At 67.1% G+C, this 54124-nt stretch carries 59 protein-coding genes; 27 read left to right on the top strand and 32 right to left on the bottom strand.

The annotated features are described in order from the left end of the window. The first annotated feature begins 239 nt into the window (after positions 1-239). The 4 genes from BRO63_RS17230 (at position 240) to BRO63_RS17215 (ending at position 4329) form a co-directional block, all read left to right on the top strand. Positions 240-902: a response regulator transcription factor gene (locus BRO63_RS17230; RefSeq protein WP_088140943.1), complete on the top strand. Its 663-nt coding sequence runs from the start codon at positions 240-242 to the stop codon at positions 900-902. Further along, positions 899-2287 carry an ATP-binding protein gene (locus BRO63_RS17225; RefSeq protein ID WP_088140942.1) on the top strand — a complete coding sequence of 463 codons (1389 nt, stop codon included), beginning with the start codon at positions 899-901 and terminating at the stop codon, positions 2285-2287. The genes BRO63_RS17230 and BRO63_RS17225 overlap by 4 nt, the downstream gene beginning before the upstream one ends. 111 nt (positions 2288-2398) lie before the next feature. Further along, positions 2399-3628, top strand: a complete 1230-nt coding sequence (locus BRO63_RS17220) for a helix-turn-helix domain-containing protein (RefSeq protein WP_088140941.1) — start codon at positions 2399-2401, stop codon at positions 3626-3628. Positions 3629-3663: 35 nt separating this feature from the next. Further along, on the top strand, positions 3664-4329 hold the full coding sequence (locus BRO63_RS17215; RefSeq protein WP_088140940.1) for a glutaminyl-peptide cyclotransferase: 666 nt from the start codon (positions 3664-3666) through the stop codon (positions 4327-4329). Here BRO63_RS17215 and BRO63_RS17210 read toward each other — a convergent pair. Together BRO63_RS17210 and tet are read right to left on the bottom strand one after the other, a co-directional pair. Further along, positions 4316-5053, bottom strand: coding sequence for a hypothetical protein (locus BRO63_RS17210; RefSeq protein WP_088140939.1), 738 nt, complete (start codon positions 5051-5053; stop codon positions 4316-4318). The two genes, BRO63_RS17215 and BRO63_RS17210, sit on opposite strands and share 14 nt — an antisense overlap. 56 nt (positions 5054-5109) lie before the next feature. Continuing rightward, complete coding sequence (tet, locus tag BRO63_RS17205) at positions 5110-6291, bottom strand: Tet(A)/Tet(B)/Tet(C) family tetracycline efflux MFS transporter (protein ID WP_088140938.1); 1182 nt, start codon at positions 6289-6291, stop codon at positions 5110-5112. Between the two features lie 120 nt (positions 6292-6411). Here tet and tetR point away from each other — a divergent pair, with 120 nt between their 5' ends. The 4 genes from tetR to BRO63_RS17185 all read left to right on the top strand — a co-directional run bounded on the left by tetR (position 6412) and on the right by BRO63_RS17185 (position 11053). Continuing rightward, positions 6412-7065: a tetracycline resistance transcriptional repressor TetR gene (tetR, locus tag BRO63_RS17200; RefSeq protein WP_088140937.1), complete on the top strand. Its 654-nt coding sequence runs from the start codon at positions 6412-6414 to the stop codon at positions 7063-7065. Positions 7066-7263: 198 nt separating this feature from the next. Then, positions 7264-8388 (top strand): TRAP transporter substrate-binding protein, encoded by a 1125-nt coding sequence (locus tag BRO63_RS17195; protein WP_088140936.1) that lies wholly within the window; start codon positions 7264-7266, stop codon positions 8386-8388. An 80-nt stretch (positions 8389-8468) separates the two neighbouring features. Next, positions 8469-9092 (top strand): TRAP transporter small permease subunit, encoded by a 624-nt coding sequence (locus BRO63_RS17190; protein WP_088140935.1) that lies wholly within the window; start codon positions 8469-8471, stop codon positions 9090-9092. Beyond that, positions 9089-11053: a TRAP transporter large permease gene (locus BRO63_RS17185; protein WP_088140934.1), complete on the top strand. Its 1965-nt coding sequence runs from the start codon at positions 9089-9091 to the stop codon at positions 11051-11053. Before BRO63_RS17190 ends, BRO63_RS17185 begins: the two co-directional genes overlap by 4 nt. Before the next feature lie 43 nt (positions 11054-11096). Here BRO63_RS17185 and BRO63_RS17180 read toward each other — a convergent pair whose 3' ends face one another. Next, positions 11097-11555 (bottom strand): bleomycin resistance protein, encoded by a 459-nt coding sequence (locus BRO63_RS17180; protein ID WP_179215132.1) that lies wholly within the window; start codon positions 11553-11555, stop codon positions 11097-11099. A 39-nt stretch (positions 11556-11594) separates the two neighbouring features. Beyond that, positions 11595-12110: a GNAT family N-acetyltransferase gene (locus tag BRO63_RS17175; protein WP_088140932.1), complete on the bottom strand. Its 516-nt coding sequence runs from the start codon at positions 12108-12110 to the stop codon at positions 11595-11597. Between the two features lie 143 nt (positions 12111-12253). Here BRO63_RS17175 and BRO63_RS17170 point away from each other — a divergent pair, with 143 nt between their 5' ends. Then, the gene (locus BRO63_RS17170) at positions 12254-12766 is read left to right on the top strand and encodes a MarR family winged helix-turn-helix transcriptional regulator (protein WP_088140960.1); all 513 of its coding nucleotides are present in this window, start codon (positions 12254-12256) and stop codon (positions 12764-12766) included. Next, complete coding sequence (locus BRO63_RS17165) at positions 12763-13542, top strand: DNA alkylation repair protein (protein WP_088140931.1); 780 nt, start codon at positions 12763-12765, stop codon at positions 13540-13542. Before BRO63_RS17170 ends, BRO63_RS17165 begins: the two co-directional genes overlap by 4 nt. A 46-nt stretch (positions 13543-13588) precedes the next feature. On the opposite strand, the gene BRO63_RS17160 is transcribed toward BRO63_RS17165, so the two are convergent. Beyond that, a complete protein-coding gene (locus tag BRO63_RS17160) occupies positions 13589-14338 on the bottom strand; it encodes an SDR family oxidoreductase (RefSeq protein ID WP_088140930.1) in 750 nt (249 codons plus the stop codon). 173 nt (positions 14339-14511) lie between these two features. Between BRO63_RS17160 and BRO63_RS17155 the strand changes: the two genes are divergently transcribed. Continuing rightward, positions 14512-15306 (top strand): DUF169 domain-containing protein, encoded by a 795-nt coding sequence (locus tag BRO63_RS17155; protein ID WP_088140929.1) that lies wholly within the window; start codon positions 14512-14514, stop codon positions 15304-15306. Here the strand turns inward: BRO63_RS17155 and BRO63_RS17150 are convergent. Next, on the bottom strand, positions 15270-16211 hold the full coding sequence (locus BRO63_RS17150) for a LysR family transcriptional regulator (RefSeq protein ID WP_088140928.1): 942 nt from the start codon (positions 16209-16211) through the stop codon (positions 15270-15272). The two genes, BRO63_RS17155 and BRO63_RS17150, sit on opposite strands and share 37 nt — an antisense overlap. Before the next feature lie 107 nt (positions 16212-16318). On the opposite strand from BRO63_RS17150, the gene BRO63_RS17145 reads away from it, so the two are divergent. Both BRO63_RS17145 and BRO63_RS17140 read left to right on the top strand, forming a co-directional pair. Further along, complete coding sequence (locus tag BRO63_RS17145) at positions 16319-17497, top strand: MFS transporter (protein WP_088140927.1); 1179 nt, start codon at positions 16319-16321, stop codon at positions 17495-17497. Positions 17498-17567: 70 nt separating this feature from the next. Further along, positions 17568-18242: an HAD family hydrolase gene (locus BRO63_RS17140; RefSeq protein ID WP_088140926.1), complete on the top strand. Its 675-nt coding sequence runs from the start codon at positions 17568-17570 to the stop codon at positions 18240-18242. A 46-nt stretch (positions 18243-18288) separates the two neighbouring features. Here the strand turns inward: BRO63_RS17140 and BRO63_RS17135 are convergent, their stop codons facing one another. The 8 genes from BRO63_RS17135 to BRO63_RS17095 form a co-directional block, all read right to left on the bottom strand. Continuing rightward, the gene (locus BRO63_RS17135; protein WP_088140925.1) at positions 18289-19248 is read right to left on the bottom strand and encodes a DMT family transporter; all 960 of its coding nucleotides are present in this window, start codon (positions 19246-19248) and stop codon (positions 18289-18291) included. Between the two features lie 82 nt (positions 19249-19330). Then, positions 19331-20200, bottom strand: a complete 870-nt coding sequence (locus tag BRO63_RS17130; RefSeq protein WP_373557783.1) for an AraC family transcriptional regulator — start codon at positions 20198-20200, stop codon at positions 19331-19333. A gap of 50 nt (positions 20201-20250) precedes the next feature. Next, positions 20251-21528: an RNA polymerase sigma factor gene (locus tag BRO63_RS17125; protein ID WP_088140924.1), complete on the bottom strand. Its 1278-nt coding sequence runs from the start codon at positions 21526-21528 to the stop codon at positions 20251-20253. Further along, the gene (locus BRO63_RS17120; RefSeq protein ID WP_088140923.1) at positions 21525-21932 is read right to left on the bottom strand and encodes a VOC family protein; all 408 of its coding nucleotides are present in this window, start codon (positions 21930-21932) and stop codon (positions 21525-21527) included. The genes BRO63_RS17125 and BRO63_RS17120 overlap by 4 nt, the downstream gene beginning before the upstream one ends. Positions 21933-21950: 18 nt before the next feature. Next, positions 21951-22490, bottom strand: coding sequence for an SRPBCC family protein (locus BRO63_RS17115; RefSeq protein ID WP_088140922.1), 540 nt, complete (start codon positions 22488-22490; stop codon positions 21951-21953). 34 nt (positions 22491-22524) lie between these two features. Then, positions 22525-22935: a YciI family protein gene (locus BRO63_RS17110; protein ID WP_088140921.1), complete on the bottom strand. Its 411-nt coding sequence runs from the start codon at positions 22933-22935 to the stop codon at positions 22525-22527. Positions 22936-23338: 403 nt separating this feature from the next. Then, a complete protein-coding gene (locus BRO63_RS17100) occupies positions 23339-23692 on the bottom strand; it encodes a YciI family protein (RefSeq protein ID WP_088140919.1) in 354 nt (117 codons plus the stop codon). A 118-nt stretch (positions 23693-23810) separates the two neighbouring features. Then, positions 23811-24239, bottom strand: a complete 429-nt coding sequence (locus tag BRO63_RS17095; protein ID WP_088140918.1) for a YybH family protein — start codon at positions 24237-24239, stop codon at positions 23811-23813. Positions 24240-24398: 159 nt separating this feature from the next. On the opposite strand from BRO63_RS17095, the gene BRO63_RS17090 reads away from it, so the two are divergent. Next, complete coding sequence (locus tag BRO63_RS17090; protein WP_088140917.1) at positions 24399-26135, top strand: SulP family inorganic anion transporter; 1737 nt, start codon at positions 24399-24401, stop codon at positions 26133-26135. 17 nt (positions 26136-26152) lie between these two features. On the opposite strand, the gene BRO63_RS17085 is transcribed toward BRO63_RS17090, so the two are convergent. Then, on the bottom strand, positions 26153-26761 hold the full coding sequence (locus tag BRO63_RS17085) for a LysE family translocator (protein WP_256943337.1): 609 nt from the start codon (positions 26759-26761) through the stop codon (positions 26153-26155). A gap of 124 nt (positions 26762-26885) precedes the next feature. On the opposite strand from BRO63_RS17085, the gene BRO63_RS17080 reads away from it, so the two are divergent. The 3 genes from BRO63_RS17080 to BRO63_RS17070 all read left to right on the top strand — a co-directional run bounded on the left by BRO63_RS17080 (position 26886) and on the right by BRO63_RS17070 (position 29773). Then, positions 26886-27338, top strand: coding sequence for an Lrp/AsnC family transcriptional regulator (locus BRO63_RS17080; protein WP_088140915.1), 453 nt, complete (start codon positions 26886-26888; stop codon positions 27336-27338). Positions 27339-27546: 208 nt separating this feature from the next. Next, positions 27547-28989: a DUF1254 domain-containing protein gene (locus BRO63_RS17075; RefSeq protein ID WP_088140914.1), complete on the top strand. Its 1443-nt coding sequence runs from the start codon at positions 27547-27549 to the stop codon at positions 28987-28989. A gap of 10 nt (positions 28990-28999) precedes the next feature. Beyond that, entirely contained in the window at positions 29000-29773 is a 774-nt protein-coding gene (locus tag BRO63_RS17070) for a hypothetical protein (protein ID WP_088140913.1), read from the top strand. Here BRO63_RS17070 and BRO63_RS17065 read toward each other — a convergent pair. Continuing rightward, positions 29770-30687, bottom strand: coding sequence for a helix-turn-helix transcriptional regulator (locus BRO63_RS17065; protein WP_088140912.1), 918 nt, complete (start codon positions 30685-30687; stop codon positions 29770-29772). The genes BRO63_RS17070 and BRO63_RS17065 overlap by 4 nt on opposite strands. Before the next feature lie 319 nt (positions 30688-31006). Here BRO63_RS17065 and BRO63_RS17060 point away from each other — a divergent pair, with 319 nt between their 5' ends. Further along, positions 31007-31558 carry an OmpA/MotB family protein gene (locus tag BRO63_RS17060; RefSeq protein ID WP_088140911.1) on the top strand — a complete coding sequence of 184 codons (552 nt, stop codon included), beginning with the start codon at positions 31007-31009 and terminating at the stop codon, positions 31556-31558. A 109-nt stretch (positions 31559-31667) separates the two neighbouring features. After that, positions 31668-32099, top strand: a complete 432-nt coding sequence (locus BRO63_RS17055; protein WP_088140910.1) for a hypothetical protein — start codon at positions 31668-31670, stop codon at positions 32097-32099. Positions 32100-32134: 35 nt separating this feature from the next. Here BRO63_RS17055 and BRO63_RS17050 read toward each other — a convergent pair whose 3' ends face one another. The 3 genes from BRO63_RS17050 to BRO63_RS17040 all read right to left on the bottom strand — a co-directional run bounded on the left by BRO63_RS17050 (position 32135) and on the right by BRO63_RS17040 (position 34770). Further along, a complete protein-coding gene (locus BRO63_RS17050) occupies positions 32135-33091 on the bottom strand; it encodes an OmpA/MotB family protein (RefSeq protein ID WP_088140909.1) in 957 nt (318 codons plus the stop codon). Further along, on the bottom strand, positions 33088-33978 hold the full coding sequence (locus BRO63_RS17045) for a motility protein A (protein WP_088140908.1): 891 nt from the start codon (positions 33976-33978) through the stop codon (positions 33088-33090). Before BRO63_RS17045 ends, BRO63_RS17050 begins: the two co-directional genes overlap by 4 nt. A gap of 222 nt (positions 33979-34200) precedes the next feature. Next, positions 34201-34770: a GNAT family N-acetyltransferase gene (locus BRO63_RS17040; RefSeq protein WP_088140907.1), complete on the bottom strand. Its 570-nt coding sequence runs from the start codon at positions 34768-34770 to the stop codon at positions 34201-34203. 102 nt (positions 34771-34872) lie between these two features. Here BRO63_RS17040 and BRO63_RS17035 point away from each other — a divergent pair, with 102 nt between their 5' ends. Continuing rightward, entirely contained in the window at positions 34873-36612 is a 1740-nt protein-coding gene (locus tag BRO63_RS17035; protein ID WP_088140906.1) for an NYN domain-containing protein, read from the top strand. A 26-nt stretch (positions 36613-36638) separates the two neighbouring features. On the opposite strand, the gene BRO63_RS17030 is transcribed toward BRO63_RS17035, so the two are convergent. Then, entirely contained in the window at positions 36639-37433 is a 795-nt protein-coding gene (locus BRO63_RS17030) for an AraC family transcriptional regulator (protein ID WP_088140905.1), read from the bottom strand. 97 nt (positions 37434-37530) lie between these two features. Here BRO63_RS17030 and BRO63_RS17025 point away from each other — a divergent pair, with 97 nt between their 5' ends. The 3 genes from BRO63_RS17025 to BRO63_RS17015 all read left to right on the top strand — a co-directional run bounded on the left by BRO63_RS17025 (position 37531) and on the right by BRO63_RS17015 (position 38726). Beyond that, positions 37531-37797, top strand: a complete 267-nt coding sequence (locus BRO63_RS17025; protein WP_088140904.1) for a hypothetical protein — start codon at positions 37531-37533, stop codon at positions 37795-37797. 103 nt (positions 37798-37900) lie between these two features. Beyond that, positions 37901-38407 carry a DUF523 domain-containing protein gene (locus BRO63_RS17020; RefSeq protein WP_088140903.1) on the top strand — a complete coding sequence of 169 codons (507 nt, stop codon included), beginning with the start codon at positions 37901-37903 and terminating at the stop codon, positions 38405-38407. Next, a complete protein-coding gene (locus BRO63_RS17015) occupies positions 38397-38726 on the top strand; it encodes a hypothetical protein (RefSeq protein ID WP_256942908.1) in 330 nt (109 codons plus the stop codon). The genes BRO63_RS17020 and BRO63_RS17015 overlap by 11 nt, the downstream gene beginning before the upstream one ends. Before the next feature lie 28 nt (positions 38727-38754). Here BRO63_RS17015 and BRO63_RS17010 read toward each other — a convergent pair whose 3' ends face one another. The 3 genes from BRO63_RS17010 to BRO63_RS17000 form a co-directional block, all read right to left on the bottom strand. Beyond that, entirely contained in the window at positions 38755-39732 is a 978-nt protein-coding gene (locus BRO63_RS17010; protein WP_088140957.1) for a Bug family tripartite tricarboxylate transporter substrate binding protein, read from the bottom strand. A gap of 129 nt (positions 39733-39861) precedes the next feature. Continuing rightward, on the bottom strand, positions 39862-40437 hold the full coding sequence (locus BRO63_RS17005; protein WP_088140902.1) for a hypothetical protein: 576 nt from the start codon (positions 40435-40437) through the stop codon (positions 39862-39864). Between the two features lie 119 nt (positions 40438-40556). Beyond that, a complete protein-coding gene (locus BRO63_RS17000) occupies positions 40557-40997 on the bottom strand; it encodes a carboxypeptidase regulatory-like domain-containing protein (RefSeq protein ID WP_256943334.1) in 441 nt (146 codons plus the stop codon). 170 nt (positions 40998-41167) lie between these two features. Between BRO63_RS17000 and BRO63_RS16995 the strand changes: the two genes are divergently transcribed. Further along, the gene (locus BRO63_RS16995; protein ID WP_256943336.1) at positions 41168-41713 is read left to right on the top strand and encodes a TetR/AcrR family transcriptional regulator; all 546 of its coding nucleotides are present in this window, start codon (positions 41168-41170) and stop codon (positions 41711-41713) included. Positions 41714-41756: 43 nt separating this feature from the next. Here the strand turns inward: BRO63_RS16995 and BRO63_RS16990 are convergent, their stop codons facing one another. Next, positions 41757-42152, bottom strand: coding sequence for a hypothetical protein (locus BRO63_RS16990; protein ID WP_088140899.1), 396 nt, complete (start codon positions 42150-42152; stop codon positions 41757-41759). 112 nt (positions 42153-42264) lie between these two features. On the opposite strand from BRO63_RS16990, the gene BRO63_RS16985 reads away from it, so the two are divergent. Then, complete coding sequence (locus BRO63_RS16985) at positions 42265-43161, top strand: LysR family transcriptional regulator (protein ID WP_088140898.1); 897 nt, start codon at positions 42265-42267, stop codon at positions 43159-43161. Between the two features lie 48 nt (positions 43162-43209). Here the strand turns inward: BRO63_RS16985 and BRO63_RS16980 are convergent, their stop codons facing one another. From BRO63_RS16980 to BRO63_RS16950, 7 genes are all read right to left on the bottom strand, one after another. After that, positions 43210-44604, bottom strand: a complete 1395-nt coding sequence (locus BRO63_RS16980; protein ID WP_088140897.1) for a M20 family metallopeptidase — start codon at positions 44602-44604, stop codon at positions 43210-43212. After that, positions 44601-45572: an ABC transporter ATP-binding protein gene (locus BRO63_RS16975; RefSeq protein WP_088140896.1), complete on the bottom strand. Its 972-nt coding sequence runs from the start codon at positions 45570-45572 to the stop codon at positions 44601-44603. Before BRO63_RS16975 ends, BRO63_RS16980 begins: the two co-directional genes overlap by 4 nt. Next, complete coding sequence (locus BRO63_RS16970) at positions 45569-46558, bottom strand: ABC transporter ATP-binding protein (protein WP_088140895.1); 990 nt, start codon at positions 46556-46558, stop codon at positions 45569-45571. Before BRO63_RS16970 ends, BRO63_RS16975 begins: the two co-directional genes overlap by 4 nt. Positions 46559-46560: 2 nt before the next feature. Then, on the bottom strand, positions 46561-47472 hold the full coding sequence (locus BRO63_RS16965) for an ABC transporter permease (RefSeq protein ID WP_088140894.1): 912 nt from the start codon (positions 47470-47472) through the stop codon (positions 46561-46563). 1 nt (position 47473) lies between these two features. After that, the gene (locus BRO63_RS16960; protein ID WP_088140893.1) at positions 47474-48391 is read right to left on the bottom strand and encodes an ABC transporter permease; all 918 of its coding nucleotides are present in this window, start codon (positions 48389-48391) and stop codon (positions 47474-47476) included. 65 nt (positions 48392-48456) lie between these two features. Continuing rightward, positions 48457-50028: an ABC transporter substrate-binding protein gene (locus BRO63_RS16955; protein WP_088140892.1), complete on the bottom strand. Its 1572-nt coding sequence runs from the start codon at positions 50026-50028 to the stop codon at positions 48457-48459. 88 nt (positions 50029-50116) lie between these two features. Beyond that, on the bottom strand, positions 50117-50788 hold the full coding sequence (locus BRO63_RS16950) for a GntR family transcriptional regulator (RefSeq protein WP_373557784.1): 672 nt from the start codon (positions 50786-50788) through the stop codon (positions 50117-50119). 285 nt (positions 50789-51073) lie between these two features. On the opposite strand from BRO63_RS16950, the gene BRO63_RS16945 reads away from it, so the two are divergent. Beyond that, the gene (locus tag BRO63_RS16945) at positions 51074-52270 is read left to right on the top strand and encodes a pyridoxal-phosphate-dependent aminotransferase family protein (RefSeq protein ID WP_088140891.1); all 1197 of its coding nucleotides are present in this window, start codon (positions 51074-51076) and stop codon (positions 52268-52270) included. 24 nt (positions 52271-52294) lie between these two features. Beyond that, positions 52295-53347, top strand: a complete 1053-nt coding sequence (locus tag BRO63_RS16940; RefSeq protein WP_179215131.1) for a serine hydrolase domain-containing protein — start codon at positions 52295-52297, stop codon at positions 53345-53347. A gap of 80 nt (positions 53348-53427) precedes the next feature. Here BRO63_RS16940 and BRO63_RS34510 read toward each other — a convergent pair. Next, on the bottom strand, positions 53428-54124 hold a 697-nt coding region (locus tag BRO63_RS34510; RefSeq protein WP_256943333.1), incomplete at its 5' end, for a DUF802 domain-containing protein.

The raw sequence follows: 54124 nt of genomic DNA, 5'->3' as shown, positions 1-54124 counted from the left end.
AAGTACAGTCAAGCGTGTGCCAATAGCTGATCGCCCGTATGGGGGGGACGTAGCCCGTGCCGCGCGCGGCTGCGCCGGGGCGCTTGCTAAAATTCACGGTTCCGGCCCATTGCCCGCCCTGCGTTTTCCGCAAGGGGCTGGCCGCGTTGCGACAGGCGCGCGCCGCGGGCATGGTGTCTTAATAAGTTCTTAAACCGCGGCCGGCATGCTGCGGCTTCGTTGACGGTCCTGGAGTTTTCTTGCGTGTCCTGCTAGTTGAAGACGACGCCATGTTGGGCGACGCCGTGCACACCAGCCTGGCGCAGTCCGGCGCCGACGTGCAATGGGTGCGCGACGTGGCGCAGGCGCGGCTGGCCTTGGTGGAGCACGGCTTCAATGCCGTGCTGCTGGACCTGGGGCTGCCGGACGGCAGCGGGCTGGCGGTGCTGAAGCACCTGCGTGCGCGCTATGACGCCACGCCGGTCCTGATCCTGACCGCCCGCGACCGGCTGAGCGAACGGATACAGGGCCTGGATGCGGGCGCCGACGACTACATCGTCAAGCCATTCCAACTGGACGAACTGCTGGCGCGGCTGCGCGCCGTGGTCCGGCGCAGCAGCAACGCCGTGGTCTCGGCCCTGCGCTGTCGCGACGTAGTGCTGGAGCCGGCCAGGCGGGCGGTGACGCGCGCGGGCGTCGAAGTCACCCTCAGCGCGCACGAATACCGCACGCTGCTGGCGCTGATGGAACGCATCGGCCACACCGTCAGCCGCGAACAGCTGGAGGCTGCCGTCTACGGCGACAGCGGCGCCATCGAAAGCAACACCGTGGCCGTCTACATCCATCAATTGCGCCGCAAGCTGGGCGACAAGCTCATCGCCACCGTGCACGGCCTGGGCTACCGCATCGAGGCTGGCGAATGAAGACGCTGCGCAAGCAGCTCACGCTGACGCTGCTGTTGACGATGGCCCTGTCCTGGATAGCGGTGTTCGCTTTCCAGCAGTACGAAGCCACGCGCTCGCAGACCGGCGCGCGCGATCAATGGCTGCACGACGCGGCCAGCCAGATGCTGGCGTCGCTGCCGGTCAGCCTGCTGGGCAACGAGGCTCCGTCCGAACGTTTCACCCCGCCCGCGTCCAGCCGCGTCGACGGCGACAAGGTGCGCTTCCACCTGTGGTCGCTGGCCGACCGCCGGCTGCTGCTGCGCTCGCCCGAGTCGCCCGAGCAGCCCTTGAGCGGCGGCTTCCAGGACGGCTATTCCGATGTGCGCGCCGACGGCGTGGACTGGCGCGTGTACACGATCTCCGACGCGCATGGGCGGGTGCAGGTGCAGGTGGCGCGGCCGCAGAGCGAATTGCGCGCCCAGTCGCTGTATAGCCTGAAGCGCGGACTGTTCATCGTGTCTGTCCTGTTCGTGCTGCTGGCCGTGGTGAGCTGGATGGTGGTCGGCCGCGCCTTTCGCAAGGTGGACCGCGCCGGCGTGGCCATTGCGCGGCGCGGTCCGTTCGACCTGGCGCCGCTGCCCATGGCCGGCATGCCCGGCGAACTGCGTCCCTTCATCCGTTCGATCAATCAGCTGCTGCTGCGCGTCAAGGGCGGCATGGACCGCGAGCGCCGTTTCCTGGAGGATGCGGCGCACGAGCTGCGCACCCCGCTGGCCGCGCTGAGCGCGCACGCGGAGCTGGTGGCCCGCAGCGCGGGCTCCGGCGACGCTCCGGCCGCCATCGAGAAACTGCGCCTGGTCGCCCAGCGCACCTCGCGCCTGTCCGAGCAATTGCTGGACCAGGCCCGCATGGACGCGCTCAGCGCCAGCGCGGATGAACCGGAACTGGTCGAGCTGGACGCGCTGGTCGCCATGCTGGTGCGCGATTGGGAAACCGATGCCACCCGCAAGCAGTTGCGCATCCAGCTGGACGTGCAGGCCTGCGCGGTCAGGGGGCGGCTGGATGCCTTGGGCGTGCTGGTCCGCAACCTGCTGGACAATGCCGTGCGCTATACGCAAAGCGGCGGCCAGATCGCCGTGTCCTGCGGACCGTCGGCGCACGGCGGGGCCTGCCTGCGCGTGGCGGACGATGGTCCGGGCATTGCGCCGGAGGAACGCGCGCGGGTGTTCGACCGCTTCTATCGCGCCCCGGGCAGCGCGGCGGGCGGCAGCGGCATCGGCCTGTCGCTGGTGGCGCAGATCGCGCAGCAGCATGGCGCCGAGATTACGCTGGGCGAGGGCCTGCGGGGCGCGGGCGTCGCGCTGACGGTGACCTTTCCGCCTGCAGGCGGGAGGACTCCCGCGGCGGGGGCGCCGCGCGCCTGAATCCGGCGGGCCGGGAAGCCGGCCGCCCTGACTACGCTGCGAAACCCCGCCAGATGGTAGATTAGTCCCCGGTAAGCGGACTGCGGGAGCGGCGGCAGTGGCGGGATTTCCATGGATGTTCTGATCACCTCGGCCGCACGCGCGCTGGCCGCCGGCAATCCGCTGGGCGCCCTGAACCTCGTGGCCTTGCGCGATGACGCGCCCGCGCTGGCCTTGCGCGGCATCGCCATGGCGCAACTGGGCGAATTCCGCCGCGCCCGGACCCTGCTGCGCAGCGCGGCCAGGAACTTCGATCCCCAAAATGCGCTGGCGCGCGCCCGATGCGTCGTGGCCGAGGCCGAGATCGCCCTGGTGTCGCGCGACCTGGCCTGGCCGGAGAAGGCGCTGGAGGCCGCGCGCGCCGCGCTGCAAGCCCATGGCGATCCGGCCAACGCCGCGCATGCGCGGCATCTGCAGGCCCGGCGCGAACTGCTGCTCGGCCAGCTCGACCGCGCCGAGGACACGTTGGCCTTGCTGGACCCGGCCTCGTTGGCTTCGGCGTCCCGCGCCATCCATGAACTGATCACGGCAGGCATCGCCCTGCGCCGCCTGCGCACGGGGCCGGCGCGCGCGGCGCTGACCCAGGCTGAGCTTGCCGCCCGCGTCGCCGGCATCCCCGCGCTGCTGGCCGAGGTCGAACACGCGACCCTGGTCCTGAACACGCCCGCCGCGCGGCTGATCGTGCAGGGCGTGCAGCGGTCCATCCTGCTGGATGAAGTGGAAGCGCTGCTGGCATCCGACACGCTGATCGTGGACGGTTGCCGCCATGCGGTGCGTAGCGCAGGCCGGGAAATCCCGCTGGCGAGCCGGCCGGTGCTGTTCGCGCTGGCCCGCGTCCTGGCCGAGGCCTGGCCGCAGCCCGCGCCCAGGGAAACGCTCATCGAGCAGGCGTTTCGTACCGCCTATTTCGATGAAACGCACCGCGCGCGCCTGCGCGTCGAGATCGGGCGCCTGCGCACGGTCCTGGACGGCGTGGCCGGGATCAGCGCCGCGCGCGGCGGCTTTGTCCTCAAGCCGCAGGCAGGACTGCCGGTCGCGCTATTGGCCCGGCCAAGCGGCGAGGGCGACAGGGATCAGGGAGCGGTGCTCGCCTGTCTGGCCGATGGCGAAGCCTGGTCCAGTTCGGCCCTGGCCCTGGCCTTGGGCGCCAGCCAGCGCACCGTGCAGCGCACGCTGGACGCGCTGGCCGCGACGGGCAAGGTACAGGCTTGCGGGCAGGGCCGGGCGCGCCGCTGGATGACGCCGCCGGTGCCGGGATTCACGACAACCTTGTTACTCCCGGCCGCGCTGGCCGCCGACTAGCATGAAGGCTCGAACTCCAGTCCAAGGACACCGACATGAAACGTACGCAAGCCCAGATCATTCGCGAGTACGGCCCATTTCCCGGCGTGCAGGCCGTGCACGGCGTAACCTATGACGGCCGGCAGGTGTGGTTCGCCGCCGGCGAAAAGCTGATCGCCATGGACCCCGGCAGCGGCAGCACGCAAGCCTCGATCGACATCGTGGCCGACGCCGGCACGGCCTTTGACGGCAAGCATCTCTATCAGATCTCCGACGGCACCATCGTCAAGCTGGAACCGCAAAGCGGGCGGGTGCTGAGCCGCATTCCCGCGCCGGGCGGCAGCGGCGCCTCGGGCATGGCCTGGGCCGAGGGCAGCCTCTGGGTGGCGGAGTACCGCCAGCGCAAGATCTACCAGGTGGACCCCGAAACCGGTCGGGTGCTGCGCACCATCGAATCCAACCGCTACGTCACCGGCGTGACCTGGGTGGACGGCCAGCTGTGGCACGGCACCTGGGAGGATGGAGCAAGCGACCTGCGGCAGCTGGACGAAAAGACCGGCGAAGTGCTGCAAAGCGTGGAAATGCCGGCCGGCATCGGCGTGTCGGGACTGGAATCGGATGGGGCCGGCTGCTTTTTCTGTGGCGGCGGCGACAGCGGCAAACTGAGGGCGGTGCGGCGCCCGCCAGCCGAGTCCGGCGACGCCGCGCTCACCAACGGATGATGTAGGGCCTGTCTCCCAGTTCCCACACGCCGTTTTTCCGTTCCAGCATGATGTACTCGGTTTGCCATTCGTCCGGCTGGTCCTCCGGCGCAAAGCCGGATAGGTATGGACGGAAGGCGGGATCCGCCGCCCAGTCCGCGGTGCTGCGGTCCAGCCGCCATTCGAACTTCACCGCCGAGACCAGGTTGGGGTTGTCGTCGAATGGATTCTTGAGCGGCTTGGTATGGGTGAGGATCTTGCCGATCTGCAGACCGGGGGCGCAGAACTTCGCGGTGTAGACCAGCTTGGAGCCGATGCGGGCCTCGCCGTCCGTGTAGTAGGGTCGGCCCTTGTCGGTCAGCTCCATGCGGCTGCTCGCGTCCTCGGGATCTTCGTCCGCTTGCGGCGGCCCGCCGTCGCCGTTGGCGCTGACGCGCTTGACCGTGACCACCTGATGCTTGATCAACCCCTGCACGATCCTGTCCTGGCTTTCCAGGAACGAGGTGTAGACATCGGTGGGCAAAGGCCGCACGCCCACGACGTTGACGCAGGCGCCGACCGGCGCATACGCCGGTTGCGCCGTGGCCTCGATCAGGATCTTGCGCATCTTGCCTTCGGTCAGGCCCGGCCCCAGGGGTGATTGCCACCATGCATAAAAACCCGCGGCGCCCGCGATGATCAGGCCCAAGGCCCAGGCTTTGCGTGGAATCCGGCGGCGGTTGACGGTGCGCTGCTTCTGGTTCATTCCTTTCCTTGCCGATTGTGGTTCCGCGATAGTAGCGCGGGACCGGTGCAGTCCTACTAGGCCTTGTCCTGCGAGGTCCCGCGGCGCAAAACCGGCAGGCAGGCAAAATACAGCCCGGCGCCCGCGATCCATGCCCATCCTTTCCACGCGTTCAGCGTCGCGGCATAGAGCGCCGTGATGGCCAGCGGCCCGACTATCGCGCTCAGGCTGGACAGCGCGGCCAGCGCGCCCTGCAACTGGCCCTGGCGTTCTTGCTCCACCTGCGTGGACAGCATGGCTTGCAATGCCGGCATGCCGATGCCGCCCGAGGCCAGCAGCAGCATGATGGGGAACGCCATCCACCCCCGCGACGCAAACGCCAACAGGACATAGCCCAGGGCATCGGCGCCCATGCCCAGCAGCAGCGTGCGCTTTTCGCCCAGCCGCGCCGTGACGGGCCCGGTGGCCAGCGCCTGTATCAGCGCGTGCAGCGCGCCGAATGCCGCGAGCGAGACGCCGACCGTGGCGGCATCCCACTGGTAGCGGTCCTCGCCGTAGATGACCCACAAGGTGGCAGGCACCTGTCCCACGAACTGCATGAGGAAGAAGACGGCCATCAGCGCGATGACCACCGTTCTGCCGCGCGTCCACAGGAACGAGGAGGCGGGCATGAGCGCCTTTAGCGACAGCGGCCGCCGTTCGCCGGCATGCGATTCGGGCAACAGGAAACAGCCCATCAGGAAATTGAGACCGTTCAGGATTGCGGCCGCCAGGAACGGCGCGTGCGGCGAGATGCCGCCCAGCAGGCCGCCGATGACGGGGCCCGCAATCATGCCGACGCCGAAGCAGGCGCTCATCAGGCCGAAGTAGCGCGCGCGTTCATGGCCCCGTGCAAGATCGGCGATGCAGGCGCCCGCCACGGCGCCCGTGGCGCCGGTGACGCCCGCCACGAGCCGCCCCAGATACAGGACCAGCAGGGCCGGGGTCGTCGCCATGATCAGGTAGTCGATGGCGGCGCCCGCCAGCGAGAGCAGCAGGATGGGCCTGCGGCCATAGCGGTCGGATAGCGCTCCCAGCGCCGGGGCGCACAAGAACTGCATCAGCGCATAGGCTGCCAGCAGGGCGCCGTAATGGCCGGCTATGTCCTCTGATTGGACCAGGCCGCGCAACAGGCCGGGCAGGACGGGCATGACCAGGCCTATGCCTGCGGCGTCCAGGGCGACGGTACTGAGGATGACCAGGGCGTGGCCGGCTCTCATGCGCGGCCTCGTTGCGGGTGGATGGACTGCATGTTGGTTGATCCGATTATTTATCGGTGATAAATTTTTCGATACGGTAATTTATCATCGATAAAATTTCAAGCCGAACGAGGAATCGCCATGACCAAATTGCAAGCGGATGCCGTGATCCGGGCCGGGCTGGACCTGCTGAACGAGGTCGGCGCCGATGGCCTGACGACGCGCAAGCTGGCCGAACGCCTGGGGGTCCAGCAGCCCGCGCTGTACTGGCATTTCAAGAACAAGCGCGCATTGCTGGACCGCCTGGGCGAGGCGATGCTGTCGGAGAGCCACAGCTATTCGCTGCCCAGGCGCGGCGACAACTGGCGTTCATTCCTCAACGGCAACGCGCGCAGTTTCCGGCGCGCGTTGCTGGCCTATCGCGATGGCGCGCGCATACACGCGGGCACCCGGCCGAGCGAACCGCAATTCGTAGCGGTGGAAGCGCAATTGGCGTTTCTGTGCGGGGAGGGGTTTGCGCCCGCCGATGCCGCCTATGCGCTGACGACGACCAGCTATTTCACGGTCGGCGCCGTGCTGGAACAGCAGGCCGCCGCGGCCGATGAGCAGGAGCGACAGGCCGGCGCGAAGCAGACCCCGTCCTCGGCAACGCCATTGCTTGCTGCGGCTTTGCAGGCGTTCGACGCCGCCGGACCCGATGCGGCTTTCGAATACGGGCTTGCAGCCATTGTCGATGGCCTGGAGCTGCGGCGCGCAAAGCCCGCCGCGCGGGGAAAGACCGTACGAAAGCACTAGTACCCCGTGTCTAGGGTAATTCCTGACAAGAAGCTGATTGTCAGCGATTAGTCAGAAAGGTTTAATCAGGCTCACGCTTTGCGCATCGTCCGCAATCGCGCCGGCGGGATTCCGCAGCAGGCTTCATCATCCCGCGCCCACGCAGGAGTAGTAACTACAAGCTGGTCCATGTAGTCCTAATTCAGGAGACAACACGCCATGCAACACGTTACCAAGCCCCGCCGCAAGTTCATCTCTGGCGCCGCTGTCGCCGGCGCCGCCGCGCTAGGATTTCCGGCGGTGGCCCGCGCGCAGAACGCCCCGGTTTCCCTGCGCTTCCAGAGCACCTGGCCCGCCAACGACATCTTCCACGAGTTCGCGCGCGACTATGCGCAGAAGGTCAACGACATGGCCGGCGGCCAGTTGAAGATCGAGATCCTGCCAGCCGGCGCCGTGGTCAAGGCCTTCGACCTGCTGGACGCGGTGTCCGCGGGAACGCTGGACGGCGGGCATGGAGTGGTCGCCTACTGGTATGGCAAGAACACGGCGGTGGCGCTGTGGGGCTCGGGCCCGTCCTTCGGCATGGACGCCAACATGCTGCTGGCCTGGCACGAATACGGCGGCGGCAAGGAACTGCTGGTCGAGATCCAGAAGGCCATGGGCGTGAACGTGGTGTCGCTGATGTACGGACCGATGCCGACTCAGCCTTTTGGATGGTTCAAACGGCCGATCACCAAGATGGAAGAGGTCAAGGGCCTCAAGTTCCGCACCGTCGGCCTGGCCATCGACATGTACACCGCCATGGGCGCGGCCGTGAACGCGCTGCCGGGCGGGGAAATCGTGCCCGCGCTGGACCGCGGCCTGCTGGACGGGGCGGAGTTCAACAATGCCTCGTCGGATCTGGCGCTGGGCTTCCAGGACGTCTCCAAGATCTGCATGCTGCAGAGCTTCCACCAGAGCGCGGAGCAGTTCGAAATCCTGTTCAACAAGGCCAAGTACGACGCGCTGCCCGACAACCTGAAACACATCCTGCGCAATGCCGCGCAGGCGGCCAGCGCCGACATGTCCTGGAAGGCGGCGAACCGCTATTCGCAGGACTATGGCAAGCTGCAGAAGGACCACAACGTCAAGTTCTACAAGACGCCCGACGCCATCCTGCAGCAGCAGCTGAAGATCTGGGACGAGATGATCGCCAAGCGCTCGGCCGAAAACCCCTTGTTCAAGAAAGTGCTGGAATCGCAGCGGGCCTTCGCCGAGCGGGTGGGGCGTTGGCACGGCGATACCTCGGTCAATTTCCGCATGGCCTACAACCACTACTTCTCGCGCTCCACCAAACAGGCTTGAAGGGCCGGTACCTGTATCCCGCGCCGCGCGCCGCACACCGGCGCGCGGCGGGACGCCATGCGTCTTGACCTGGAAGCGAGATGATCCGAATCATACGTTTCATAGACCGCATCTCCACTTTCGTCGGGCAGACCTTTGCCTGGTTGATCGTAGCTCTGACCTTGCACGTCTGCTGGGAGGTGGCTGCGCGCTACCTGTGGAACCAGCCCAGCGCCTGGGCGTTCGATATGCAGATGATGTATTACGGCATCCTGTTCATGATGGCGGGGGCCTATACCCTGGCCAAGAACGGACACGTGCGCGGAGACATCCTGTACGGCTTCCTGCCGCCGCGCGTGCAGGCGGCGCTGGACCTGATCCTATACATCGTGTTTTTCTTCCCCGGCGTGATCGCGCTGGTGTGGGCGGGCTGGTACTACGCCGGCTATTCCATCGCCATCCGTGAGCATTCGTCGCTGATGGCCAACGGGCCGCCCATCTATCCCTTCAAGGCCTTCATTCCGATAGCGGGTGCGGTGCTGCTGGTGCAGGGCGTGGCGGAAGTGCTGCGCTGCGTGCTGTGCCTGCAGCGCGGCGCCTGGCCCTCGCGCGAGGAGGACGTCGAGGAAGTGGACGTCGACAAGCTCAAGAAGATGGTGCATGTGAAGGACGAAGACATCGCCAAGCTGGACCGCTACGTCACTACCGGGGAGCCGCGTGCATGAAGATCCACAAAGCGCTTTGGTTCGGCCTGTCGTGCATCGGGCTTGTGCTGCTGATGATCGCGTTCCTGACTCCGTGGGACCATCTGACCACGGGACACATCGGCCTCTTGATGCTGGCGCTCATCGTGGTGGCCATCATGCTGGGCTTTCCGACGGCGTTCACGCTGATGGGCATGGGGGTGCTGTTCACCTTCCTGGCGTATTACATGCAGAGTTCGGACGCGGCCCGTTCGGTCGGTCAGACGCTGGACCTGATGGTGCAGCGGACCTACGCCACGATGACCAACGACTCGCTGATTTCGATTCCGCTGTTCGTGTTCATGGGCTATCTGGTCGAACGCGCCAACCTGATCGAAAAACTGTTCCGCTCCATGCATCTGGCGCTGGCGCGTTTGCCTGGCGCGCTGGCGGTGGCCACGTTGGCGACCTGCGCCATCTTTGCCACCGCCACCGGCATCGTGGGCGCTGTGGTCACGTTGATGGGCCTGCTGGCCATGCCCGCCATGTTGAAGGCCGGCTACAGCGTGCGCCTGACAGCCGGGTCGATCACGGCGGGCGGCTGCCTGGGCATCCTGTTGCCGCCTTCCGTGATGTTGATCGTTTACGGCGCGACCACTGGCGTGTCGGTGGTGCAGCTGTACGCCGGCGCCTTGTTCCCCGGCATCATGCTGGCGGTGCTGTACATGATTTACGTGATTATCGTGGCCAAGCTGCGCCCCGACATGGCGCCGCCCTTGCCTAAGGACCAACGCGGCGTGCCGTTGTCCCCCGAATCCGCGGCGCTGGCCTCCGGGGGCTACACGCGCGCCATGTCCGGCATGCTGGCGGCCTTGTTCAAGGGCCGCCGCAACAAGGACGTGCCGCTGGGCTTCCTGCTGCGCAATATGGGGATGGCGATTGCGCCGCTGGCGGTCACGGTGCTGCTGGTGGCCGTGGTCTACCAGGCGACGACACGGCCGGCGGTCGTGTACGAGATTCCGGCCGAGCTGCAGCTGGGATCGGGGGGATTTGATTCGGGCCTGAGCGAGCCGCCGTCGGACGGTGGGCTGGCGGAGCCGCCTTCGAACGAATTGGCCGAACCGCCTTCGAGCGAGCCGCCCGCGGCCGGCGGTCTGGCCGAGCCGCCTGGCACGCCCGCCGCGGCGCCAGCGGCCGCACCCGAGACGGCCGCCGCCGCGCAGGCGCCGGCTTCCGCCGGCGAGAGCATCGCCGCGCCTCAGGGTTTCTGGATCTTCACGGCCATCTGCGCGGCCATCCTGGCGGTCTTCTATGCGATGCTGACTTGGGCGCGCATGGAAATCTTCAAGATGCTGATGGCCTCGTTCTTCCCGCTGGCCGTGATGATCGCGGCGGTGCTGGGCTCCATCGCCTTCGGCCTGGCCACCCCCAGCGAGGCGGCGGCCATGGGCGCCATGGGCGGCGCGTTGCTGGCGCTGGCGTACCGGCGGCTGAACCTGCCGGTGCTGCGCGAATCGGTGTACCTGACCGCCAAGACCAGCGCCATGGTGTGCTGGCTGTTCGTCGGCTCATCGATCTTTTCGGCCGCGTTCGCGCTGCTGGGCGGACAGCGCATCATCGAGGAATGGGTGCTGTCGCTGGGACTGTCGCAGCTGCAGTTCCTGCTGCTGGCGCAGATCATCATCTTCCTGCTGGGCTGGCCGCTGGAGTGGACCGAGATCATCGTGATCTTCATGCCGATCTTCGTGCCGCTGCTCAACACCTTTGGCATCGACCCGCTGTTCTTCGGCCTGCTGGTGGCGCTGAACCTGCAGACGGCCTTCCTGTCGCCGCCGGTTGCGATGTCGGCGTTCTACCTGAAGGGCGTGTCGCCGCCGCACGTGACGCTGAACCAGATCTTCCTGGGCATGATGCCGTTTATGGGGATCCAGGTGGTGGCCATCTTCCTGCTGTACGTGTTCCCGGGCATCGGCATGTGGCTGCCGACGGTGCTGTACCGGTGAGGATCCATGGAGGCGGGCGCGCCGCCTCCAGCGCTGTCGAGGCTCAGGCCTGGGCCCGAGCCTCGCGCCGGCCCAGGCCGGCCGAATAGCGGATGAGATAGCCGTCGGGATCCTGCACCAGGAACTGGTGCACGCCCACCTCGGTGGTACCGGCGCGATACCACTTTTCCTCGGGCTGCATGTACAGCGGCCAGCCGGCCCCGCGCAAGGCGTCGACGATGGGCAAGATCGCGGGCACCTCGATCTGCAGATTGATCCCGCGTCCCAAGGGCGCTTCCAGCGGGCCGGTGATCCAGTTCCTGCCGTGGCCGTATTCCTCCAGCATGACCTGGGAGCCGTGCTTGTCCAGATAGGCGAAATTGTCTTCCGGGCGGTCGTAGGCTATCGAGAACCCGCAAAGCCCGCACCAGAATTGCAGGCTCTGGTGGATGTCCGACACCAGCAGTTCGGGCACGACGCGGGCGGCGGAAAATTCGGAGGCGGGTAGGACGGGGTAGGTCATGGCGGAGATTTCCAGGAACGGCGCGCAGGAGGGCGGGGATCAGGACTGCAGGATTGGGTCGGATTGAGCAGCAGGACGAGGCAGTGTATAGACGATGGTTTCGCGGTCGTAGTGGCGTTCGCGCGACCGGAGCGCAAACCCGAGCTTTTCCAGGACACGCACGGAGGCTTGGTTGTCGGGCCAGACAACCGCGACGAGTTCGGAAACCTCCGTCTCGCGCCAGGCGTAATCGCACAGCTGCTTCGCTGCCTGGCTCGCATATCCCTTGCCCCAAGCTGCGCGCTGCAGCCGATAGGCAAGCTGGATGCTGTCCGTGCCGGCCAGAGGGACCATGCTCACCCAGCCCACGGTGGCACCGTCTATGGTGATTGCCCAGTGGCCAAGTCGAGTCAGCGGTTCGCCCAGCCATGCCAGCAGCTCCCGCCGCCGTGCTTCGTCCGCCGGTTTGATGCCGGTGCTGTAGCGCATGACCTCGGGATCGGATTCCATGGCTAGCAGCATGGGGATGTCATCTTCCTGCATGCGGCGCAGGATCACGCGGGGAGGTAGGGGCATGGGTTCAGTCGCTGGCTGCTGAGGTAGCCAGGATGATAGCGGTTCGAATCCAACTACCCGCCTTGCGGAAATATAGTTAGGCGCCTTATTATAATGATATCGAGATTCACAGGATGGGATTACCCATGCAGGACCCGCAACACATGCTTGAACCCAAGCACCGCGCGCTGCTCGACGTCGCCGCCAGGCGCGGCCTGCCGTCGGCGGACGGCATCGGCCTTTGCTTTCAGTTGCTGTCGTTGGCCCGCGCCATCGACCGCGATTGTGCCGCCCGGCTGGCGCCGCGCCAGTTGTCGGAAGGGAAATTCGTGCTGCTGTTCCTGCTGCATGAGCAGACGGACGGCATGTCGCCGCATGAGCTGGCCGACGGCGCTGGGGTCACGCGGGCCACGGTCACGGGCCTGCTCGACGGCCTGGAGCGCGACGGCTTCGTGTCGCGGCGCGCGGGCAAGGACGACCGGCGCAAGATCGTCGTGAAGCTCAGCGCCAAGGGGCGGGCCGAGGCCGGCAAGCTCTTCAAGCAGCATACGGACTGGATAGGCTCGCTGTTCGCGGGCCTGAGCCTGGCAGAGCGGGCCAGCCTGCGCGAGTTGCTGGGCAAGATCTGGCAAGGTACCGACGCAGGCCAGGCCGCAGGGCAGGAGACAGAGCCATGAGCAAGAAGACTTCCGCCGCGCCGACGGGGCGTGGCGTAAAGGACATCAGCGCCGAACGCCTGGCGCAGCTGAACGCGGGTGAACCGGCCGGCAACTTGACCGAATGCCTGGCCGTGGACTTTGCCGGACTCATGCAGGCGGCCGCCCCGCAGGTGGGCGCCGAGGCCATCGCCGCTCTGCGCGCGCAGGCCGCGACGGGGATCTCCAAGCGCATGGCCGTGGCGGCGCGGACGTTGCTGGACGGCCTGGGCGCGGATGCCTTCAAGCAACTGCGCAATCACCGTTCGGATACCGTCCGCGGCTGGGCCTGCTTCATGGTCGGCGCAATGCCGGACCTGAGCTTGAAGCAGCGGCTGGCGCTGATCCGGCCGCTGGCCGACGACGCGCATTTCGGCGTAAGGGAATGGGCCTGGCTGGCGGTGCGCCCGCAACTGGCGGCGGAGCTGGATGCCGCGGTGGAACTGCTGCGCCCCTGGACGGCTGACGCCTCCGAACGCGTGCGCCGTTACGCCAGCGAGTCCCTGCGGCCGCGCGGCGTCTGGTGCGCGCACATCGCGGCCTTGAAGGCCGATCCCGCCAGGGCGCTGCCGTTGCTGGAACCGCTGCGGGCCGATCCGGCCGTCTATGTGCAGGACTCGGTGGCGAACTGGCTGAACGATGCCAGCAAGGACCAGCCGGACTGGGTGCGGGAGGTCTGCGCGCGCTGGTCCAAGGGCAAGCCGGCCGAGGCGACGCAACGCATCTGCAAACGCGCGCTGCGCTCCATCGGAGCCTAGGCGCAGGCTCATCGGATACGCTTGCGCCCGCCCGGCCGGCCAGCGATTACAACTGGCTCATGCCCCCGTCGGCGATGATCTCCGTGCCCACGATGAAGGCGGACTCGGGCGAGGCCAGGTGCAGCACCGTGGAGGCGATTTCCTGCGGCGTGCCGAAACGCCCCAGCGGCACCTGGGCGCGGATGCTGGCGGCGGTCTTCTCCAGCGCGGCGGCATCCAGTCCCAGCTTGTCGTAGATCGGCGTGGCGACCGGACCGGGGCTGATGACGTTGACGCGTATGCCGCGCGGCAGCAGCTCGGCCGACAAGGTCTTGGCCAGCGAAATCAGCGCGGCCTTGCTGGCCGCGTAGATCGATGAGGCGGGCATGCCGATGCGGGCGTTGATCGAGCCGTTGAGCACGATGGACGCACCCGGGTTGAGCAGCGGATCCAGCGCTTGCAACTGGAAGAAGGCGCCCTTGACGTTGGTCGAGAAGGTCTGGTCCCAGAGCGCTTCGGTGGCTTCGGCCAGCGGCGCGAAGCGGGCCACGCCGGCATTGATGAAGACGGCGTCCAGGCGGATGCCGGCCTGGCGCAGTTCGGCGGCCAGCGCGGCAGGGGCGCCGGGGGCGCCGGCGTCGTTGCGCAGCGCCAGCGCATGGGAGCCCAGGCTGGCGCGCACCTGCTTGAGCACCGCGGCGTCGCGGCCGGTCACTACCACGCGGGCGCCTTCGGCGGCGAAGGCCTGGGCCGCAGCCAAGCCGATGCCGCTGGTGCCGCCGGTGACCAGGACGGTCTTCTGTTCGAAACGGTTCATGGTGGGCTCCTTGGAAGCCGGGGTATGTACTGCGTGCCTGCCGCGGGCAGGATGGTCGAATTCCACGATAGATCAATCGAGGGCCGGGCGGGCGATTCGTTATAGTCATCGCTGACCGCGATCAATCTGCGGCAATGCGGCAAAGTCCGCGCGCAACAGTCCAAGGGACGGGCATGGAAGAGACGACACTGAACTGGGCATCGCTGGTCGATGACCTGAACAAATTGCTGCGCCTGAAGACCACGGTCATCGGCATGAAGCTCTACGAGCGCGAAGACGACATGGCCGCGGTCAAGGGCCTGCGGCGTCCGCAGGCCACGCACACCACCGACCAGGTCGTGGGCATGGCCGCCAGGCTGGGCTGGACGGTGGGGATCACGGGCGACGACCTGGTCGGCGCGCAATGCCGCGCCGTGGTCGGCCTGGGGCCGCAGGACGAGGCCTGGAAGCGCGGCGAGGATTACGTGGGCGTCTGGCACGCCACCCAGCAAGACGCCCAGGCGCGCCAGGAGGCGCTGTCCTGTGTGCCGGCGGGCAGGTACCGCGGGCTGGTGGTGTCGCCGCTGGCCTCGGGCCGGCTGGACCCGCCAGACATCTGCCTGATCTACGCCACCCCGGGCCAGATGATCATCCTCATCAATGGCCTGCAATGGAAGAACTACCGGCGCTTCGACTGGAGCGTGGTGGGCGAAACGGCCTGTGCCGACTCCTGGGGCCGGGCGCTGGCCACCGGGGAGCCCAGCCTGTCCCTGCCCTGTTACGCCGAGCGCCGCTACGGCGGCGTGCCCGACGAGGAAATGCTGATGGCCTTGCCGCCGCGCTACCTGCCCATCGCCATCGAGGGCATGAAGGCGCTATCGGCCAACGGCCTGCGCTACCCGATTCCGCCGTACGGCATCCAGAACGACGTGCGCGCCGGCATGGGCGTCAGCTACGCGCGCCCGCCCGAATCGGCGTCCAAGTCCTGATGCGCTGCGGCGCGCAAGGCGCCCGCCAGCACGCGGGCGGCCGGTCCCAGCGGCTGGTCGATGCGGTGCGCCAGATAGGTTTCGCTGGCTACCTGGCTGCCGCGGCCCAGGCTGTCGGTCGGCAGGCGCAGCAGGCGGCCTTCGGCCAGGTCGCGCTCGACCTGCCAGAAAGGCAGCCGGCCCCAGCCCACGCCCGCCAGGATCAGGGCGTGCTTGGTGTCCTGGCCGCTGACGCGGCAGGTCTGCGGCGACAGCACGGCGAAGTCCCGGCCCTGGGTCAGGGAGGAAGGGTCCATCTGCACGATCTGCACGTGATCGGCAAGTTCCGCCGGGCCCAGTGGCATGTCGGCGGCGACGCGCTGCGCCAGCGCATGCCGGGCGCCTACCACCGCCACCATCTGCACGGACGACAGGGCCTGCATCACGATGCGCGGATTGCGGAAATGGTCGCCCGCGACGATGGCCAGCGTATGACTGCGCGTCAGCAGGGCTTCCACCGGGCCGCCCAGGGGCAGCACGGATACGCGCACGGCGACGGACGGGTAGACGGCGCGCAGCGCGTTCAGGGCGGTGCCCACCTCGGCGATCGGAAACAGCGTGTCCACCGCCAGCGACAGCTCCAGCTCGACGCCTTCGCCCAGGCCCTGGGCGCGGGCGCGCATGGCGTCCACGCGCAGCAGGATGTCGCGGGCGTTGGCCAGCAGGGCCGCGCCTTGCGGCGTCATTACGGGCCGGTGGCCGCTGCGGTCGAACAGGGTCACGCCCAACTGCGCTTCCATGTTGGCGATGGCGTGGCTGACGGCCGATTGCACGCGCGACAGGCGGCGCGCGGCCGCGCGGAAACTGCCGGCGTCGGCCACGGCGGCGAACACGCGCAGCTGGTCCAGGGTCAGGGCGTCTATCATTCTGCCGGCTGATCTATCCAATCGATCAATTCCATCAAAAGATTATCACTTACCGGGATCGATTTGCGCTGGCATCCTGGCTGGGTCACAAAACAAGGGAGACAAGGATGGGCAAGGAAGGAACGCGCTGGTCGGCGGTGCTGGCCATCGTGGGGGCAGGGGTGGTTGCGGCGCTGCAAGTGGGCAAGGTCATCATTGCAGCGCCCTTGCTGCGCAAGGACATGGGGCTGGACCTGGCCTCCATCGGGGCGCTGGCCGCGGTGTTTTCGATCCTGGGCCTGGTCGGCGGCATAGCCGCGGGCGGCGTCATCAACCGCTATGGCGCGCGGCGCATGCTGCTGGCGGGGCTGGCGGCGACGGCGGTGGGCTCCGTGATGGGCGCGATGGCGTCCACCTACGGCGTCCTGCTGGTTTCGCGGGTGGTGGAGGGGCTGGGCTTCCTGATGATCACGGTGGCCGGTCCCGCGGCCCTGCAACGCATGGTGTCGGCGTCCACCCGCGACTTCGCCTTCGCGCTATGGAGCTGCTACATGCCGGCCGGGATGGCCATTGCGATGCTGGCCTCGCAAGCCTTCAGCGGCTGGCAGGCCTATTGGTGGTGCGCGGGCGCGGCGGTGCTGGTGGCCATGGTGTGCGTGGCGGCGCTGGCGCCGGCCAACCCGGGCGGCGCCAGCCTGTCGTGGCGGGGCTTGCGGCAGGACACGGCCGATACCATGGGCGCGCCCGGTCCGCGCATGCTGGCGCTGTCGTTCACGCTCTACAGCCTGATGTTCTTCGCGCTGTTCACCTTCCTGCCCGTGCTGCTGACCGAGCAGTTGGGCCTGCCGCTGGCGACCGCCGGCCTGTACAGCGCCATCGCCAGCGCTGCCAACGTGGTCGGCAACCTGGGCGCGGGCGTGCTGCTGGCGCGCGGCTGGCGCCGTTCGACATTGATCGCCTGCGCCAGCCTGATCATGGGCGCGGTGGCGCTCCTGATCTTCCGCTCCGTGCTGCCGGCCATGCCCACTTTCCTGTTGTGCGTGCTGTTCTCGGCGGTGGGCGGGCTGATACCGGCCACGCTGCTGGGCACGGCGCCGCTGCTGGCGCCGCGGCCGGCGCTGACCCCGGCTTCGGTCGGGTTGGTGATGCAGGGCAGCGGGCTGGGGCAGGTGATAGGTCCGCTGGCGGTGGGCGGCGCGATCGACCGCTACGGCTGGTCGGTCGCATCGCTGATCGTCGCGGCCGCCGGGCTGGGCGGGGTGTTTCTGGCGTGGCGCTTGCGGCGCCTCAAAGGTCCGGGGCTGTAGGCGGCGCGGATCGCGCGGTGGTGTCACGAGCCAGGCATATCATGGACACTCGTCCTGAAATGGAGCCATCATGCATACGCCTGCCCCCAGCCTGGTCATCTTCGATTGCGACGGCGTCCTGATCGATAGCGAAATCATCGCGGCGCGCGCCCAATCGCGGGCGCTGGCCGCGCATGGCATCGCCATCACGCCCGAGGACGCCGCGCGCCGCTTCGCCGGCATTCCCGACGCGGACATGTGGCAGACCCTGCAACAGGAAAACGCCCGCAGCCTGCCCGAAGGATTCGCGCGCGAATACGCGGACGGGCTGGAAACCATCTTCCGCCAGGAATTGCGCGCGCTGCCGGGCGCGCTGGAGACGGTTCGCATGCTGCGTGAGCGCGGCCTGCAGGTCTGCGTGGCCTCCAGCAGCACGCCGCCCAAGCTGGAGGCGGCCCTGAAACTGGTCGGCCTGTGGGATCAGTTCGCGCCCAATGTGTTCAGCACCGCGCAGGTGGCGCACGGCAAGCCGGCGCCGGACGTATTTCTCTTTGCCGCCCGGCAGATGCGCGCCGCGATCCTGGATTGCGTGGTGGTGGAAGACAGCGTGCCTGGCGTGTGCGCCGCCCGCGCCGCGCGCATGCGCGCCATCGGCTACGTGGGCGCGTCACACAACGGGCCGGACCAGCGCCAGCGCTTGCTGGACGAGGGCGCGTCGGACGTCATCGACGATCTGTGCCGGCTGCCGGAATTGCTGCTGCCCTAAGGCCTTGCGCCGCACAGGCCTGCGCTCGCACTTGCGGGACGCGGCATCAAGCGGTTGCGGGCAGTGGCTCCGGCTTGACCCGCACCGCGCGCAGCACGCCCACCATCAGGCAGGCGATGCCGATCAGCGTCAGCGGCTGGGGCATCTGTCCGCGCAGGATGTAGGCATAGGCCAGCGCCGCCAGCGTTTCAAACACGATCAGCTGTCCGGCCAGCGCGGTCGGCAGGCGCTGGCTGGCTTCGTTCCAGCACAAGGTGCCCAGCCAGGACGCGAACAGGCCGATGATCGCCATCAAGGCCAGGAAGACTTCGGGCCTGGGGCCGGCCGGCATGGGAAAGCTGCTGCCGGCCGCGGCCATGCCGGCCCACAGCACAAGATAGCCCGCCAGCGCCAGCGGCAATGTTGCCACGCCCTGGGCCGTGGCCCAGGTGCGCGAGCTGCGGTCGGGATGGGCGCGCAGCCAGTCCGCGTTGCGCAGCGGATACCAGGTCCAGCAAGCCACCGCGCCCAACGCCAGCAGCGCGCCGATGGCGTAGCGCGACATGTCGGCGTCGGCATCCTGGCGCAAGGCCTGCAATTCCACCTGATTGACGCAGGCAATGCCCAGCGCAATCAAGGCCAGCGCGGGCGCCAGCCGCTTCCAGGGCAGCCGGCCGTCGCGCCGCGCGTTGCGCAGGTTGGCGCTGATGGCGATGACCACCGGCAGGGTGCCGATGATCATGGTGGGCAGCGGGCCGCCCGCGCGCTGGATGGCGCTGGCCAGGCACAGGTAATAAAGCAGGTTGCCGATGGCGGCGAGCTTCAGCGCCTCGATCCAGTCGGCGCGCTGCAACTGGCGCAGCCCGCGGCGGTCCAGCCAGGCCAGCGGCAGGGCGATCAGGCCGAACGCCAGATAGCGCGCCACCGATTGCAGCGCGGCAGGGTATTCCGGCAGCAGCAGGGGCCCCACGAACACCAGCCCCCACATCAGGCCGGCGGCCAGGGCATAAAGGGTTCCAGCCCACATACGACGTCGCTCCAGGTCACGAATGGCGGCAGTCTAGCCAGCGGGCGGGCCGCGCGTCTTGTACCAGATTGCGGTGTGGAACTCAGGCGCGGACTTGCTTCTGATAACGGGCGGGTGTGACGCCGTAGCGGCGCGAGAAGGCGCGGGTCAGGTGGGCCTGGTCGGTCAGCCCCGAGGCCAGCGCCACTTGGGCAGGCGATTCGCCGGCGGCCAGTCGGCGCTTGGCCTCGAACAGCCGCAGCGCCATCAGCATCTGCTGTGGCGTGGCGTGGTACTGCGCCTGGAAGCTGCGCAGGAAATGAAAAGGGCTGAGCCCGGCCACGGCCGCGAGCTCGTCCAGGGTCAGGCGGCGCGCCAGGTTGGCGCGCAGGTAATCGATGACGGGCGCGAAGCGCGGCGCGCCTTCGTCGCGGGCCGCCCGCGGCACGCGCGCGTGGCGGCGGAATTCGCCCAGCAGCGCATACAGCGCGCTGTCGAAGGCCAGCGGTTCGCGTGCCTGCCACAAGGTGTCCAGCAGCGCGGTGACGCGCTGCGCGCCGGGGGCGTCATGGCCGACGGCCGTATCGAACCACCAGCCGTCTTCACCGGTGACGCGGGCCACCACCTCCGGGTCCAGGTAGACCATGCGGTAGCGCCAGCCGCCCTCGGTTTCGGCGCGGCCGGTGTGCAGCTCGTCCGGGTTCATCAACACCACCGAGCCCGAAGGCGCCAGATGTTCCGCGCCCCGGTAGCGGAAGCGCTCGACGCCGGCCTCGATGGCGCCCAGCCCGTAGGCTTCGTGGGTGTGGGGCTCGAAGGCATAGCGGATGATGTGCGCGCGGTACAGCTCCACGCCGGGCAGATGCGCCGCCTGCCGGAACTCGGCCCGGTCGCCGGGATGCTCGAACGCCTGCGGCACGCCCGGCATGGCGGGCGCGGCAAGGTCGGACGGGGCATGGTCGACGGGGCGCATGGAGGGATTTAAGCATGCCGGCCAGGGCCGCGGCGCCCGGACCGGCGCGCCTAGGCGTCGGACATGTCGCGCGCCCGCGCCAGCAGCAGTTCCCGCTCGCGCGCATTGCGCGTCATGCCGGCCGCGCGCTCAAACTCGGCGCGGGCCTCGGACTTGCGCCCCAGCTTGGCCAGCAGGTCCGCGCGCACGCTGGGCAGCCAGTGGTAGTTGGCCAGGGCCGGTTCCTCGGCCAGATGGTCGGCCAGGTCCAGCCCGGCCTGGGGGCCGAACGCCATGCCCACGGCCACGGCGCGGTTCAACTCCACCACCGGCGAGGGCATGGCCTGCGCCAGCGCGTCGTACAGCGCCACGATGCGCGGCCAGTCTGTTTCGTCGGGCGTGCGTGCGCGGGCGTGGCAGGCGGCCAACTCGGCCTGCAGGGCATAAGGGCCGCGCGGCGCGCCCAGGCTGTCCGACAGCGCCAGCGCTGCCAGCCCGCGGCGGATCAGCAAGGGGTCCCAGCGGCCGCGGTCCTGCTCCATCAGCAGGACGGGACGGCCTTGCGCGTCGGTCCGGGCATGCAGGCGCGACGCCTGCAATTCCATCAGCGCCGCCAGTCCGTGGACCTCGCTTTCGCCCGGCGCCAACTGGGCCAGGATGCGGCCCAGGCGCAGCGCTTCGTCGCATAGCGCCGGGCGCATCCAGTCATCGCCCGAGGTAGCCGAATAGCCCTCGTTGAAGATCAGGTAGATGACTTCCAGCACCGACGCCAGGCGCGGCGCGCGCTCCTCGGCCCGAGGGACTTCAAACGGCACGTTGGCCGCGGACAGGCTGCGCTTGGCGCGCACGATGCGCTGCGCGATGGTGGATTCCGATGCCAGGAAGGCGCGCGCGATCTCGGCCGTGGTCAGCCCGCCCAAAAGACGCAGGGTGAGCGCCACGCGCGCCTCGGTGGACAGCAGCGGATGGCAGGCGGTGAACACCAGCCGCAGCAGGTCGTCGCCGATGTCGTCCTGGCGCGCGGCGTCCAGCGCGTCGACGAAATCGGGCTCGACGTCGGCCTGCAGGGCCTCCAGCTCGTGCCCGATCTGCTCGTGCTTGCGCGTATGCAGCGCGTCCAGCCGCAGGCGGTCGCGCGCGCGATTCTTGGCGGTAGTCATCAGCCACGCTCCCGGGTTGTCCGGCACGCCGGTTTCGGGCCAGCGTTCCAGGGCGGCGACCAAGGCATCCTGCGCCAGCTCTTCAGCCAGCCCGACGTCGCGCACCAGGCGCGCGACGCCGGCGATGACGCTGGCGGACTCGATCCGCCAGACCGCCTCGATGGCGCGATGCACGGCCTCCCGCGTCATGCGTTGGGCACTTCGCCAGGGGCCATATACACCAGTTCCCAGACGTGGCCGTCCAGGTCCTCGAAGCCATGGGCGTACATGAATCCGTGGTCCTGGGGCTGGCGCGGAGCGGTGCCGCCGGCGGCGAGAGCGCGTTTCACCTGCTCGTCGACTTCGGCGCGGCTGTCGCAGGACAGCGCGATCAGCACCTCGGTGGTCTTGGTGGCATCGGCCACCGGCTTGCCGGTGAACGTCTGGAAGAAGTCCTTCACCAGCAGCATGACGTAGATGCTGTCGCTCACGACCATGCAGGCGCCCTGGTCGTTGGTGAACTGCGGATTGAAGCTGAAGCCCAGGCTCTTGAAGAAGGCCTGCGATTTCTGCATGTCAGCGATGGGGAGATTGACGAAGATCTGGTTGTGCATGATGTTCCCGCTTCCTTTTTAGTGTGTGTCCTGGCGCCTTTCTGCCAGGGTCTTGAGGTTGGCCAGCCCGTCTTCGAAATCCTTCCCGACGATGCTGTCCATGTTGAAAAAGAGATGCATCAGTTTGGCGACGTAGTTCAGCCGGCCTTTCATGGCCCAGGTGACCTGCGTGGCGTCGCCGGCCGGCGCCAGGGTGAAGTTGACCTGGTTGACGGCGGAGAAGGGCTTCACGAAGGTCAGCCGCAAGGCCACGGACGAATCCGGCACGGCGGTTTCGATCTGCATTTCGCCCACGCCGACTTCCTTGCTTTCCCAGGCATAGGTTGCGCCCGGGCCCGCCGTCACGGCGCCATAGGTGCCCTTGATCGCCGGGTCCTTCTTTTCGTAGGGGTTCCAGGTGTTGAAGGCGTGCAGGTCATTGATCAGGGGAAACACGCGCGCCGGCGGCGCCTGGATCCGCGCGCTGCGTTCGACGCGGAAGGTGTCCGGGCGCGTGGCCGCGTAGGCCAGCACGAGCACGATGGCAGCCAGGACGATGAGCAACAAGGTTTTCAGCATGAACGAGGTCCGTTGAAGGTGGCGGAGAGGGGGGTCATTGGCCGTTGCCGGGTATGCGCCGATAGCGTTCGACGCCCTCGCTGGGGCCGAACTCGTCCAGCTCGAAGACCTGGCGCACTTCGACGGCGCAGGGCTGGCCGGGGAAGGGCTGCGGAAAGCGCAGCGCCCATTGCATGGCTTCCTCGCGCGAGCGCACCTGGATCATGGTGTAGCCGGCGATCAGTTCCTTGGTGTCGGCGAAGGGGCCGTCGACCACCGTGCGCTGATCCTTGTCGTACTGCACCCGCCAGCCCTTGGAGGAGGGGTGCAGCCCATTGGCGTCCAACAGCACGCCGGCCTTGGCCAGCGCCTCGTGATAGGTCGCCATGGCGGCCAGCAGGCTTTCCTGCGGCATCACGCCGGCTTCACTGTCCGGCGTGGCGCGGACGATGATCATGTATCGCATTCTTGTGACTCCTCGATTCGGAAAACACAGCCCGAGGGTGGGCTTGTACTGGCACGACGAACGGCAAGACGCGAAATCGACAGAAAAATGAGGAGCCTAGGGTAAGTACTAGGTAAATGGCCTGAACACCGTTACAAAGGTACAGCCCTGGTTGCAGCGCGCCTCCATACACTCGCAGCGTCTACGACTTTGAACACCGATATGAAGATCCTGTGCAGTCTTGCCTTGCTGGTTTCCTTGCTGACGGGCTGTGCCGTCTATACCCCGAGCGGTGCGGTCATCGTTGATCCCCACGACGGCGGCGGCCGTGGTGGTTTCTGTCCGCCGGGCCAAGCCAAGAAAGGGAACTGTTGAATCGCGCGGCTGGCGCGCGCCAGCCGCCTGTGCATCATGGGCCGCGTGCCTACATGAAGCACGGCCCCAATTCGCGCACTTCCACCGTGGCCCATTGCGCCGCCGGACACTCGGCCGCCAGCGCCAACGCTTCTTCCCGGGTCTCGCAATTCAGCAGGAAGAAGCCGCCTATCATTTCCTTGGCCTCGGCATAGGGGCCGTCCACCAGGGAACGTTCGCCGTCGCGGATCCGCAGGCGCACGGCTTCCGATTCGGACTTCAGGGATTCCGCGCGGGCCAGCAGGCCGCGCGAGTTCAGGTCTTCCGCGTAGCGCAGCATCTGCGCGTAGGCTTCGCGGCCCTCTTCGGGCGTGCGCTGGGCGCGCTGGCCCACCGGTTCGACGATGAAAAGCAGATAGGACATGGGATCTTCCAGTTCGGACTGCCGATAAGGTTCGCCAGATTACCGCTATTTGTTGCGGCGGCGCCATCCCGCGATGCTTGCCCGGAAGCGTTCTTTGTAAGGAGAGGTAGATGGAGCCTCAGCCGTCGTTCCGCAGCACCGCCGCCCCGGTGCGCGGATTCACCAGCGTGACGTTTTCCAGCGCCTTGATGCGCCAGGCGCCGGCCTGCCGCGTCAACACGGCAAGAATCATGGTGTCGACGGCGTGCGCGCCCGCCGGATGGGCCGCGCCTGCCGAAAGGCGGCTCCAGAAGTGCACGACCGTCGCATCGGCGCCGACCGGCGTTACGTCGACCAGTTCGTTCGCCAGCGTGGAATCGCTGTAGATGGTGGCGTGGATGGGGCCATGCATCTTGACGATTTCCTCGACGCCGCGCACATAGTGGCCGAACCGGTTCACGAAGGTCGCATCCTCATGGAACAGCGCGCCCAGCGCTTGCATGTCGTGGTCGTTCCAGGCGGCCTGGAACGCGCCTGGGATGTCTTCGGGATTGTGCATCTGCGTCATGTGGATTCTTGCCCGTGTCTGTATAAAGAAAGGATGTCGCGCCGTACGTCTTCCTGGACAGCCGCAAGCATGAATAATGCGTCAGACTACGGAATCGGCGCTACCGGAGTTGCAGCCTGACACGCGCTGCCGGCACGCCCGTCACACTGAGAAGGTCCCATGGCATCCCGTACTCCCGCCTCCAAGGATGTGCCCACCGCCAGTTGGCTGCGCTGGCTGCCCGGACTGGCGGTGCTCAGGTCGTACCAGGCCGCCTGGCTGCCCAAAGACCTGGCCGCCGGCCTGGTGCTGACGACCATGCTGGTGCCGGTAGGCATTGCCTATGCCGAAGCCTCCGGCGTCCCAGGCGTCTACGGCCTTTATGCCACCATCATTCCGCTATTGGCCTATGCGCTGTTCGGCCCCAGCCGCATCCTGGTGCTGGGACCGGACTCGGCATTGGCCGCGCCCATCCTGGCGGTGGTGCTCAGCGTTTCCGAAGGCGACCCCATGCGCGCGGTGGCCGCGGCCAGCCTGATGGCCCTGGTCGCAGGGGTGTTCTGCATCGTGATGGGACTGCTGCGGCTGGGTTTCATCACCGAGCTGCTGTCCAAGCCTATCCGCTATGGCTACATGAACGGCATCGCGCTGACGGTGCTGGTCAGCCAGTTGCCCAAGCTGTTCGCGGTATCGATAGACGATGCCGGCCCCTTGACCGAATTGTGGCAGCTGGGGCGCGCCGTATTCCAAGGCGAGACCAACTGGTACAGCTTCGCGGTGGGCGCGGCGACCCTGGCGCTGATCCTGCTGCTCAAGCGCTACGATCGCGTGCCGGGCATCTTGATCGCCGTGATCCTGGCGACGCTGGCGGTCAGCCTGTTCCATCTGGACTCGCAAGGCGTGAAGGTGCTGGGCGAGATCCCGCAGGGCCTGCCCAAGTTCGTCTTGCCATGGCTCAGCCACGCGGACCTGGTCAAGATCGCGCTGGGCGGTTGCGCGGTGGCGCTGATCGCCTTCGCGGACACCAGTGTGCTGTCGCGCACCTATGCCGCGCGCACCAACACGCGGGTCGATCCGAACCAGGAAATGGTGGGCCTGGGCGTGGCCAACCTGGCGGCCGGCTTCTTCCAGGGCTTTCCGATCAGCAGCAGCGCTTCGCGCACGCCGGTGGCCGAGGCGGCGGGTTCGCGCACGCAGCTGACTGGCGTGGTGGGCGCGATAGCGGTGGCGGTGCTGCTGGTCGCGGCGCCCAATCTGCTGCGCTATCTGCCGAACAGCGCGCTGGCGGCCGTGGTGATAGCGGCGGCGATCGGCCTGTTCGAATTCAAGGACCTCCGGCGCATCTACCGCATCCAGCAGTGGGAGTTCTGGCTGTCGATGGCGTGCTTTGCCGGCGTGGCCGTGTTCGGCGCCATTCCCGGCATCTGCCTGGCCGTGCTGATCGCCGTGATCGAATTCCTGTGGGACGGCTGGCGTCCGCATTTCGCGGTGCTGGGCCGCGTGCCCAACCTGCGCGGCTACCACGACCTGAAACGTTATCCGAATGCCGCGCTGATCGACGGCCTGGTGCTGTTCCGCTGGGACGCGCCGCTGTTCTTCGCCAATGCCGAACTCTTCCAGCAACGCCTGATGGAAGCCGTGGAGGCCTCGCCCACGCCGGTGCGGCGGGTAGTGGTGGCCGCCGAGCCGGTCACTAGCGTCGACGTCACGTCGGCGGACATGCTGCGCGAACTGAGTCGCAGCCTAGCCCAGCAGGGTGCGGCGCTGCATTTCGCGGAAATGAAGGATCCCGTGCGCGACAAGCTCAAACGCTTCGAACTGACCGAGATATTCGGCGACGACCGCTTCCACCCCACGGTAGGGAGCGCGGTGGACAGCTATCTGGAGAGCGGGGGCGGCAGGCATCCTGGAGATTAGGGCCCGCCTCGCCTGGGTCAAGCCATCAAGACGGCGACCTGTTCGCCGAACAGGATCAGGGCAATGACTATCATGGCCAGCCCCGAGAACTGGCTGACCCTGCGCGCGGCGACCGGGCGCGATTGCAGCACGGCCTTGGACCCCAGGCCCACCAGGGTGTAGATGACGGCGCAATTCAGGATCTGCAGGATCCCCAAGGCCGTGATCTGCGTGGAGATCGGCCAGGCGCCGTCGCGGCTGGTGAATTGCGGCAGCAAGGCCAGGAACAGCAGGATGGCCTTGGGGTTCACGCCGCTGACCGCGAAACCCCTTGCCGCCCAGCCCAGCCAATGCCCGGCGGCCTGCGCATCGCCCGCCTTGGGCTCCGACGGATGCGCCAGTACGTTGGCCCCCAGCCAGAGCAGATACGCCGCGCCGACCAGCGTCAGGACGGTAAGGATGGCGGGTTCGCTCGCGACCAGGGCGCCTATGCCCGCCGCGACCACCATGGTGATCATCAGATAGCCGGTCAACATGCCCGCGACGGCGGGAAGGACGGCCTTGTCCCGCAAGCCGGCGGATATGGCATACGCCCAATCCGCGCCCGGGACGACAACCAAAGAAAGCGAAACAAGCCAAAACGCCACCAGATTGCCGGTTTCCAACTGCGTACCCCAAATGAATCTCAGGCGGGGAATGTTATCGGCGAAGCAAGGGGAAGTGCTCCTGCTATCTACCGGAAGAAGCGTAGTTTTGGGTAGAATCTTCCTCATGGATGACATAGATAGAAAAATTCTGGCGCAGCTACAGGAAGACGGCCGGATTTCCATCACGGACCTGGCGGAACGGGTCGGCCTGAGCCTGTCTCCGTGCCACCGGCGGCTGCGGGCGCTGGAAGAGGCGGGCGTCATCAGCGGCTATGGCGCCAACATCAACCTGGCCGCGGTCGGGCTGAATTTCTCGGCCATCGTCTTCGTCACGATGCGCGAAGGCAGCAGCGACCGGGTGTCGGCGTTCGAGGCCGCCCTGGCCGACATTCCCGAGGTAGTGCAGGCGCAGCGGCTGTTCGGCGATCCGGACTACATGCTGCATGTCGTCACCCAGGACCTGCCCGCGTTCCAGGCGCTCTATGACCGCGTGTTGTCGGCGCTGCCGAGCGTGCTGCGGCTGAGATCGACGCTGGTGATGAAGAACGTGCTGCGGAACCGGCCGGTGCCCTTGTGAGGTCTAGCGGCGGCTGACGGCGGGACGGGCTGCAATATCCGATTCCTGTCGCGGGCGGGCAGCCGGTACAGGCCGCGTGGCGCAAAATGAGTGGCGACCCGCTATCCCTTCCCCTACGCTGCCGGTGTTTCTTGCTTGGCCGGGCAATGGCTGCCCAGGTTTTTTATCTGTTCCACGCTTTCACAAGTCATTCTGTCGGAGCATTTGAATGAAGCTAACACGTCGAGAATTCAACGCCGGTGGCGTCGCCTTGCTGGCAACCGCCACCCTGGGTGCTTCCGCGCGCGCGGCCGACGGCCTGGTCGCGAATTTCCCGGAAGGCGATGAGCGGTTCGCGCTGGCGACCGAAGCCTATATTTACGCGTATCCCCTGGTGACGATGGAAATGACCCGCCGGGTCATCACCAACGTCGCGGAGCCGAAGGGCACCCGCGCTCCCATGGGCCATCTCATCAAGCTGCGCCAATATCCCGACGCCAAATTCCGCGACGTGACCGCGCCGAACGCCGACACCCTCTACACCACGGCCTTTTTCGATGTGGGCGACGAGCCCTGGGTCGTCAGCCTGCCCGACCTGGACGACCGCTACGCGCTGTTCCCGATGCTTGATGGCTGGACGACCGTGTTTGATGTGCCTGGAAAACGCACGACCGGCACAGGTCCCCAAACCTTCGTGGTGACGGGGCCGGGCTGGGAAGGCGCGATTCCTTCAGGCATGACGCAATACAAGTCGCCGACCAGCATCGTGTGGCTGCTGGGCCGCATCTACTGTTCAGGCACGCCGGAAGACTATGCCAAAGTCCACAAGCTGCAGGATGAAGTAAAGCTCTGTCCCCTCAGCGCCTGGGGCAAGAGCTGGAATCCGCCCCAAGGCAAGGTCGATCCCGCCATCGACATGAAAGCGTCCGTCCGCGACCAGGTCAACAACATGGACGCGATCGAATACTTCACCTTGTTTGCCGAGCTGCTGAAAAGAAACCCGCCGAGCGCGGCGGATGCGCCCATGGTGGCGAAGCTCGCTTCGATGGGTATCGTGCCTGGCCAGAACTTCGACAAGAGCAAGCTCGATCCCGCCCTTGCCAAACGGATTCCGCAGGTGGGTTTCGGACGGATCATGACGCACTTCAAGTCCAGCGGCGGCGACATCCAGGACGTCGACGGCTGGGGCTTCACGACGAAGACGGGTATTTATGGCACCAACTATATCCAGCGCGCCCTGATCACCGCGATAGGCTTGGGCGCCAACCGGCCGCAGGATGCGATCTATCCCACCTCCCTGAAATCGGATACCGGGGCGATCAAGCGCGTCTACAACGGGTCGGAAAAGTACGTGCTGTCGTTCAAGAAGGGGCTTACGCCGCCGGTTTCCGGATTCTGGTCATTGACCATGTATGACGCGGACTACTTCTTTGTCGACAACCCCCTCAACCGCTATTCCATCAGCGCGCGCCAACCGCTGAAAGCAAAAGCGGACGGCTCGATCGATCTGCTCATCCAGCACGAATCTCCCGGCCCGGGCCTGGAGTCGAACTGGCTGCCGGCGCCCAAGGGAGAATTCATCCTGATGATGCGCCTCTATTGGCCCAATGAGAGCGATCCTTCGATCATCAACGGATCGTGGACCATTCCGCCGGTAAGAAGAGTCAGCTGATCCGCCAGCGATGAAAAAGAAAATCACGGGCTGCCTGCTTGGCGGCTTGCTCTATGCCGGTTGCGTTGCAGGCGCGGAAGGGGAGGCTGCCGCCGCAGACTCCCCGCCTTCCAGCGAATGGGCGTACTCGATCACGCCGTACTTCTGGGCAGCCGGGCTGTCGGGCAAGACATCCCAATCGCGTTCGCCCGTCATCGATTTTGACGCGGGCTTCGACAAGCTGTTCGACAACCTCGATTTCGGCGCCATGCTGATCGGCGAGGCGCGCAAAGGGCGCTACAGCATCTTCGGCGATCTGATCTACACAAAAATCGGTTCGCAAGGCGATACGCCGCACGGCATTCTGGCCACCAGCGCAGAGGTGCAGACGTCGACATTTGCCGGACTTATCGGAGTCGGTTATTCCGTCCTCGAGAACTCGCCGCACCAGTTGGACGTCGTGGCGGGCTTGCGGGTCTGGTCGGTCGATACCGACCTCACCCTGAAAGGCGCGCATCTTAATGGCAGAAAGACCAGCGACGGCGCCACGTGGGTCGATGGGCTGGTGGGAGTACGCGGAAACTACGTGTTGACCCAGAAGTTCTACATCACCGGTTGGGGCCTGATCGGCGCAGGCGGTGCGGATGCGGACTGGGATGTAGGGCTGGGTGTCGGCTACAACTTCAGCAAGAGCGTGTCGGCGGCCGTCGGCTACCGCGCCCTGGGCGTGGATTACAACCGAGGGGGGTTCAAGTTTGACGCCGTGCTGCAGGGGCCGATGGCGGGTTTGACCATACGCTTCTAGCCTGCTTTCTGGCTGAGCCGATACTCGTGCGGCGCCATGCCGGCGGCATGGCGAAACGCGCGCGCGAAATTCGCGGGACTGGAATATCCAAATTCCGTCGCAATCTCGGTGATCGAAGCATTCGTTCCCGCGAGCAATTCCTTCGCGCGGCGCATGCGGATGACGTTCACGAGTTCTCTGAAGTCGGAGCCGCTATCGCGGCGCAGCACGCGTTGCAGCGTGCGCACGCTGCTGCCCAACGCCCGAGCCGTGCTGTCGATCGACACGGCGCCGCTTTGAACCTGCGCGCGGATGTGCGCGACCACCACGCCCAGAAAATTGCCCAGATCGGCAGGTTCCAGCAGCACCCGCGCGACGTCTTCGATCGTCACCAGGCGCGGCCGATGTCCCGCCTTGGCAGGGCGCTGCAGCAAGCGGGCGTCAATGCAGACGGATACGGCTTCGGCCTCGAATACGAGGGGACACAGGAAGATATCCTCGAAAGGAGCGCATGCCGCCGGACGGCGTATGTCCAGTTCGATCCGGATGGGAAGAAAGTCCGCTTCCACATAGGGGCGCAGCAGGCTGAGCAGCACCGACGCGGTGCCGGTTGCAATGTGCGGGTAGCCTCGACGGCCCCGCATGGCATGGAAATAGCTGATTCGGGCAATGCCCTGGTCGATCGTGAGCTGCATCCGGTCGCCCGTGCTGTGGTAGCCCAATGAGGACGCGGCCCGCGCGATCGCTTCGCCCAGGCTGTCGGCAGCCAGAACATATTCTCCCCAGCGGCCGTAGGTCTTGAGAGACAAGCATGGCGCGGCAAGCAGGGCCAGGTTGGCTTCGCCGGAACGCCGTTCGATCTCCCACAGGAAGTCTGTCATGACGACCTGGGGGATAAAGCACTCCTGGTTTTCGATCAGCTCGATATCGAGCATCACGGCTTCCTTGGCGTACCTCAAGATCCTGTCGCCGAACGCGTGCCGCACCAGGCTTGATACCCCTGCCAAGGTCGTGACTGACTTCACGGGAGGCGCCAGAGCGCCGGAACCTGGAGATGGCCGACAGGATGCTGGCGTCAAATGAGTGGTGACTGGGTTCACTTCTGACTACCTTTGCCATGTAGTTACGTAGAACCTGTCAACTCTCTTTTTTGAGAATTGCAGAGGTCGGTCCTGTCGTGCGAATCAAATATTACATTCGGCGGAACGAGCCAGCCGCTCGCGCTGCCGTTTTACAACATCGGTGGAGAGAAATATGAAGCCAGGCAAATTTGCGGTATTGGCGTGTTTAATGCTGGCGGTCTCGGGTTGCGTTACCAAAAAGACCTATGACAAAGAGGCCCAGTTGGCGGCCGAGTATGCGGCTCTCAACCAAAAGCTCACTACGGAGTTGAGCGGTGAGCGCGCGCAGATCACGCAACTGCAAAATGAACTCAAGGTGACGATGGTCAACGAGATACTTTTCCCCGAGGGCGGCTGGAGACTTAGTCCGAAAGGTGAACAGACTCTCGCCAAGATAGCCCCTACACTTTCCAATCTGCCGGGGCAGCAGGTCGTGGTGCAGGGATTCACCGACAATGAACCGATCGGCCCGGAGTTGAGATCACATTTCCCCTCCAACCTCGAACTGTCGTCCGCAAGAGCGGACAATGTCGCGCGCTTCCTGACCTCGAAGGGAGTGCCGTTGAATTCGATTTCGGCGCAAGGCTTTGGTGATGCCCGCCCGGTGGCAAGCAACTCGACGCCTCAAGGCAAGGCGCAGAACCGGCGTGTCGAGATCGTGATTACGTCGGCCGGACGACCTTAGCCCATTTCTTGTCCGCCAGAGCGCGCTCCCGAACGGGGCCTGGCAGTGTTCGGGAGTTGAATGCCGGGGGAATTCTCTGATCGAACGATCCAGGACCGGGAGGCGGCGCATGATCTGGGAAGATGATTGGCTTTGGGGCTTGCCATTATTCGTCGCCACTATCGTCATGCACGTCACGGCATTCATGACCATGGCCAGGATACTGGCTGCGGCGCCGGCCCACTGGGGCCAGAGCAAGATCCTCTTTGGCCTGTCCGTTGCAATCTTTGCCTTGTTTGCAGCGATCCTGCACGCTCTGGAGGCGCTGGCCTGGGCCTTGCTCTATGTGCACATAGGCGCAGTCCCGGATCTTTCCGCGGCCATCCTCTATTCGCTGGAGGCCATCACCAGTTATGGGCACGCGCCGGCGTTCTTGCCGCCTCATTGGCAGCTCGTCGGCGCCATCGAGGCGGTGAACGGACTCATCCTGTTTGGTCTCACCACGGCGTTCTTCTTTGCCGCGATCCAGAATGACCGGCCGAGAAGCCCAAGAATGCGGTAGCGCTTCGCTTGGGCCGCGTGGCGACCCTTGTGGCGCTAGCCCTGGCTGGGTGCGCTTGCCGGCGCGGCAGGCACCGGACCCTGCGCCGCCTTCTGCGGCGCCGCGATGTCCATGATCAGTTCCACGCGCCGGTTGGCCGCGCGGCCGGCGGGGGTATCGTTGGACTCGATGGGACGGGTCTCGGCGTAGCCGACGGCGCGCAGGCGTTGGGCCGATACGCCGTCGCGGACCAGTTCACGCAGCACGCTGGTGGCGCGGCTGCTGGACAGTTCCCAGTTGGACGCGAATTGCCGGGTCTGGATGGGCACCGGGTCGCTGTGGCCCTCGACCGAGACCTGGTATTCGTTCTTGTTGAGGATGGCGGCCAGGCGCTTGATCACGTCCAGGCCGGTGGGGCTGAGGGTGGCCTGGCCGGATGGGAACAGCAGTTCATTGCTGATGCGAAAGCTCACCGACTGTTCGTTGATGATCACATCCACCGATTTGCCCAGGTCGCCCAGACCGAGCGACTCCTTGGACGGCGCGCGCAGCGGCGGGGCGGCGTCGGCGACGATCGCGCCTTCCTGCGTTGGCTGCGCCGGCGCGGCCGCGACCGTGGCCGCCGGCGCCTCGGCCTGCGCCCAGCTTGCGGGAATCTGGACGGCGTCGAATTCGGAATACTCGCCGTCGTAAGCGGGCAGGCCGCTGGCGGCCAGCGTGCCGACCAATTCCACCGGCTGTTCCGACTGGCCGAAGGCGCCGCCATGCAGGCGCGTGAGCGCCAGCAGAACGACCAGCATGGCCAGGAGCAGGGTGATCAGGTCCAGATAGCTCAGCAGCCAGTTCTCGGAGTCCTGTTCGACGGTTTCCTCGACGTGCCAGCGGGCGTAGCGGTCCTTGCGGTCGCTCTTGCTGGGACGCCAGCCGCTATTGGCCGCCGCTTTCTCGGCGCGTAGCTGGGCCTGGCGGGCCTGCTCGATCCGTTGCGCCAGGGTGGGGGAAATCAGGCTCATTGGCGCGCGGCGGCAGGACGGGCGATGGAGACGGGTTGGGCCGCGGCAGGTTTGGCCGCGGGCTTGATCTGGCCTTCTGCCTTGGCTTGCGCGGCCTGCGGCTTGGCGTCCGCGCCGCCGTCGTAGATTTCGTCCTCGACGTGCATGACGAAGGAATTCAGGGTTTCGCGCACCACCGCTGGGCCGCGCTTCTCGCACATCATGGCGATGCCCTGCAGCACCATGTTCATGGATTCGACGCGCCTTGCGGTGCGGCGTTCCAGCTTGAGCGCGATGGGCTTGCAGACCAGGTTGGCCAGCAGGATGCCGTAGAAGGTGGTCATCAGGCCGATGGCCAGCTGCTGGCCGATCATCTGCATGCTGCCGTCGCCCAGCACCGACATCAGGTTGATCAGGCCCACCAGCGTGCCCAGCATGCCGAAGGCCGGAGCGAAGGTGGCCATGACGCGGAACATCTGGGCCTCGGCCTGTTCGCGGGCGCGCAGCCGCGCCACACGCCATTGCAGCAGCTCGATGATCTGGTCCTCGGGCGTATTGTCGATGATCAGCTGCACGCCGGTGCGCAGAAAGGGGTTGCTGACCTTCTTGAGTTCCTGCTCGACCTTGCGGACGTCGGTGTTCATCCACAGCTGGGCCATGGACACCAGTTCCTCGATGTCGCGCTGCTGGTCGTGCTGGTCGTTGCGAAAGACGGTGCGCACCAGCTTGAAGACGCGCAGCACTTCCGACAGCGGGTAGGCGATGAACACGGCGGCCGCGGTGCCGCCCAGCACGATGGCCAGGCCCGGCAGGTTGATGTACATGCCGGGGTCGGTGGCGGCCAGGGCCACGACGATAACCAGGGTAAGCAGGCCGACGGCGGCGCCGATGACGGTAGACGGATTCATGGATCTTGCCCGATAAACATAGGCATTCCGTGCGCGGAATGCCGGATTTTCGGGAATTCTAGCCAGCGCCGGGCCGGGTCAATCGGCCGGAAAACGGGGCGAAAAGGGCGGTAAGCGGCGGCTTGGACCGGGCCAGGGGGCGCGCGTCATCCCGAAAATAATGGGGTCGGATAAGATGCAGGATCGTCTGGCGCCTGGCGCCGGCCTGCCGCCGGCCCGGCGTCAGCCCAGGCGGCGCTTGCGGGCGTTCCATTCCTCGCGGCTGATCTCCCAGATTTCCGTGGGCAGGCGGCCGCTGACGTAGCCGCGTTCCTCGGTGCCGACCAGTCGCATGCCGCTGCGCTGCGAGATGCGGCGCGAAGCCGCGTTGACAGCGGCCTTGGGGGCGCGCAGCAGCGGCTTGCCCAACACTTCGAACCAGTAGGCGGTGGCGGCCTCGCTGGCCTCGGTCATGTAGCCGCGGCCTTGATGGGCGGGGTCCAGCCAGAAACCGCGGTTGTTCCAGGGATCGTCGTCCATCAGGCTGACGATGCCGATCAGGCTGCCGGGCGCCTGGCGGGTGCGGATGGACCAGTGCCACTCCTTGCCCCGCCGCATCGCAGGGATCGCCACTTGCTCCAGATAGTGGCGCGCGCCGTCGGGCGGGTAGGGCCATGGCACTTGATCGACCAGGTAGCGCACCACTTCCCACTGCGGAAACAGGCGCTGGATGGCCTCGGCATCGCCGATTTCCAAGGGCTGCAGGACCAGGCGGTCGGTGGCAAGAGGCGGGAACAACGGAGCTTCAGGCATGGCTGCTGGGGGGTGGCGCCGCGTATCGGCGGCAGATATGTATATCATGAGCGTCATCTGGCGGCGTCTCGCCCGGCGCCGCCGCAGCATTGGAGCAAAAACATGAATACCCCCAACGAAAACGTCAGCATGGCGCTTTTCTGTGATTTCGAGAACGTGGCGCTGGGCGTGCGCGACACCAAATACCAGAAGTTCGATATCCGGCCGGTGCTGGAACGGCTGCTGCTCAAGGGCAGCATCGTGGTCAAGAAGGCCTATTGCGACTGGGAGCGGTACAAGGAATTCAAGGCCCCCATGCACGAGGCCAATTTCGAACTGATCGAGATCCCGCACGTGCGCCAGTCCGGCAAGAATTCCGCCGACATCCGGCTGGTGGTCGACGCGCTGGACTTTTGCTACACCAAGTCCCACGTCAACACCTTCGTGATCATCAGCGGGGATTCCGATTTTTCGCCCCTGGTGTCCAAGCTGCGCGAGAACAACAAGAAGGTGATCGGCGTGGGCGTGAAGCAGTCCACCTCGGACCTGCTCATCGCCAACTGCGATGAATTCATCTTCTATGACGACCTGGCGCGCGAAGGCCAGCGCGCGGCGGACGCCCGCCGCGACAACCGTGGCGGTGGCACGGCGAGCCAGCAGCGCCGCACGCCCGACGAGGAACGCCGCCGCAAGGAAGAACTGGAAGCGCGCAAGACCCAGGCCGTGGAAATGGTCGCGGAGACCTTCGAGGCGCTCATGGCCGAACGCGGCGACAGCGGCAAGATCTGGGCCTCCGCCCTGAAGGACGCCCTCAAGCGCCGCCGGCCGGATTTCAACGAGTCCTACTACGGCTTCCGCGCCTTCGGCAACCTGCTGGACGAGGCGCAATCGCGCGGCCTGCTGGAAGTCGGGCGCGAGGAAAACGCCGGCACCTATGTGTACCGCGACAGCGCGGACGGCGCGCCGGCCGCGAATCGCGCCGCCGCCGATGGCGGATCCCGTTCCGCCCCGGCCCGTCAGCCGGCAGCGGCCGAGACCGGCGACGCGCCTGCAGGCGCGGCCCAGGAAGAATCCCGTTCCCGCTCCGGCCGCAAATCGCGCGGCGGGCGCAAGTCGGGCGGCGAGGGCAGGGGAACCGGCCAGACGGCCGAGCAGGAAGCCGCTGGCGAGAGCGCTGCCGCGCCGTCCGAAGCTTCGTCGGTGGCGTCTGCCGTTCAACCCGCAGCCGAAGCGCCGGCCAAGGCGCCGGCCCCGACCGCGGCAGCCGCGCAATCCCCCGCCCCAGCGCCGGCGACCGCGCAGCCCGATGCCGCCGGGCAAGCCGGCGAACAAGCGGATGCCGCCAAGCTGGACGCCATGCGGGCCGACGCCCTGGCTCGGGCGCAGGAATCGAAACCTGTCCAACCTTCGCGTCTGCCGCCCATGCCCAAGCCCCTGCCGCAAGCGCGCCAGCCGTTGCCGGCGGTGAATATCGCTGAATGGACCTTTGCCCAACCTGCCGCGGAAAGCCGTAGCCAGCCTGCGAGCAAGACGCCTGCCAAGATGTCCGACCCGTTCGAGGGCGGCATGGCCAGGATTGCCGCAAGGGACGAGACCCAGGCCGGCAAGCCCGTGGCGGACACGCCTGCGGTGGCAGAACCCGCAGCCGGCAAGCCCGCTGCGAAGCGGGCCACGACGCGCAGCCGTCCCGCTGCCAAGAAGACCGCCGCCAAGACCGCGCCGGCTGATCAGGCGGCGGCCGAGCCAGCGGCTGCGGCGGTTGCCGAAGCGCCCGCCAAGCCTGCCCGCAAGACTGCCAGCAAGACCGCCGGCAAGGCAGCTCCCCGCGCGCGCCGGGCCAGCAAGACGGCCGAGGAATCCTGAAGCCCGCGCTTCAGGGCTGACCGCGCTTAACCGCCCGGGCCGTTGTAGCGGCCCGGCGTGGCGCCTAGCTCGCGCTTGAACATGGCGATGAAGGCGCTGACGTTGTCGTAACCCAGCTCCAGCGCCACCGTGGTCACGGCGGCGCCCTCCGCCAGCATTTCCTGCGCCCGCATCAGGCGGGCGCGCTGCCGCCAGGCGCCCAGGGTCAGGCCGGTTTCCGCCAGATAGCGGCGCGCCAGCGTGCGCGGCGACATGCCGATCTCGGCAGCCCATTCTTCCTGTGTCCGCATATCGGAGGGGCGGTCCGATAGTGCAAGCGCCAGCCGTTGCAGCCGCGGATCACGGGGCAGGAACAGCGCCTGGCCGGCATGCGGCAAGGTCCGGATTTCATCCCGGATCACTTCAATCAGACGGCTGCGCGCCGGAGCTGCCGCGTCGTCCTGCCAGGAAGCAGCGCGGCTCACGGCGGCCAGTAGCAGGTCAGAGGCTTGCAGCACGCAAGGCTCGGCGGGCAGCCCCGCGCAAGCCGCCGGGCTCAGGTACGCGCTGTAGCCGGCATACGGGCCGTGCGAGTACAGCCCGTGCGGCAGGTCGGGAGGTATCCAGACCGTCTGGCGGGCTGCCACCACCCATTGATGCGCTCCCGCATAGACTGTCAGCAAGCCTTGGTAGGCGCCCAATAGCTGTCCCCGCGCGTGCTGGTGCATGGCGGTATGGCGCAGCGCGCCGTCCTGGCTGCGTATGGCGATCAGCCTGGGGCCGCCATGGGCGCGAGCGCGTGCGGGGTCGAGCAAGGGCGGGTTGGGAGCAGGCAACGCCATTGGCAGAAACACCGTATTGAATGGCCAGAACCGCGCAGACTTGCCACGCGGACGCGTCTATCGTAACGCTAGTCTTGAACAGCGACAGGAGCACAACATGAAAGCACGCGACGTCTTGCCCGACGGCAGGGATCTGGGGGAGTTCAACGGCATGGCCGTGCGCAAGGGCACGGTGGGGGCGTTTCTCGCCAACGCCCGCGTCTGCCTCGACCCGCAGGCGACGGCCCAGGCCGTGGCCGTTGCGCGCAGGGACATCCAGGAGGCCTTGCCGGCGCTGAACGCGCTGGGACTGTTCGAGGTGCTGCAAGTACGCGATCCCGCGTTGCGCGCCTGGATGCGTGAAATAGGGGCGGCCGCGAGCTGAGTTTCGGGCACGCAGGCGTCCGGGCGCCAGGCCCGGTGCTCTATCATGCATGCTTTGGATAAAGGCCGCGCGCTGTGCTGCGGCCCATCGCCTCGGATGACGCATGCAATACGTTCTGGTCAGTTCCTGCCTGCTGGGCAACCCCGTGCGCTACGACGGACGCGGCGCGCCCCATGACAACGCCGTGCTTACTCGTTGGCGGGACGAGGGCCGGGTGGTGGCCGTCTGTCCGGAAATGGCGGGCGGCATGCCGGTTCCGCGCCCGCCCGCCGAGATCGAGCCGGACGCGGACGCCGCCGCCGTGCTGGCCGGCCGCGCCCGCGTGATGGCGGTGTCGGGCGAGGACGTGACAAGTCCCTTCGTGCACGGCGCGCAAGCGGCTCTGGAAACCGCGCGCAAGCACGGCATCGGCATCGCGGTGCTGAAGGAAGGCAGTCCCTCCTGTGGCAGCGGCTACGTATACGACGGCCATTTCGCCGGCCGCAAGCAGCCCGGCGTGGGCGTCACGGCCGAACTGCTGGCCCGGGCGGGCCTGCGCGTCTTCAGTGAAAAGCAATGGGACGAGGCCCAGGCCTGTCTGGCCGGCCTGGAGGCGGCCGATGGGCGCTGACGTGGGCGTTGCGGTGGGCGACCTGCTGGTGCTGCTGGGCGTGGCGGGCTGCGCGGTCCTGGCCTGGAAGGCTGCGGTGCGCACCGGCCGCAGCAAAGGCCTGCTGCGCGTGGTCGCCGGCGTAAGCCTGGCCCTGTCCGCGCTTTTCTTCTACGCCTGGTACGCGCAATACCTGAAGTGGGATTTCAACGAGCTGGGCCGCTACTACGACCCGGTCGACCAGGTGGTCTACACGGATTCGGGATTCGTCTGGATCCTGCCCGCCGGCGCCATGCTGGCCATCGGCCTGCTGTGCGCCTGGCGCGGCTGGCGCCGTTGAGCCTCCAGCCGTCCACCTCCCTCCGCGGCTACTCGCTGCGGATGTTGGCCTGCTTCACGATCTGGCCGTTGGCGGCATATTCCTTCTGCACCTGGGCCGTGAACTGCTCCACCGTGCCGGGCGACATGATGTTCAACGCGTCCGTCAGCGGCTTGCTGATGTCCGGCATGGCGGCGATCCGGTTGATGAGGCCGTTCATGCGCTGGCGGAATTCCGGACTGGTGCTGGCCGGAGCGAAAAAACCGAAGGTGGACGTCATGTTGGCCACGGGATAGCCCAGCTCGGCCAGCGTGGGCGTGCCGGGTCGTCCCGGCAGCCGGGCGGGCGAGCCCACCGCCAGCAGCGCGAGCTTGCCTTCGTCGATCAGCGCATTGACCGGGCCGGAGGCGTTGACCAGCATCAGCGTGAACTGGCCGCCCAGGGCGTCGGGCACCATCTGCGCCATGCCCTTGTACGGCACGTGCGTGATGCGCACGTCCGCCTGGCCGTTGATCTGCTCCAGCATCAAGTGCCCCAGCGAGCCCACGCCGGCCGTCGCCAGCGACAGGCCGCCGGGATCGGTCCTGGCCTGGGCCAGCATGTCCTGGAAGGTCTTGCCCGTGAACTTCGGGCCGCCCACCAGATAGACCGGCGAATACATTACGGACGCCAGCGGCGCCAGATCCTTCAAGGGGTCGTACAGCGTCTTCATCACATGCGGCGACAGCGTGACCGGGCTGACGGCGGTAAAGGCCAGGGTGTTCTCGTCGTGGGCTCGCGCCACCGTGTTCATGCCTATCATGCCGCCCGCGCCGCCGCGGTTCTCCACCACCACCGGCCGGCCCAGTTCCGCCGCCAGCTTCTGCGCGAAGGCGCGCGCCGTGTTGTCGACGATGCCGCCCGCGCCATAGGGGACGACGATGGTCATGGCCTGGGCCTTGGCGTCGGCCTGGGCGTGCGCCGCCGTAGAGAACGCGCAGGCCGCTCCGATAGCGCACAGCCTCGCGATCCGCTTGAGATTCAACATGCTTTCCCCTTGTCTATGCCCGACGGCCAGTCCGCCGGAACGCGGCGGCGGCTCTTCAAAGAGGCGCGCCGGCATGCAGTGTGTGCAGGCCGGCGCGGCGGGACAAGCGGGAATACCCGGAATGGCGTGTCAGTGCGCGCGGTAGCCGCGGCTGGTCATGCAGGAATCGAGCGCCCGGTTATAGGAGTCCACCATGACCTGGGTGGTCCATTGCGTGATGGTGGCCGGGTCGTAGCCGCTCTGGTTCATGGCCCAGCGCTGGCAGTCCATGGTGGCGCTGGCCTGGGCGCTGTTGACGGGCGCGGTGGACTCGTACTGCACCGGCTCGTACTGAGGTTGGGGCGCGCTATACACGGGCTGCGCCTCGTATACCGGTGCGTTGTAGACGGGGGCCGCGTAGACCGGCGGGCTGGTGTAGCCCACGCCCGACGAATAGACGCCTGCCTGGGTGTAGGAGGGTCCGGAATCCGCCGCCAGCAGCAGGCCTATGGTGGCCAGCGCGAAGGCGCCGCCTATCCACCAGCCGTCGGAACTGCTGCTGCCGCCATGGTAATTGTGATATCCGCCGTGATAACCGCCACCGTGATATCCGCCGTGGCCGCCGCCCCAATTACCGCCGCCACGCCCGCCGGCCATGGCGGGCGCGCTTGCCACGGCCAATGCCAGCGCCGCGACGATGGCCATACGGCCAGAAAACCGCTTCATGATCTTGCTCCTGATCCGCCCCGGGGCCGGCATGCCGCCCGACCCGGACCGATACCGCCACTTTACCGCCTGGCCGCTTCCATAAAGTGTCTCAAGCGCTACGGAGATTTCAACTGATTTCAGCGGGAGGCGGGCGGGTCCTGGCGGTCGGGCCAGTTGTTGCAGGAACGCGACTCGCCGGGGCGCAGCGTGATCCGCGGCTGGTCGTTGAAATACGCCGCGTCGCGGTCCAGCGTCATGTAGGTTTCGTAACCCGTTTTTTCCACGCACCAGTTCCAGAAATACACCTGCGCCCCGTGGATCATCATCGATTCGGCACGCCATTCCTGCAACGCCTTGAACGCGGCGGCGCCGTCTGCCGCGCTGCGGGTTTCATTGCGGAACTGTTCCCGGCCATAGGGGAACGTGCTGCTGATCAGCACCACCCGCGCATCGGCCAGGGGCTGGGAATTTTCGTCCAGCACGGTGGCGCGGGCGTCGGGCTGCATGGTCTTGTACACGGGGTAGGGCACGCACCCCGCAAGCAGGCTGGTGAGCGCCAGGGCCGCAATAGTTGGCAAGCACTTTGGGAATGACATTGCAATGGTTGTATCTGTCCTGGGAGCCGTGGGTAAAACCAGTGGCTAAAAGCGCCGAAGGGTAGTATTTTCTCGCGATGATTACGGCACGACCCTCTTCTTTACCGCAAGACAAGCGTCTCACCAAGGGTGAACGCACACGGGCTCAACTCCTGGAGGTCGCGGCGGCGGAATTCGCGGAACGCGGATTCCAGCATACGCGGATCAGCGACATTGTCGCCCGGGCCGGCGTGACCCAACCTGTCTTCTATCAATACTTCGCCAGCAAACAGGCGGCCTACGACGAACTGGTGGGCATGTTCGCCCAGCGCTTGCGGCAGGCCATCGGCCAGGCGCGTCCACCCGACGGACTGCAAGGCGTGGAGCTGGCCGGACGCATCCGCGGAGGCGTGAGCGGCCTGCTCGCCATCCTGCAGGAAGATCCCAACCTGACCCGCATCGGCTTCTTCCAGGCCGCCGAGGCCGAGGAGCTCAAGGATGAATTGGTGGCGATGATTGCCGACAATGCGGACGCCGAGCGCCAGGCCGGCTGGTTCCGCGAGGACGTCCCATCCAATTGGTTCGCCCAGTCGATGATGGGCATCATCGAACGATTCACACGGCAGGGGCCAGACGCGGCCAGGCAGCAGGCCCTGGCGGAATTCATCACCGATCTGCTGTTGGAAGGGATACGGAAACGACGACCACAAGCCTCCTAGCCGGAGGCTTTTTTTTGGCCTGAAGTGAGGGCAGCCGAGCCCTTCAGGCCCAGGTCTCTTGCAGATACATCCATTGCGGCTGGCTGCCCGGCTGGACGGTGAACAGCGCCGTTGCGCGCCGCTGGGTCGCGCCTGAGTTCCAGGCATGGCGCTCGCGGTAACTCAGCAAGACCGAATCCGCGCCGGCGTGCAGCACGGCTAGCTCGTCGATCTCGATCTTCAGGCCGGGGCGGGCGCCTCGCAATCTGCCGAACAAGGCCGGCAAAGCCTCCGCGGGCAGGCGCTGGCCGTCAGCCGCGATCATGCTGAAGCCGGGCGCAAAGTCCTCGAGCAGGGCGGTCAGCTGTGCGTCCGGCGCATCGGGCGAGCCTATCCAGCGTTCGATACGGGAATGGGCGTCGAGAGCCAGGCGCAGACAATGGGATGAAAGGTCGGACATGGGAAGGATCCATGGAAAGGGAGCGCCATTCTAGGAGCCGGGTTGGTCGGGAAAAACGACCTTCCGATGGATATACTGTTCGTGTTTTTTTGACAATCCAACCCGGCTTTCCATGATCAATCTGAATCGTCTGGCGATGTATGCGGCGGTGGCCGAGGCTGGGTCTTTTACGGCGGCGGCCGATGCGCTGGGCACCACCAAGGCGGTGGTCAGCTTCAACGTCAAGCAGTTGGAACAGGAGCTGGGCGTGGCGCTGCTGACGCGCAGCACGCGGCGGCTGGCGCTGACCGAGGCGGGCGAGGGCTTCTACGGCCATTGCGCGCGCCTGCTGCGCGACGCCGAAGCCGCAGTGGACGAGGCGCGTTCTGGCCAGGCGGCCTTGTCGGGCAGCCTGCGGGTGACGGCATCGGTGGACTACGGCAATCGGGTGGTGGCGCCGGCGTTGGCGGCTTTTGCGCGCGCGCATCCCGCCTTGCGCGCGGGCTATCGCGCCGGGTCGGCGCATGCGGACCTGATCGCCGAACGGCTGGACCTGGCCATACGGGTGGGGGCGCTGGAGGATTCCAGTTACCGGGCCACGCGCATCGGCCAGTTCAAGCTATGGATCGTGGCCAGTCCGGACCTGTTGGCGCAGCACGGCGCGCCGCGCACGCCGCAGGCGCTGGCGGCGCTGCCCTGGCTGGCCAACCGGCCCGGCCGCAGCGACCGCTGGCGGCTGACGGACAGCAAGGGCCGCGAGCACGAACTCCGCGTGGCGCCAGTGGCGCAGGCCGACACGGCCTCGGGGCTGCTGGCGTTCGCCGAGGCCGGATGCGGCGTGGCCGCCTTGCCGGAGTGGCTGCTGGAAGAGCCTTTGGCGCGCGGCTCGCTGCAACGCCTGCTGCCTTCGTATGCGCTGCCGCGGCAGGAGGTCTACGCGGTGTATCCCGACACGCGGCATGTCAGCGCCAAGGTCCGGCGCTTCATCGATTTCCTGCGGGAGCGGCTGGGGCCGTCCGGCAAGCCTTAGGGCTGGTGCAAGGTTCTTTGAAATGCGGACAGGCCCCGGCCCCGCGTCTCAGCGCTCCAAGGCCGGCGTGCCGCCCGCGCCCAAGTCCCAATACAGTCCCGTCATCAGGCTCAACGCCTGCCGCAGCAAGGCCGGCGGCAGGTGCTCGTTCGGCGCGTGCTGGGAGCAGCCGGGATAGGAATGCGGCACCCAGATCGTGCGCAGGCCCAGCACGTCGGTGAAGATGTCGTTGGGGAGCGAGCCCCCCAGGTTGGGCAGCACGGCGGTCTTGGCGCCGGAGGTGCGTTCCAGCGAATCCACCGCCCAGCGCACCCAGGCGTCGTCGGGGTCGATGCGGGTGGCGCGGAACATGTTCTCGCGCGTCAGCGTGATCTGGACCATGGGAAAGCCCTGGCGGTCCAGATGGCGGCGCAGGGCGGGGACCAGGTCGTCCGGGTCCACGCCCACCACGAAGCGCAATTGGCAGCGCGCCCAGGCGCGCGGCGGAATGGCGTTGACGGGCGTGTCGGGATTGCCGGTCTTGTAGGCCAACACCTCGAACGAACACCAGCCGAACACGCGCTCGGCCGGCGACAGGCCCGGCTCGCCCCACCAGGGCTCGATCTCGGGGCCGTCGGCGCCGCCGTCCACCTGGCAATCGGCCAGGGCGCGCCGCACCGCGGCGGGCAGTTCACGGGGCACCCATTCGGGGATGCGGATCTGGCCGGTGGGCGAAACCAATGTGGAGATCGCATGGGCCAGCTGGATGCCGGGATTGGAGATCAGGCCGCCCCAGTTGCCCGAATGGTGGCCGCCCGCGCGGGCCTCGATGCTCAGGTCGAAGTTCAGGCTGCCGCGCGCGCCCAGGAAGATGGTGGGGCGCTCCGCGCTCAGCCGCGGCCCATCGGAGGCGATCAGCAGGTCCGCCGCCAGCAGCGCGCGGTGTTCCTCGCAGAGGTCGCGCAGGCCCATGGAGCCGGTTTCCTCGCCCATCTCGATCAGGTATTTGGCGTTGAAACCCAGCTTGCCGCGCGTTTCCAGCACCAGGCGCAGCGCCTCCATGTTGATGCTGTGCTGGCCCTTGTTGTCGGCGATGCCACGGCCGTACCAGCGGCCCTCGGCTTCGGTCAGCGCCCAGGGCGACAGGCCTTCCTTCCATTCCTTTTCCAGGCCGCGGATGACGTCGCCATGGCCGTAGCCCAGCACGGTGGGCAGGGCCGGGTCCTCGATGCGCTCGGCGTACAGGAACGGCGCCAGCGCCTTGGGATGCGTCAGCGTGCGGCAGGTGAAGCCCAGCGCCTCGAAGGCAGGCCGGATCTCGGCTTCCAGGTAGGCCGCGAGTTCGGGCGCGCGCGCCGGGTTCTGGCTTTCAGTGGGCTGGGCCAGGCGGCGCGCCAGCAGCGCGCGGAAGGCGCCGGAATCGAAACACTGTTCCGCCTGGGCAATGGCTTGTGCGCGGGTCATGATGGCTGGGCTCCGTTGGAGGTAGGGGGATAGAGGTGGCAGGCCACCACGGATTGCGCGCGCAGCGTCAGCGCCGGGCGCTCAGTCTTGCATTGCGCCATGGCGTGCTGGCAGCGGGGATGGAACGGGCAGCCCGGGGGCGGGCGCAGCGGGTCGGGGAACGACAGGCCCAGGCCCATGTCGGGGATGCCCAGGCCCGGCTCCGGCGTCAGCACCGAGGCCAGCAGCGCCTGCGTGTAGGGATGGCGCGGGTCGTGGAACAGCTGCGCCGTTGCAGCGGATTCGACCACCCGGCCCAGGTACATCACCGCCACATGGGTGGCGATGTGCTCGACCACCGCCAGGTTGTGGCTGATGAAGACGTAGGTCAGGTTGAATTCACGGCGCAGGTCCATCAGCAGGTTCATGATCTGCGCCTGCACCGACACGTCCAACGCCGAGGTCGGCTCGTCGCAGATGACGATCTCGGGGTGCATCACCAGCGCCCGCGCGATGGCCACGCGCTGGCGCTGGCCCCCGGACAGCTGCCCAGGCGTGTTGTGGGCCAGGCGCGGCGGCAGGCCCACGCGCTCCAGCATCTCGATGGCCTTGTGCTGCTTGGGGTTGGCGATGCCGTGCACATCCAGCGGCAGCGACACGATGGAAGCGATGGAGCGGCGCGGATTCAGCGACGAATACGGATCCTGGAAGATCGGCTGGACGCGGCGGGCAAGCGCGCGCCGGCCCAGGCCGCGGATGTCCTGGCCGTCGAGCCGGATCGCACCCTCGGTGGGCGGCGTCAGCCCCAGCAGCATGCGGGCCAACGTGGATTTGCCGCAGCCGGATTCGCCCACGATGCCCAGCACCGCGCCGCGCTCCACCGCCAGGTCCACGCCATTGACGGCGTGCAGCGTGCTGCGCGGCCGGAACATGCCGGACCGGATCGAGAACTGCCTGCTGACGGACTCGGCTTGCAGCAAGGGGCTCATGCCGGGACTCCTGCGGATTCGAGGATGCAGCGCCATTGCTGGCCGGACGCGGCGTCGTGCACCGGCACATCATGGCGGCATTGCGGCTGGGCGTGCGGGCAGCGGTCGCGGAAGGCGCAGCCTTGCAGCTCGCCCACCAGCGCGGGCACGACGCCCGGGATGGTGCCCAGCGCCTCGCCGGGCGGCGTGCGCCCGGGCACGGGGATACAGCCCAGGAGCCCCTGGGTGTAGGGATGGCGCGGCGAAGCAAACAGTTCCGCTACCGGACCTTCCTCGACGATCTGGCCGGCGTACATCACCGCGACCTGGCGCGCGATGCGCGCCACCACGCCCAGGTCGTGGGTGATCAGCACCATGGCGATGCCCAGCTCGGCCTGCAGATCGGCCAGCAGGCGCAGGATCTGCGCCTGGATGGTGACGTCCAGCGCGGTGCTGGGCTCGTCGGCAATCAGCAGTTCCGGCCCGCACATCAGCGCCATGGCGATCATCACGCGCTGCCGCAGCCCGCCCGACAACTGGTGCGGATACTGCGACAGGCGCTGCGCCGCCGAGGCGATGCCGACCTTCTCCAGCAGTTCCACCGCGCGGTCGCGCGCCTGCCGCGCGTTGGCCTTGCGGTGGTGGATGTAGTGCTCGGTCAGCTGTTCGCCGATGGCATAGGCCGGATTCAGCGCCGTCATGGGTTCCTGGAAGATCATGGCCATCTTGCTGCCGCGCAGCGCGTTGATGCGCCCGCCGCGCGCGGCCGACAGATCTTCGCCCAGCACCGACAGTCGGCGCGTGCTGCGCCGGGCGGCCTTGGGCAAGAGCCCCATGATGGCCAGCGAGGTCATGGACTTGCCGCAGCCCGATTCCCCCACCAGGCACAGCGTTTCGCCGCGCCGGACCTGGAAGGAGACGTCGCGCACCGCGTGCAGCGGGCCGCGCGGCGTGGCGATGTCGACGGTCAGGCCTTGCACGTCCAGCACGATGTCGGTGTCGCTCATGCTCAGGCCCTCTCTTCAGGCGTCAGGAGTTGATGCAGCCCGTCGCCGGCCAGGTTGATCGCGAAGATCAGCAGGGCCAGTGCCGACCCGGGGATGGCGATCAGCCAGAACGAGAAGAACATATAGGCCTTGGCCTCCGAGATCATCAGGCCCCAGGACGGCAGCGGCGGCTGCACGCCCAGGCCCAGGAAGGACAGGGAGGCTTCCAGCAGGATGGCGCTGGCGGCTTCCAGCGTGGCGATCACGATCAGCTGCGGCACCACGTTGGGCAGCACTTCGCCCCAGACGATGCGCCAGGTGGACGCGCCCGCCGCCTGCGCCGCGGCCACGTATTCCAGCGAGCGCACCTGCTGCGTGGCGCTGCGCATCACCACGGCATAGCGGTCCCACTTGAGCAGCCCCAGCACCAGGATCACCACCCAGAGCGAGCCGCCGACGATGGCGACGGTGGCCAGCGCGACCAGGATGACAGGCATGGACAAGCGGGTGGTGATCAGGAACGACACGGCCATGTCGACCTTGCCGCCGAAGTATCCGGCCGCCATGCCCATGGCCGTGCCGATCAGGCCCGAGATCAGCGCCACGCTGATGCCGATAAGCAGCGAAATGCGCGCGCCGTAGAACAGGCGCGACATATAGTCGCGGCCCAGCTGGTCGGTGCCCAGCGGATGCAGCCAGGTGCCCTTGGCGTACCAGACCGGCGGCGCCGTGCGGTAGGCCAGGTCCTGGTAGTAGGGATCGTGCGGCGAGATCCAGGGTGCGAACAGCGCGATCAGCACGATGAGGAGCAGGATGCCGCCGCCGGCCAGCAGCGCCTTGTTGCGGCGCAGCCGCCGCCAGCGCAGGGCGGACGCGGACAGTTCCAGCGGCGCGGGGGCGCCGGGAGCGGACGGGGTCAGGGTAGGCGTGTTCATGTCAGGACACCCGGATGCGCGGGTCCAGCCACGCGTTGGCGATGTCGGCGGCCAGGGTCAGCAGCACGTACAGCACCGACAGCAGCAGCACGATCAGCTGCATCACGGGATAGTCCTTGTAGGTGATGCTCTGGTAGGCCAGGTAGCCCAGGCCGTCCAGCGCGAAGATGGTTTCGATGACGACCGAGCCGCCCAGCAGGTAACCCAGCTGCACCGCGGCCAGCGCCACCACCGGCACGATGGCGTTGCGCAGCGCATGCTTGAAGACGATCTTGCGCGCCGGCAGGCCCTTGGCGCGGGCGGTGCGGATGTAGTCGGCGGCCAGGACTTCGATCATGCCGGCGCGGATCAGGCGCATGAAGGCGGGGGCGACGTAATAGCCCAGCGCGATCGCCGGCATCACAAAATGCTGCCAGCTGCCGCTGCCCGACACCGGCAGGATGCGCAGCGAGATCGAGAACAGCATGATCAGGATCAACGCGAAGAAGAAGTTGGGCAGCGCCTGCCCCAGCACGGCGATGGCCAGGCAGATGCGGTCGATCAGGCTGCCCTTGTACAGCGCGGCCAGCACGCCCAGCGGAATCGAGATCAGGAGCGCGAAGGCCAGCGCGCCCAGGCCCAGCAGCAGGGTGGTCTTGAGCTTGGAGAGGATCAGCGGCCCGGCCTCGGTCTTGAAATACACCGAGGTGCCGAAGTCGCCCTGCAGAATGTGCCAGAGCCAGTCCGCGTACTGCACGGCCAGCGGCCGGTCCAGGCCGTAGGTCTGGCGGATCATGTCGATGTCGGCCTGGCGCGCGCCTTCGCCGGCCAGCGCCAGCGCCGGATCGCCGGACAGGTGCAGCAGCAGGAACGCCAGGATGGAGACCGTCAGCGCCACCAGCACCGCCAGGCCCAGGCGCCTGATCGTGAAATACAGCATAGGGCTTCCTCTTCGTTGGACTCTCGCCGGCCCGGCGCGATGCCGGGCCGGCGCGGGGCCGCGCCTTACTTCCAGCTCATGTCCCAGAAGCGCACCAGTTCATCCGAATAGGGCTTGAAGTTCACGTCCTTGGTGGCCACGTAGTAGGCGGGCAGGGTCCACAGCGGCACCGCGTAGGCCTTCTGCGCGATCAGGTCCAGCGCCTGCTTGTAGGCGGCGTTGCGCGCGGCGCTGTCGATGGTTCGGTCGCCCTTGGTGAGCAGGTCGCGCACCTGCGCGTCGCGGGTGACGTCGTCGTTGCCGAAGGCGAAGTACACCGGCGTGGACGCCGACACGTCGTTGACCAGGTTGGAGCCCCAGGTCTGGTGCGTCAGCGAGGCCTTGTTGGCGCGGATCATGTCGCGCATGGCGGCGTACTGCAGGAAGTTGAGCTTGGCGCGGATGCCGACCGCCTGCAGATAGTTGATGATGGCTTCGGTCTGGTTGCGTTCGCGATAGGCCACCAGGTCGATGTCGAAGCCGTTGGGGTAGCCGGCTTCCGCCAGCAGCTTCTTGGCCTGGGCCGGGTCGTACTTGTAGACCGGCGCGCCTTCCTGGGTGCAACCCGTCTGCGAAGGCGTGCAGATGGTGTTGATGAGGCCGCCGCCTTCGCCCACGATGTTCTTCAGCATGGACTCGCGGTCGATCGCGTGGATGATGGCGCGGCGCACGCGTTCGTCCTTGAGCTGTGGGGCGGGCGTCCCTTCCTGGATGTTCATCTGCATGAACACGATGCGCATGGTGTTGCCGGTGACCATCTGCAGCGAGGGCATGCCGCCCAGCTGCTCGGCCTGGTCCTTGGGCACGCTCATGATCAGGTCCTCGCCGCCCGAGATGACTTCGGCCATCTGCGTCTGGCGGTCGGGGATGAAGCGGATCACCACCTTGCCGATCTTGGGCTGGGCCTTGGGCGAATCCTTGAAGTAATCGGCGTTGCGCTCCAGCGTAATGGACTTGCCGGGCTGGTAATCCACCACCTTGTAGGGACCGGAACCCACCGGCTTGGCGTTCATGCCCTTGGGGCCGACTTCCTGGTAATACTTGGCCGGATGGATGGCGGCGGTGGTGGACAGGTATTCCTTGGCGCCGGGGAAGGGCTCCTTGGTGATCAGGCGCACCTTGTACTTGTCGATCTTCTCGACCTTGTCGATCCAGGCCACGTTCTGCTGCGTCACGGCCTTGTTCTTCGGATCCGCCACGTAGTTCAGCGTGTACACCACCGAGTCCGCGTCGAACTCCTCGCCGTTATGGAATTTGACGCCTTCGCGCAGCTCGAATTCCATGGTCTTGTCGTCGACCTGCTTCCAGCTCTTGGCGAGCTGCCCCTTGTACTCGTTGGTGACCGGGTCGCGGTAGAGCAGGGTGTCCCAGACGTTGGCGGCGATGATGACGCCGATCCGCACGTTGTTGTAGTAGGGGTCCACGCTTTCCGGCGCCTGGTCGTAGGCCATGCGCAGGGTGTCGTCCTTCTTGCCGGCCAGCGCCGGCTGGGCCGCCAGCGTGGCGCAGGCCAGCAGGGCGGCGGCCAGGGCCTTGAGGGGAAGGGGGCTGCGCCGGACCGGCGCGGATGCTGCGGGGGTGATGCGGAAATCAGTCATGGTGAGGCTCCTGTGGAAGTCACTGCACGTACTGCTTATCTGCCATCTTGTTGCGGGCGGCGCGGCCCGCTGTGCTGCCTGCGGCGGGTCAGCCTGAGTCGGCCGCCGCCGCGGGCGGCTGCGCAAGGGTCTTCAACGCGGCCTCGCACTTGCGCTGCAAGTGCTGGCGCATGATGCCGGCCAGCCGGTCCGCGTCGCGCGCGTCCAGGGCCTCGGCCATCTCGATGTGCTCGCGCATCGCCAGATCCCATTTCTGGCGGTTCTCGTTCGAGACGAAGCGCAGGTTCTGGATGCGCGCGTTCTGCGCGTCGTACAGCTGCTTGAGCAGGCTGTTGTGCGCGGCCAGGCTGATGCGTTCGTGGATCTCGCGATTGGTGCGGAAGTAGGTGGGCAGGTCGTGGCGCGCGTGGCTGGCCATCATTTCGTAGGTCAGCGCGCGGATCTCGGCGATTTCCTGGTCCGTGGCTCGTTCGCAGGCCAGCCGGCAGGACATGGCTTCCAGCCCGCCGATGACCTCGAAGGCCTCGCGGATGTTGGCCTCCGACAGCGCCACCACTTGCGCGCCGCGGTTCGGCTCGATCTGCACCAGGCCTTCGGCGGCCAGCACGCGGAAGGCTTCGCGCAAGGGCGTGCGGGACACGCCCAGCAGGTCGCACAGCGTGCGTTCGTTCAAGCGGGTGCCGGGCGGAAATTCGCCCTGGATGATGCGTTCGCGCAGTTGCCCGGCCACCGTGGCCGGCAGCGTGCGGCCGTTGCCCATGCTGCGGGCGGCAGCAGGCGGCGCGGTTTCGGCGGCCACGCTGGCGGCGCCGGAATCAGGCATCAGGCTGGAAACGCTGCTCATTGGTATACAAAAATTCCCCGTGTTTTGCGAGACTATAAACCCGTCTTTCCGTATCGCCTGATGGGTGTATACCCTAGGTTATTAACGCAAAAACAATGGGATAGAGTGACGCATGCCGCAAGTCCGCGCGTTGGGAAAGTCCTGCTTGTCTGCCCTGCGCCCTTCATTGGTATACAAAAATATTCCACTTTGGGACTACGCATGCTTACCTTGAACAGTCATTCGTCCGGCCGGCACTTCCTGCAGATTCCGGGGCCGACCAACGTGCCCGACCGCGTGCTGCGCGCCATCGACCAGCCCACCATCGACCATCGCGGACCCGAGTTCGGCGCGCTGGGCCTGGCGGTGCTGGAAGGCGTCAAGCAGGTGTTCCAGACGCAGTCGCCGGTGGTCATCTTCCCGTCGTCCGGCACCGGCGCCTGGGAGGCCGCGTTGGTCAATACCCTGTCGCCCGGCGACCGCGTGCTGATGGTCGAGACCGGCCATTTCGCCAGCCTGTGGCGCAAGCTGGCGGGACGGCTGGGCCTGGAGGTGGACTTCCTGGAAGGCGACTGGCGCCATCCGGTCGACGCAGCGGCCATCGCCGCCCGCCTGGCCGACGACCCGGGGCGCAAGATCAAGGCGGTGTGCGTGGTGCACAACGAAACCTCCACCGGCGTGACCAGCGATATTGCGGCCGTGCGCGCCGCGATCGATGGCGCCGCGCATCCGGCGCTGCTCATGGTGGACACGATCTCGTCGCTGGGCTCCATCGACTACCGCCACGACGAATGGGGCGTGGACGTGACCGTGGCCGGCTCGCAAAAAGGACTGATGCTGCCGCCGGGCCTAGCCTTCAACGCCGTCAGCGCGCGCGCCCTGGCCGCAGCCGACGAGGCGCGGCTGCCGCGCTCGTACTGGGATTGGCGCGAGATGCTCACCGCCAACGCCCGCGGCTACTTTCCGTACACGCCTTCGACCAATCTGCTTTACGGCCTGCACGAAGCCCTGGCCATGCTGCGCGAAGAAGGCCTGCCGCAAGTCTTCGCGCGCCACCAGCGCCATGCCCAGGCCACGCGCCTGGCGCTGGCCGGCTGGGGCCTGGAACTGCTGAGCCTGGATCCGGCCGCGCACAGCCCGGCACTGACTGCCGTGGTCATGCCGCAAGGCCATGGCGCCGACGCCTTCCGCAAGCTGGTGCTGGAACGCTTCGACATGTCGTTGGGGCAGGGCCTGGGCAAACTGTCCAACCGCGTGTTCCGCATCGGCCACCTGGGCCACTTCAATGACCTGACGCTATGCGGCACGCTGGCCGGCGTGGAAATGGGCCTGGCCGCGGCAGGCGTGCCGCATCGCGCGGGCGGCGTGCAGGCGGCAATGGAATTCCTGGCCGGGGCGCGTGCAAACGCTCCGGCCTGAGACGCACACATAACGAGGGAAACAATGAACACACTCATGCAGCAGGCGATCCAGTTCGCCAACGATCACGAATCCGCCTGGGACCGCAGCGTCAAGGGCAACTTCGGCGTGCACCTGAACGATCCGCCGCCCTGGAACCGCCTGCTGGGCCCCATCCACGACCGCGGCCCCGTGTCCGGCGTGGTCACGGTGCGCGGCGAAACCATCGCATCCTGGGGCGAGCCCGAGCGCGCCGACCTGACCTTCAGCGTAGCCAAGCTGTACCTGGCGATCCTGGCCGGCGTGGCCCACGACCGTGGCCTGTTGCCGGACGTGGACGAACCCGTGGGCAAACGCGTGCGCGGCATCGGATTCGACGAAGAGCAGAACGCCGACATCACCTGGCGTCATCTGCTGCAACAGACGAGCGAATGGGAAGGCGAACGCTTCGGCGTATCCGACCAGGCCGACCGCTACCGCGCGGTTACCTTCGGCGTGCCGCCGGACGGCAAGAAGGGCGAGGCGCGGCCCTTGCAGCGCCCCGGCACGTACTGGGAATACAACGACGTGCGCATCAACCAGCTGTCGTATGCGCTGTTGCACCTGTTCCGCAAACCCTTACCCGAAGTCTTCCGCGAGGCCGTCACGCGGCCCATCGGCGCCGGCGAAGACTGGCAATGGGTGGGCTACGACAACGCCTGGGTCGAGATCGACGGCCAGCGCATGCCGTCGGTGCCGGGCGGCTCGCACTGGGGCGGCGGCATGTCCATCAGCGCCCGCGATCAGGCGCTGATCGGCCAGATGCTGCTGAACGACGGCATGGCCAACGGCCGCCGCATTCTTTCTAGCGAATGGATCCGGGATATGCGCACGCCATGCGCGATCGCGCCGTATTACGGCTATCTGATCTGGCTGAATCATGAAGGCCGCGTGTTTCCCAGCGTGCCGGCTTCAAGCTTCTTTGGCGTGGGGGCGGGTAGCTCGTTTACCTGGGTGGAGCCGGAGCGGCAGATGGTGGTGATTGTGCGTTGGCTGGATTCGGCGCATGCGGATGCGTTATTCGGGAAGATCCTGGCGGCGGTGGACGCCAGGGTCTAGATCGATTTTGGCTTGGTTTTCGACGTCGGGGACCAAGGGGGCTTCGAGCATGCGGATGTCGGGGTTCTGAACCGCCGAGGCTACCCTGCGCCATTCCGATGCTCGCCCCAGTGGGGCTGCGCTTCGGATGGCTCCGGGCAGCCTCGGCTGGCAGTCGCCTGATGCATTGGTTTCGGACCCCGTTCATGGGCAGAAGCCGTGAGCCGGTGGCCGGACGGAGGGATCCGAAGCGCAGCCCCACTGGGGGCGAGCATCGGAATCCCGCAGTCCGGACGCTGGCGACTCAAGAACCCCGTCTCGCAAAATCGAAGCGGCAGGGCTTCGAGCTTGCGGATGTCAGGGTCCTTTGTTTTTTTTTTCCAGGCGGCCAGGCGTTCCTGGTCGCGCGAGGCCAGCGCGGCCTGCAACTGCGTGTGCGACTGGTCCAGCGTCTGCAGCAGGGCGGCGGAGTGCTGTTCGAAAGTGGCGGCGGCGGTTTCCAGCGCCTGCTGGTTGTCGCCGGCCAGCTTGGCGTAGACCTGCTCCTGGCGCGCCTGCGCCTCGGTCCAGGCCTGGGTGACGCTGCCGGCCGCCGTTTCCAGGCGGGCCGACACGCTGTCCAGCAGGCCTGCCTGGGCCTGCGTTTGCGCGGCGATGTCGCGCGCGGTCTGGGCCAGCGTGTCGCTGGCGGCCTGTTGGCGGGCCACGGTGTCGGTGCCGGCCTGCTGCCATTCCTGGCTCAGCGTGGCCGCCATGGCGGTGAGCGTGCCGGTCCAGGCGGCCAGGCGTTCCTGGTCG

This window comes from Achromobacter xylosoxidans (genome assembly GCF_002192695.1).
Classification (GTDB): Bacteria; Pseudomonadota; Gammaproteobacteria; order Burkholderiales; family Burkholderiaceae_B; genus Achromobacter; species Achromobacter xylosoxidans_C.
This window is presented reverse-complemented; position numbering and strand designations above follow the sequence as displayed.

Coding starts and splice junctions, on each gene's coding strand:
- BRO63_RS17125 (WP_088140924.1), bottom strand. CDS start 21,528: ATGACGCGGGAGGCCGTGCATCGCGCCATCGAGGCGGTCTGGCGGATC.
- BRO63_RS17115 (WP_088140922.1), bottom strand. CDS start 22,490: ATGCTGAAAACCTTGTTGCTCATCGTCCTGGCTGCCATCGTGCTCGTG.
- BRO63_RS17050 (WP_088140909.1), bottom strand. CDS start 33,091: ATGAGCCTGATTTCCCCCACCCTGGCGCAACGGATCGAGCAGGCCCGC.
- BRO63_RS16980 (WP_088140897.1), bottom strand. CDS start 44,604: ATGACCCGCGCACAAGCCATTGCCCAGGCGGAACAGTGTTTCGATTCC.
- BRO63_RS17040 (WP_088140907.1), bottom strand. CDS start 34,770: ATGCCTGAAGCTCCGTTGTTCCCGCCTCTTGCCACCGACCGCCTGGTC.
- BRO63_RS16975 (WP_088140896.1), bottom strand. CDS start 45,572: ATGAGCCCCTTGCTGCAAGCCGAGTCCGTCAGCAGGCAGTTCTCGATC.
- BRO63_RS17185 (WP_088140934.1), top strand. CDS start 9,089: ATGAAGATCCACAAAGCGCTTTGGTTCGGCCTGTCGTGCATCGGGCTT.
- BRO63_RS17100 (WP_088140919.1), bottom strand. CDS start 23,692: ATGTCCTATCTGCTTTTCATCGTCGAACCGGTGGGCCAGCGCGCCCAG.
- BRO63_RS17030 (WP_088140905.1), bottom strand. CDS start 37,433: ATGGCGTTGCCTGCTCCCAACCCGCCCTTGCTCGACCCCGCACGCGCT.
- BRO63_RS17070 (WP_088140913.1), top strand. CDS start 29,000: ATGAAAAAGAAAATCACGGGCTGCCTGCTTGGCGGCTTGCTCTATGCC.
- tet (WP_088140938.1), bottom strand. CDS start 6,291: ATGAGAGCCGGCCACGCCCTGGTCATCCTCAGTACCGTCGCCCTGGAC.
- BRO63_RS16950 (WP_373557784.1), bottom strand. CDS start 50,788: ATGGGCAACGGCCGCACGCTGCCGGCCACGGTGGCCGGGCAACTGCGC.
- BRO63_RS16970 (WP_088140895.1), bottom strand. CDS start 46,558: ATGAGCGACACCGACATCGTGCTGGACGTGCAAGGCCTGACCGTCGAC.
- BRO63_RS16955 (WP_088140892.1), bottom strand. CDS start 50,028: ATGACTGATTTCCGCATCACCCCCGCAGCATCCGCGCCGGTCCGGCGC.
- BRO63_RS16965 (WP_088140894.1), bottom strand. CDS start 47,472: ATGAACACGCCTACCCTGACCCCGTCCGCTCCCGGCGCCCCCGCGCCG.
- BRO63_RS17055 (WP_088140910.1), top strand. CDS start 31,668: ATGATCTGGGAAGATGATTGGCTTTGGGGCTTGCCATTATTCGTCGCC.
- BRO63_RS17045 (WP_088140908.1), bottom strand. CDS start 33,978: ATGAATCCGTCTACCGTCATCGGCGCCGCCGTCGGCCTGCTTACCCTG.
- BRO63_RS17225 (WP_088140942.1), top strand. CDS start 899: ATGAAGACGCTGCGCAAGCAGCTCACGCTGACGCTGCTGTTGACGATG.
- BRO63_RS17215 (WP_088140940.1), top strand. CDS start 3,664: ATGAAACGTACGCAAGCCCAGATCATTCGCGAGTACGGCCCATTTCCC.
- BRO63_RS17065 (WP_088140912.1), bottom strand. CDS start 30,687: ATGCTCGATATCGAGCTGATCGAAAACCAGGAGTGCTTTATCCCCCAG.
- BRO63_RS17180 (WP_179215132.1), bottom strand. CDS start 11,555: ATGACCTACCCCGTCCTACCCGCCTCCGAATTTTCCGCCGCCCGCGTC.
- BRO63_RS17075 (WP_088140914.1), top strand. CDS start 27,547: ATGAAGCTAACACGTCGAGAATTCAACGCCGGTGGCGTCGCCTTGCTG.
- BRO63_RS17150 (WP_088140928.1), bottom strand. CDS start 16,211: ATGATAGACGCCCTGACCCTGGACCAGCTGCGCGTGTTCGCCGCCGTG.
- BRO63_RS17140 (WP_088140926.1), top strand. CDS start 17,568: ATGCATACGCCTGCCCCCAGCCTGGTCATCTTCGATTGCGACGGCGTC.
- BRO63_RS17195 (WP_088140936.1), top strand. CDS start 7,264: ATGCAACACGTTACCAAGCCCCGCCGCAAGTTCATCTCTGGCGCCGCT.
- BRO63_RS17110 (WP_088140921.1), bottom strand. CDS start 22,935: ATGCGATACATGATCATCGTCCGCGCCACGCCGGACAGTGAAGCCGGC.
- BRO63_RS17120 (WP_088140923.1), bottom strand. CDS start 21,932: ATGCACAACCAGATCTTCGTCAATCTCCCCATCGCTGACATGCAGAAA.
- BRO63_RS17190 (WP_088140935.1), top strand. CDS start 8,469: ATGATCCGAATCATACGTTTCATAGACCGCATCTCCACTTTCGTCGGG.
- BRO63_RS17005 (WP_088140902.1), bottom strand. CDS start 40,437: ATGAAGCGGTTTTCTGGCCGTATGGCCATCGTCGCGGCGCTGGCATTG.
- BRO63_RS17130 (WP_373557783.1), bottom strand. CDS start 20,200: ATGCGCCCCGTCGACCATGCCCCGTCCGACCTTGCCGCGCCCGCCATG.
- BRO63_RS16940 (WP_179215131.1), top strand. CDS start 52,295: ATGAACACACTCATGCAGCAGGCGATCCAGTTCGCCAACGATCACGAA.
- BRO63_RS16945 (WP_088140891.1), top strand. CDS start 51,074: ATGCTTACCTTGAACAGTCATTCGTCCGGCCGGCACTTCCTGCAGATT.
- BRO63_RS17145 (WP_088140927.1), top strand. CDS start 16,319: ATGGGCAAGGAAGGAACGCGCTGGTCGGCGGTGCTGGCCATCGTGGGG.
- BRO63_RS17020 (WP_088140903.1), top strand. CDS start 37,901: ATGCAATACGTTCTGGTCAGTTCCTGCCTGCTGGGCAACCCCGTGCGC.
- BRO63_RS16990 (WP_088140899.1), bottom strand. CDS start 42,152: ATGTCCGACCTTTCATCCCATTGTCTGCGCCTGGCTCTCGACGCCCAT.
- BRO63_RS17060 (WP_088140911.1), top strand. CDS start 31,007: ATGAAGCCAGGCAAATTTGCGGTATTGGCGTGTTTAATGCTGGCGGTC.
- BRO63_RS17010 (WP_088140957.1), bottom strand. CDS start 39,732: ATGTTGAATCTCAAGCGGATCGCGAGGCTGTGCGCTATCGGAGCGGCC.
- BRO63_RS17165 (WP_088140931.1), top strand. CDS start 12,763: ATGAGCAAGAAGACTTCCGCCGCGCCGACGGGGCGTGGCGTAAAGGAC.
- BRO63_RS17035 (WP_088140906.1), top strand. CDS start 34,873: ATGAATACCCCCAACGAAAACGTCAGCATGGCGCTTTTCTGTGATTTC.
- BRO63_RS17175 (WP_088140932.1), bottom strand. CDS start 12,110: ATGCCCCTACCTCCCCGCGTGATCCTGCGCCGCATGCAGGAAGATGAC.
- BRO63_RS16960 (WP_088140893.1), bottom strand. CDS start 48,391: ATGCTGTATTTCACGATCAGGCGCCTGGGCCTGGCGGTGCTGGTGGCG.
- BRO63_RS17080 (WP_088140915.1), top strand. CDS start 26,886: ATGGATGACATAGATAGAAAAATTCTGGCGCAGCTACAGGAAGACGGC.
- BRO63_RS17015 (WP_256942908.1), top strand. CDS start 38,397: ATGGGCGCTGACGTGGGCGTTGCGGTGGGCGACCTGCTGGTGCTGCTG.
- BRO63_RS17170 (WP_088140960.1), top strand. CDS start 12,254: ATGCTTGAACCCAAGCACCGCGCGCTGCTCGACGTCGCCGCCAGGCGC.
- BRO63_RS17220 (WP_088140941.1), top strand. CDS start 2,399: ATGGATGTTCTGATCACCTCGGCCGCACGCGCGCTGGCCGCCGGCAAT.
- BRO63_RS17095 (WP_088140918.1), bottom strand. CDS start 24,239: ATGACGCAGATGCACAATCCCGAAGACATCCCAGGCGCGTTCCAGGCC.
- BRO63_RS17025 (WP_088140904.1), top strand. CDS start 37,531: ATGAAAGCACGCGACGTCTTGCCCGACGGCAGGGATCTGGGGGAGTTC.
- BRO63_RS17090 (WP_088140917.1), top strand. CDS start 24,399: ATGGCATCCCGTACTCCCGCCTCCAAGGATGTGCCCACCGCCAGTTGG.
- BRO63_RS16985 (WP_088140898.1), top strand. CDS start 42,265: ATGATCAATCTGAATCGTCTGGCGATGTATGCGGCGGTGGCCGAGGCT.
- tetR (WP_088140937.1), top strand. CDS start 6,412: ATGACCAAATTGCAAGCGGATGCCGTGATCCGGGCCGGGCTGGACCTG.
- BRO63_RS17155 (WP_088140929.1), top strand. CDS start 14,512: ATGGAAGAGACGACACTGAACTGGGCATCGCTGGTCGATGACCTGAAC.
- BRO63_RS17135 (WP_088140925.1), bottom strand. CDS start 19,248: ATGTGGGCTGGAACCCTTTATGCCCTGGCCGCCGGCCTGATGTGGGGG.
- BRO63_RS17160 (WP_088140930.1), bottom strand. CDS start 14,338: ATGAACCGTTTCGAACAGAAGACCGTCCTGGTCACCGGCGGCACCAGC.
- BRO63_RS17210 (WP_088140939.1), bottom strand. CDS start 5,053: ATGAACCAGAAGCAGCGCACCGTCAACCGCCGCCGGATTCCACGCAAA.